At 62.7% G+C, this 56,606-nt stretch carries 50 protein-coding genes, 4 tRNA genes and 1 riboswitch (1 of these 55 running past the window's edge); of the genes, 21 read left to right on the forward strand and 33 right to left on the reverse strand.

All coding sequences use genetic code 11. The features are described 5' to 3' along the window. Positions 1-158 precede the first annotated feature (158 nt). Positions 159-821 (reverse strand): SURF1 family protein, encoded by a 663-nt coding sequence (locus BN1136_RS05055; RefSeq protein ID WP_052365701.1) that lies wholly within the window; start codon positions 819-821, stop codon positions 159-161. A gap of 81 nt (positions 822-902) precedes the next feature. On the opposite strand from BN1136_RS05055, the gene BN1136_RS05060 reads away from it, so the two are divergent. Next, complete coding sequence (locus tag BN1136_RS05060; protein WP_043762924.1) at positions 903-1,109, forward strand: DUF2909 family protein; 207 nt, start codon at positions 903-905, stop codon at positions 1,107-1,109. An 8-nt stretch (positions 1,110-1,117) separates the two neighbouring features. On the opposite strand, the gene BN1136_RS05065 is transcribed toward BN1136_RS05060, so the two are convergent. The 6 genes from BN1136_RS05065 to BN1136_RS05090 all read right to left on the reverse strand — a co-directional run bounded on the left by BN1136_RS05065 (position 1,118) and on the right by BN1136_RS05090 (position 8,053). Then, a complete protein-coding gene (locus BN1136_RS05065) occupies positions 1,118-1,999 on the reverse strand; it encodes a cytochrome c oxidase subunit 3 (RefSeq protein WP_043762922.1) in 882 nt (293 codons plus the stop codon). Between the two features lie 2 nt (positions 2,000-2,001). Beyond that, the gene (locus BN1136_RS05070) at positions 2,002-2,556 is read right to left on the reverse strand and encodes a cytochrome c oxidase assembly protein (RefSeq protein ID WP_043762920.1); all 555 of its coding nucleotides are present in this window, start codon (positions 2,554-2,556) and stop codon (positions 2,002-2,004) included. Between the two features lie 9 nt (positions 2,557-2,565). Beyond that, a complete protein-coding gene (gene ctaD, locus BN1136_RS05075) occupies positions 2,566-4,164 on the reverse strand; it encodes a cytochrome c oxidase subunit I (protein ID WP_043808158.1) in 1,599 nt (532 codons plus the stop codon). A 9-nt stretch (positions 4,165-4,173) separates the two neighbouring features. Next, a complete protein-coding gene (gene coxB, locus BN1136_RS05080; RefSeq protein WP_043762918.1) occupies positions 4,174-5,301 on the reverse strand; it encodes a cytochrome c oxidase subunit II in 1,128 nt (375 codons plus the stop codon). Positions 5,302-5,669: 368 nt separating this feature from the next. Beyond that, positions 5,670-7,742, reverse strand: coding sequence for a tRNA(Met) cytidine acetyltransferase TmcA (locus BN1136_RS05085; protein WP_043808161.1), 2,073 nt, complete (start codon positions 7,740-7,742; stop codon positions 5,670-5,672). Then, positions 7,739-8,053: an HlyU family transcriptional regulator gene (locus tag BN1136_RS05090; protein ID WP_043762916.1), complete on the reverse strand. Its 315-nt coding sequence runs from the start codon at positions 8,051-8,053 to the stop codon at positions 7,739-7,741. The genes BN1136_RS05085 and BN1136_RS05090 overlap by 4 nt, the downstream gene beginning before the upstream one ends. A 137-nt stretch (positions 8,054-8,190) precedes the next feature. Between BN1136_RS05090 and BN1136_RS05095 the strand changes: the two genes are divergently transcribed. The 3 genes from BN1136_RS05095 to BN1136_RS05105 all read left to right on the forward strand — a co-directional run bounded on the left by BN1136_RS05095 (position 8,191) and on the right by BN1136_RS05105 (position 9,741). Beyond that, positions 8,191-8,397, forward strand: a complete 207-nt coding sequence (locus BN1136_RS05095) for a bacterioferritin-associated ferredoxin (protein ID WP_043762913.1) — start codon at positions 8,191-8,193, stop codon at positions 8,395-8,397. Between the two features lie 140 nt (positions 8,398-8,537). Beyond that, positions 8,538-9,017: a bacterioferritin gene (gene bfr / locus BN1136_RS05100; RefSeq protein WP_043762911.1), complete on the forward strand. Its 480-nt coding sequence runs from the start codon at positions 8,538-8,540 to the stop codon at positions 9,015-9,017. 265 nt (positions 9,018-9,282) lie between these two features. After that, the gene (locus BN1136_RS05105; protein WP_041211864.1) at positions 9,283-9,741 is read left to right on the forward strand and encodes a methylglyoxal synthase; all 459 of its coding nucleotides are present in this window, start codon (positions 9,283-9,285) and stop codon (positions 9,739-9,741) included. 67 nt (positions 9,742-9,808) lie between these two features. On the opposite strand, the gene BN1136_RS05110 is transcribed toward BN1136_RS05105, so the two are convergent. Beyond that, a complete protein-coding gene (locus BN1136_RS05110; RefSeq protein WP_043762908.1) occupies positions 9,809-10,396 on the reverse strand; it encodes a superinfection exclusion B family protein in 588 nt (195 codons plus the stop codon). 180 nt (positions 10,397-10,576) lie between these two features. Next, a riboswitch (yybP-ykoY riboswitch) is annotated at positions 10,577-10,684 on the forward strand. A gap of 87 nt (positions 10,685-10,771) precedes the next feature. On the opposite strand from BN1136_RS05110, the gene BN1136_RS05115 reads away from it, so the two are divergent. Next, entirely contained in the window at positions 10,772-11,758 is a 987-nt protein-coding gene (locus tag BN1136_RS05115) for a sodium:calcium antiporter (protein ID WP_043763159.1), read from the forward strand. 80 nt (positions 11,759-11,838) lie between these two features. Here the strand turns inward: BN1136_RS05115 and ansB are convergent, their stop codons facing one another. From ansB to BN1136_RS05130, 3 genes are all read right to left on the reverse strand, one after another. After that, the gene (gene ansB, locus BN1136_RS05120; protein ID WP_043762906.1) at positions 11,839-12,897 is read right to left on the reverse strand and encodes an L-asparaginase 2; all 1,059 of its coding nucleotides are present in this window, start codon (positions 12,895-12,897) and stop codon (positions 11,839-11,841) included. A gap of 128 nt (positions 12,898-13,025) precedes the next feature. Next, entirely contained in the window at positions 13,026-13,220 is a 195-nt protein-coding gene (locus tag BN1136_RS05125) for a heavy-metal-associated domain-containing protein (protein ID WP_043762903.1), read from the reverse strand. A 116-nt stretch (positions 13,221-13,336) separates the two neighbouring features. Further along, entirely contained in the window at positions 13,337-14,287 is a 951-nt protein-coding gene (locus tag BN1136_RS05130) for an AEC family transporter (RefSeq protein ID WP_043762901.1), read from the reverse strand. Between the two features lie 139 nt (positions 14,288-14,426). Between BN1136_RS05130 and treR the strand changes: the two genes are divergently transcribed. The 4 genes from treR (at position 14,427) to BN1136_RS05150 (ending at position 19,355) form a co-directional block, all read left to right on the forward strand. Continuing rightward, positions 14,427-15,374: a trehalose operon repressor TreR gene (treR, locus tag BN1136_RS05135; protein WP_043762899.1), complete on the forward strand. Its 948-nt coding sequence runs from the start codon at positions 14,427-14,429 to the stop codon at positions 15,372-15,374. Between the two features lie 186 nt (positions 15,375-15,560). Next, positions 15,561-16,991: a PTS trehalose transporter subunit IIBC gene (gene treB / locus BN1136_RS05140; RefSeq protein ID WP_043762897.1), complete on the forward strand. Its 1,431-nt coding sequence runs from the start codon at positions 15,561-15,563 to the stop codon at positions 16,989-16,991. Between the two features lie 88 nt (positions 16,992-17,079). Beyond that, a complete protein-coding gene (treC, locus tag BN1136_RS05145; protein ID WP_043762895.1) occupies positions 17,080-18,744 on the forward strand; it encodes an alpha,alpha-phosphotrehalase in 1,665 nt (554 codons plus the stop codon). Further along, entirely contained in the window at positions 18,744-19,355 is a 612-nt protein-coding gene (locus tag BN1136_RS05150) for a sugar O-acetyltransferase (protein ID WP_043762893.1), read from the forward strand. Before treC ends, BN1136_RS05150 begins: the two co-directional genes overlap by 1 nt. A gap of 78 nt (positions 19,356-19,433) precedes the next feature. Here the strand turns inward: BN1136_RS05150 and BN1136_RS05155 are convergent, their stop codons facing one another. Next, positions 19,434-19,892, reverse strand: a complete 459-nt coding sequence (locus BN1136_RS05155) for an Lrp/AsnC family transcriptional regulator (protein WP_043762891.1) — start codon at positions 19,890-19,892, stop codon at positions 19,434-19,436. A gap of 104 nt (positions 19,893-19,996) precedes the next feature. Here BN1136_RS05155 and BN1136_RS05160 point away from each other — a divergent pair, with 104 nt between their 5' ends. Next, the gene (locus BN1136_RS05160; protein ID WP_043762889.1) at positions 19,997-20,863 is read left to right on the forward strand and encodes an EamA family transporter; all 867 of its coding nucleotides are present in this window, start codon (positions 19,997-19,999) and stop codon (positions 20,861-20,863) included. 51 nt (positions 20,864-20,914) lie between these two features. On the opposite strand, the gene BN1136_RS05165 is transcribed toward BN1136_RS05160, so the two are convergent. Beyond that, a complete protein-coding gene (locus BN1136_RS05165) occupies positions 20,915-22,408 on the reverse strand; it encodes a histidine-type phosphatase (RefSeq protein ID WP_043762887.1) in 1,494 nt (497 codons plus the stop codon). Positions 22,409-22,790: 382 nt separating this feature from the next. Here BN1136_RS05165 and BN1136_RS05170 point away from each other — a divergent pair, with 382 nt between their 5' ends. Continuing rightward, a complete protein-coding gene (locus BN1136_RS05170; RefSeq protein WP_043762884.1) occupies positions 22,791-23,123 on the forward strand; it encodes a hypothetical protein in 333 nt (110 codons plus the stop codon). A gap of 83 nt (positions 23,124-23,206) precedes the next feature. Here the strand turns inward: BN1136_RS05170 and BN1136_RS05175 are convergent, their stop codons facing one another. From BN1136_RS05175 to plsY, 7 genes are all read right to left on the reverse strand, one after another. Next, on the reverse strand, positions 23,207-23,806 hold the full coding sequence (locus BN1136_RS05175; RefSeq protein WP_043762882.1) for a Yip1 family protein: 600 nt from the start codon (positions 23,804-23,806) through the stop codon (positions 23,207-23,209). A gap of 227 nt (positions 23,807-24,033) precedes the next feature. Next, entirely contained in the window at positions 24,034-25,377 is a 1,344-nt protein-coding gene (locus BN1136_RS05180; RefSeq protein WP_043762880.1) for a potassium channel family protein, read from the reverse strand. Positions 25,378-25,604: 227 nt separating this feature from the next. Continuing rightward, a tRNA-Asn gene (locus tag BN1136_RS05185) sits at positions 25,605-25,680 on the reverse strand. Between the two features lie 6 nt (positions 25,681-25,686). Further along, positions 25,687-25,762: transfer RNA gene (locus BN1136_RS05190), tRNA-Phe, on the reverse strand. 3 nt (positions 25,763-25,765) lie between these two features. Next, positions 25,766-25,841 (reverse strand) — tRNA-Thr (locus BN1136_RS05195). Between the two features lie 52 nt (positions 25,842-25,893). Next, positions 25,894-25,969, reverse strand: a tRNA-Phe gene (locus tag BN1136_RS05200). 47 nt (positions 25,970-26,016) lie between these two features. Next, the gene (plsY, locus tag BN1136_RS05205) at positions 26,017-26,679 is read right to left on the reverse strand and encodes a glycerol-3-phosphate 1-O-acyltransferase PlsY (protein ID WP_043762878.1); all 663 of its coding nucleotides are present in this window, start codon (positions 26,677-26,679) and stop codon (positions 26,017-26,019) included. Between the two features lie 171 nt (positions 26,680-26,850). Here plsY and folB point away from each other — a divergent pair, with 171 nt between their 5' ends. The 3 genes from folB (at position 26,851) to BN1136_RS05220 (ending at position 28,341) form a co-directional block, all read left to right on the forward strand. Further along, complete coding sequence (folB, locus tag BN1136_RS05210) at positions 26,851-27,222, forward strand: dihydroneopterin aldolase (protein WP_043762875.1); 372 nt, start codon at positions 26,851-26,853, stop codon at positions 27,220-27,222. Then, on the forward strand, positions 27,222-27,731 hold the full coding sequence (gene folK / locus BN1136_RS05215; RefSeq protein ID WP_043762874.1) for a 2-amino-4-hydroxy-6-hydroxymethyldihydropteridine diphosphokinase: 510 nt from the start codon (positions 27,222-27,224) through the stop codon (positions 27,729-27,731). The genes folB and folK overlap by 1 nt, the downstream gene beginning before the upstream one ends. 121 nt (positions 27,732-27,852) lie before the next feature. Then, positions 27,853-28,341 carry a YbaK/EbsC family protein gene (locus BN1136_RS05220; RefSeq protein ID WP_043762872.1) on the forward strand — a complete coding sequence of 163 codons (489 nt, stop codon included), beginning with the start codon at positions 27,853-27,855 and terminating at the stop codon, positions 28,339-28,341. 29 nt (positions 28,342-28,370) lie between these two features. On the opposite strand, the gene mdtD is transcribed toward BN1136_RS05220, so the two are convergent. The 4 genes from mdtD to BN1136_RS05240 form a co-directional block, all read right to left on the reverse strand. Further along, the gene (gene mdtD / locus BN1136_RS05225; RefSeq protein WP_043762870.1) at positions 28,371-29,768 is read right to left on the reverse strand and encodes a multidrug transporter subunit MdtD; all 1,398 of its coding nucleotides are present in this window, start codon (positions 29,766-29,768) and stop codon (positions 28,371-28,373) included. Positions 29,769-29,828: 60 nt separating this feature from the next. Beyond that, a complete protein-coding gene (locus BN1136_RS05230; protein WP_043762867.1) occupies positions 29,829-30,974 on the reverse strand; it encodes a CobW family GTP-binding protein in 1,146 nt (381 codons plus the stop codon). A 43-nt stretch (positions 30,975-31,017) separates the two neighbouring features. Continuing rightward, positions 31,018-32,412: a D-arabinono-1,4-lactone oxidase gene (locus tag BN1136_RS05235; RefSeq protein ID WP_043762864.1), complete on the reverse strand. Its 1,395-nt coding sequence runs from the start codon at positions 32,410-32,412 to the stop codon at positions 31,018-31,020. A 123-nt stretch (positions 32,413-32,535) separates the two neighbouring features. Next, positions 32,536-33,153, reverse strand: a complete 618-nt coding sequence (locus BN1136_RS05240) for a LysE family translocator (protein ID WP_043762862.1) — start codon at positions 33,151-33,153, stop codon at positions 32,536-32,538. Positions 33,154-33,229: 76 nt separating this feature from the next. Here BN1136_RS05240 and BN1136_RS05245 point away from each other — a divergent pair, with 76 nt between their 5' ends. Further along, positions 33,230-34,141: a LysR family transcriptional regulator gene (locus BN1136_RS05245; RefSeq protein ID WP_043762860.1), complete on the forward strand. Its 912-nt coding sequence runs from the start codon at positions 33,230-33,232 to the stop codon at positions 34,139-34,141. Positions 34,142-34,149: 8 nt separating this feature from the next. Here the strand turns inward: BN1136_RS05245 and BN1136_RS05250 are convergent, their stop codons facing one another. The 4 genes from BN1136_RS05250 to BN1136_RS05265 all read right to left on the reverse strand — a co-directional run bounded on the left by BN1136_RS05250 (position 34,150) and on the right by BN1136_RS05265 (position 42,801). Continuing rightward, the gene (locus tag BN1136_RS05250) at positions 34,150-35,712 is read right to left on the reverse strand and encodes an EAL domain-containing protein (RefSeq protein ID WP_043762857.1); all 1,563 of its coding nucleotides are present in this window, start codon (positions 35,710-35,712) and stop codon (positions 34,150-34,152) included. A gap of 152 nt (positions 35,713-35,864) precedes the next feature. Next, complete coding sequence (locus BN1136_RS05255) at positions 35,865-37,412, reverse strand: EAL domain-containing protein (RefSeq protein WP_043762854.1); 1,548 nt, start codon at positions 37,410-37,412, stop codon at positions 35,865-35,867. A 267-nt stretch (positions 37,413-37,679) separates the two neighbouring features. Further along, positions 37,680-40,277: a bifunctional aconitate hydratase 2/2-methylisocitrate dehydratase gene (acnB, locus tag BN1136_RS05260; RefSeq protein WP_043762852.1), complete on the reverse strand. Its 2,598-nt coding sequence runs from the start codon at positions 40,275-40,277 to the stop codon at positions 37,680-37,682. Between the two features lie 229 nt (positions 40,278-40,506). Further along, positions 40,507-42,801 carry a patatin-like phospholipase family protein gene (locus BN1136_RS05265; protein WP_043762850.1) on the reverse strand — a complete coding sequence of 765 codons (2,295 nt, stop codon included), beginning with the start codon at positions 42,799-42,801 and terminating at the stop codon, positions 40,507-40,509. Positions 42,802-43,076: 275 nt separating this feature from the next. Here BN1136_RS05265 and BN1136_RS05270 point away from each other — a divergent pair, with 275 nt between their 5' ends. From BN1136_RS05270 to BN1136_RS05285, 4 genes are all read left to right on the forward strand, one after another. Beyond that, entirely contained in the window at positions 43,077-44,987 is a 1,911-nt protein-coding gene (locus BN1136_RS05270) for a methyl-accepting chemotaxis protein (RefSeq protein WP_043762848.1), read from the forward strand. A 124-nt stretch (positions 44,988-45,111) separates the two neighbouring features. Continuing rightward, positions 45,112-46,758, forward strand: coding sequence for a methyl-accepting chemotaxis protein (locus BN1136_RS05275; RefSeq protein ID WP_043762846.1), 1,647 nt, complete (start codon positions 45,112-45,114; stop codon positions 46,756-46,758). 146 nt (positions 46,759-46,904) lie between these two features. Then, complete coding sequence (locus BN1136_RS05280) at positions 46,905-47,117, forward strand: hypothetical protein (RefSeq protein ID WP_043762844.1); 213 nt, start codon at positions 46,905-46,907, stop codon at positions 47,115-47,117. A 319-nt stretch (positions 47,118-47,436) separates the two neighbouring features. Further along, positions 47,437-47,640 (forward strand): hypothetical protein, encoded by a 204-nt coding sequence (locus BN1136_RS05285; RefSeq protein WP_231557830.1) that lies wholly within the window; start codon positions 47,437-47,439, stop codon positions 47,638-47,640. A 70-nt stretch (positions 47,641-47,710) separates the two neighbouring features. On the opposite strand, the gene lpdA is transcribed toward BN1136_RS05285, so the two are convergent. From lpdA to ampD, 5 genes are all read right to left on the reverse strand, one after another. Next, positions 47,711-49,135, reverse strand: coding sequence for a dihydrolipoyl dehydrogenase (gene lpdA / locus BN1136_RS05290; protein ID WP_043762841.1), 1,425 nt, complete (start codon positions 49,133-49,135; stop codon positions 47,711-47,713). 148 nt (positions 49,136-49,283) lie between these two features. Next, a complete protein-coding gene (aceF, locus tag BN1136_RS05295) occupies positions 49,284-51,176 on the reverse strand; it encodes a pyruvate dehydrogenase complex dihydrolipoyllysine-residue acetyltransferase (RefSeq protein ID WP_043762839.1) in 1,893 nt (630 codons plus the stop codon). Between the two features lie 111 nt (positions 51,177-51,287). Continuing rightward, positions 51,288-53,948: a pyruvate dehydrogenase (acetyl-transferring), homodimeric type gene (gene aceE, locus BN1136_RS05300; RefSeq protein ID WP_043762836.1), complete on the reverse strand. Its 2,661-nt coding sequence runs from the start codon at positions 53,946-53,948 to the stop codon at positions 51,288-51,290. 83 nt (positions 53,949-54,031) lie between these two features. After that, positions 54,032-54,796 carry a pyruvate dehydrogenase complex transcriptional repressor PdhR gene (pdhR, locus tag BN1136_RS05305; RefSeq protein WP_043762834.1) on the reverse strand — a complete coding sequence of 255 codons (765 nt, stop codon included), beginning with the start codon at positions 54,794-54,796 and terminating at the stop codon, positions 54,032-54,034. 276 nt (positions 54,797-55,072) lie between these two features. Beyond that, on the reverse strand, positions 55,073-55,645 hold the full coding sequence (gene ampD / locus BN1136_RS05310; protein WP_043762832.1) for a 1,6-anhydro-N-acetylmuramyl-L-alanine amidase AmpD: 573 nt from the start codon (positions 55,643-55,645) through the stop codon (positions 55,073-55,075). 138 nt (positions 55,646-55,783) lie between these two features. Between ampD and BN1136_RS05315 the strand changes: the two genes are divergently transcribed. Together BN1136_RS05315 and nadC are read left to right on the forward strand one after the other, a co-directional pair. After that, positions 55,784-56,245, forward strand: coding sequence for a retropepsin-like aspartic protease family protein (locus tag BN1136_RS05315; protein WP_407921444.1), 462 nt, complete (start codon positions 55,784-55,786; stop codon positions 56,243-56,245). Between the two features lie 3 nt (positions 56,246-56,248). After that, on the forward strand, positions 56,249-56,606 hold the 5' portion of the coding sequence (gene nadC / locus BN1136_RS05320; RefSeq protein ID WP_043762829.1) for a carboxylating nicotinate-nucleotide diphosphorylase. The gene runs 506 nt beyond the window's last position; 358 of the gene's 864 nt are visible here — the first part of the coding sequence; its start codon is at positions 56,249-56,251; the stop codon falls past the right edge of the window.

Genomic DNA, 56,606 nt, shown 5'->3' on the forward strand with positions numbered 1-56,606 from the left:
GGAGATGTTTATAAGATAGATCTCCTGATTCATCCAGACCCCCTTGCTACGGGTGCCCGCTTCATACCAGCCCTGCTTCAGGGTCAGGGCCGCCAGTAGCACCGGCAGCAGGATCACCAGAGCAAAGAGCACGGGAACGCGCCATCTACGCCATGGATTCATGGTGACATCCTCCTCGTTAGCACCAGACCGCCCACCAGCACCACCAGCGCCAATCCGAGCCATTGCACCGCATAAGCCCGGTGCTTCTCTGGGGGCATGACATTCGGCTGGTAGTGATAGAAGAAGGGAGTCCGCTGCTGGTAGAACACGGCGTCTGCGAGAGGCGCTCCCATGACCTCGCCCAGGGCCTCCGACCTGATGGACTGCAACCGGTTTGGATAGGGGCCGGACTCGATATTCTGACCCAGCAGGAGGCCGCCGGGGGCCGTACGCAACACGCCATCGAGCGCCAGGGTGGCCGGGATAACGGGCCTTGGCAGCTGAGCACGGCTCGCGGGGGCGGACACCCAGCCCAGGTTCACCAGCAATAAAATGGAGGCGTTGGGGGCTCGCACCGGAATGAGCACGTCATAGCCGATCTCCCCCCCGGCAGCCTGGTTGTCCAGCAACCAGATATAGGGAGATACCCACTCGACTTCACCCTGCAATGCCAGACCGTCCACTGACGCCGGGTCGCTCCAGTCGAGCTGGGCCAGCGTTTGTGGCGGTGCCTGTTGTGCCGCCGCCATCCGCTCCAGCCAAGACGCCTTCTCCACCCCGCGCTGCCACTGCCAGAGCGCCAGCTTGCACAAACCGGCGGTCACAACCAGAGTAAACAAGAGTACGAGCCAGCGTCTGTGGTGCCAGGGGCGTTGTTTGTTCCACGTTGCCAAGTCACGCATATCACGGAGGATCCCAACATGTTGATCAAGGTGGTGCTGGTACTCATGCTGCTGCTCATCATCGGACAGCTGTTTCACGCCCTCTGGCTGATGATGAGCGCAGGTCACACGCAAAAGATGTCGACCCCTCTGGGGCGCCGCGTCTTCCTCTCCCTGTTGGTGATCGTCCTTCTGCTGCTCGCCGTCATGATGGGCTGGCTGGAGCCCAATCAGCGCCCCTACTGAGGGCGACTTCAGAGCAGATAGACGAAGACGAACAGACAGAGCCAGACCACGTCGACGAAGTGCCAGTACCAGGCCGCAGCCTGGAAGGCGAAATGGCGCTGTGGGGTGAAATGATCCCTCAGCATGATGCGCAGCCAGATGATGGTCAGGAACAGGGTGCCCAGCATGACGTGCAGACCGTGGAACCCGGTCAGAATGAAGAAGGTATTACCATAGATGCCGGAGTCAAGCCGCAGTCCCAGCTCCCGGTACGCATGAAGGTATTCATAGCCCTGCAGCCACAGGAATGTCAGCCCCAGTACCACTGTCATCAGCAGCATCCCCTTGAGACGGGTCCGTCTCCCCGCTTCCAGCCCCGTATGCGCAAGCAGCAGGGTGACGGAGGAGCCGAGCAGGATCACAGTGTTGACAAGGGGGATGCCATGCCAGGGCATGGCCTGGGTGGTGGTGCCTCCCGGGGTCTTGAGCAGGGGCCAATGGGCAGTGAAATCCGGCCAGAGCAACTGGCCTGTCATCACCTTGCTACCTGCTCCGTCCAACCAGGGCATGGCGAGCTGACGGGCATAGAACAGCACGCCGAAGAAGGCCAGAAAGAACATCACCTCGGAGAAGATGAACCAGACCATGCCCTGCCTGAAGGATCTGTCCATCTGGGCGCTGTAGAGCCCGGTCATGGACTCGTGGATGATATGGCGGAACCAGCCGAACAGCATGAACGCCAGCAGGGCCACCCCGGCCATCATCAGATAGCGACCGATACCGGCCTGGCCACTCGCGCTCTCATTGACCAGATGTCCCGCCCCCAGAGCCAGGAGAAACAGGGCGATGGCACCTATGATGGGCCAACGGCTCTGCTCAGGTATGTAATAATTCTGGTTCACCTTGGCCATGGCTATTTCCTCTGGGCGAGTGCCGGGGTCGGCTTGGGCTGGGTTATGTCATAGAGCGAGTAGGAGAGCGTGATGGTGTTGATGTCGTCAGGCAGGGCCGGATCGATATAGAACTTGAGCGGCATCAGCTTGCTCTCTCCTGCCTGCAACTCCTGGCGGTTGAAGCAGAAACACTCCACCTTCTTCAGGTAGGCTGCCGCGGGGCCGGGGGAGACGGACGGCACCGCCTGGCCCACCATGGTGCGCTCGGTGGGGTTGAATACCCGGTAATTGACCTGCTTCACGTCCCCCGGTCGCACCGACAGTCGCACCGTTTCGCCGCTGAACTCCCAGGGCATCCGGCTATCCGCATGGGCAAGAAATTCGACCTGTATGCTCCGCGTACTGTCGGGCACCGCCCGTTCCATCGTGGCTGGCTGAGCGTCGGTCTTGCCATTGAGACCCGTCATCCGGCAGAAGACGTCATAGAGTGGGACCAGCGCAAAGGCAAAGCCAAACATGGCGAGCACGACCAGGGCCAGCTTTCTGAGCAGAGGGCCGTGATTAACCTGTGCCATGGTGCCTCCTTACTTCTCTTCCGGCCGGATGTCGGGCGGTGTCTTGAAGCTGTGGTAAGGCGGTGGTGAGGAGAGCGTCCACTCCAGCCCCTGCGCCCCCTCCCATACCTGATCACTCACCTGCCTCCCCCCCCGGATGCACTTGATCACTCCCCAGACAAACAGAAGTTGTGACAACCCGAAGGCAAAGCCGCCGAGACTGATCAGCATGTTGAAATCGGCAAATTGCAGGGCGTAATCCGGAATACGGCGAGGCATGCCCGCCAGGCCGACGAAGTGCATGGGGAAGAACAGCACATTGACCGAGACGAGCGAGCACCAGAAGTGCCACTGGCCGAGCCGCTCGTCATACATGTGCCCCGTCCATTTTGGCAGCCAGTAATACGCGGCGGCCAGGATCGAGAAGACAGCACCTGTGACCAGCACGTAATGGAAATGGGCCACCACGAAGTAGGTGTCGTGATACTGGAAGTCCGCCGGCGTCATGGCCAGCATCAGCCCGGAGAAGCCGCCTATGGTGAACAGGGTGATGAAGGCGATGGCGAACAGCATGGGGGTCTCGAACGTCAGGGAACCGCGCCACATGGTGGCAACCCAGTTAAACACCTTCACTCCGGTCGGCACCGCGATCAGCATGGTGGTGTACATGAAGAACAGCTCGGCCACGACCGGCAATCCTGTTGTGAACATGTGGTGTGCCCAGACCATGAAGGAGAGCAAGGCGATGCTGCTGGTGGCATAAACCATGGAGCGATAACCGAACAGCTGCTTGCGGGAGAAGGTCGGGATAATGCTGGAGACGATGCCGAAGGCCGGCAAGATCATGATGTAGACTTCCGGGTGCCCGAAGAACCAGAAGATATGCTGGAACATGACGGGATCCCCGCCTCCAGCAGCATCGAAAAAGCTGGTGCCAAAGTATTTGTCCGTCAGCACCATGGTCACCGCCGCCGCCAGCACCGGCATGACGGCGATGAGCAGGAAGGCCGTGATGAGCCAGGTCCAGACAAAGAGCGGCATCTGCATCCAGCCCATGCCGGGGGCCCGCAAGTTGAAGATGGTGACGATGACGTTGATGGCCCCCATGATGGAGGAAATCCCCATGATGTGGATCGCAAACACAAACAACGCCGTGCTGTTGCCGCTGTACTTGGTCGAAAGAGGCGCGTAGAAGGTCCAGCCCGAGCTGGGCCCCCCCCCTTCCATGAAGAGGCTCGACAGCAGGATCAGAAATGCAAACGGCAGTATCCAGAAACTCCAGTTGTTCATCCGGGGCAATGCCATGTCGGGGGCACCGATCATCATGGGGATCAGCCAGTTGGCCAGGCCGGTGAAGGCGGGCATGACGGCACCAAAGACCATGATGAGGCCGTGCACCGTGGTCATCTGGTTGAAGAAGAGGGGCTCAACCAGCTGCAAGCCCGGGTGAAACAGCTCGGCCCGGATCACCATGGCCATGGCGCCGCCGGTAAAAAACATGGTCAGGGCGAAGAGCAGATAGAGGGTACCGATGTCTTTATGGTTGGTCGTGTACAGCCAGCGCTTCAGACCCGATGCCGGTTGGTGGACATGCTCGCTGTGCAGGGTATCTGTGATTCCATCGCTCATGCCGGCACCTCATTTGTCCTTGTTGAGTTCGACTGGGTTCAGAAGGGACTGCACCTCGGCAGCCTGAATGAGATCGCCGGTCTTGTTCTCCCAGGCATTGCGTTCATAGGTGATGACAGCGGCAAGCTCCTGCGCCGTCAATTGCTTGCCGAAGGGTTGCATCGCCGTGCCGCTCTTGCCGTGGAGGACGATGTCCAGATGCTGGGCCCGATTCTCCGCCAGCGTGGTCACCTTGCTGCCCTTGAGCGCCGGGAAGATGCCGGGCAGTCCGGTTCCGGCGGGTTGGTGGCAGGCAGCACAATGCCCCAGATAGATCTTCTCTCCCAGCTCCATGGCCTGTGGCAGCGTCATGCTCTCCGCGACCTGTGCCTGTTGCTGTTCCTTGGCTGCCGCCTGATCTGCCGCCACCTTCGCAATCCAGTCATCGAACTCCCCGGCAGGCTTGGCCACCACCACGATGGGCATGAAGCCGTGATCCTTGCCGCACAGCTCGGCGCACTGACCTCTATAGGTGCCGGCCTTGTCGATCCGGGTCCAGGCTTCATTGATGAATCCGGGGTTGGCGTCTTTCTTCACGGCGAAGGCGGGCACCCACCAGGAGTGGATGACGTCGTCCGAGGTCATCAGGAACCTGATCTTCTTGCCTACGGGCAATACCAGAGGCTGATCTACCTCTAGCAAATAGTTGTCACTTTTGGGCTCGCCGCCCGAGATCTGTTTCTTGCTGGTCGCCAGCAGGGAGTAGAACGCCACCGGATGCTCAAGATATTTGTAATGCCACTTCCATTGCGATCCCGTGACGAGCACGGTCAGGTCGGCCTTGGAGGTGTCTTCCATCTTCAGCAAGGTGGAGGTCGCCGGGGCCGCCATCGCGATCAGGATCAGCACGGGGATCGCCGTCCAGAGCAGCTCGACGCGGGTACTCTCGTGGAATTGAGCGGCTTTGGCACCGCGAGACTTTCGATGGCACACGATGGACCAAAGCATGATGCCGAAGACGAGCAGGCCGATGGCGCAACAGATGTAGAAGATCGTCATGTGCAGGTCATAGACCTGTTGACTGATGGCGGTCACCCCGCGCGTCATGTTGAAGGAGATGTCGTTGGCGAAGGCGCTGCTGCTGACAAGCCACATCATCCAGGCGCCATGGTTAACTGCATTTTTTCCCACATTGCACTCCCTGTGCACGTTAGAAAAGATGGACGGCATTAACTACCAATAAGGCTAACCATTTGAAATAAATAAACTTATTAAACTGCCATTTACATTCAAGTATTAGTCGATATTCGGAAAAAACCAAAATGCCGGCACGCGAGGCAGTACTCATCCGAGCAGTATGGGCAGGCAGTCCGAACGAGATGGCCTGCCGACTGGGTCTCCCTTTTGATTCGTATCCGTCCGGCGTAGGCCTCAGTCCCAAGACAGATAGCAAGGCAAGAGGCCCGATATGAACAAGGGGCCATCAGGCCCCTCGTGCATATCTCGGCGATGCGCCAGTCCGGCGGTCAGCCCCCGGGTACCCTCGGTGCCAGCAACCTGGCCAGCAGGGCGCGCAGGGCCTTGATCAGGGCAGGCTTGCCAGCCAGACCCTGTGCTGCGGCGAGTTCGGCCCAGGGCGCATATTGCCAGATGGTGGCAATCAACAGCCGACGCTCGCCGGGGCTCAGGTCATCCAGCAACGCCATCTTGCTCCCCAGCCAGCGTTGCAGCGTGGCCTGGCACAACTCGAACGGTTTGTGGTGATGGGCGAAGCAGTCGAGCTCCTGATGCTCGAAGGCATCCAGCTCGGGCGCCCCGACAACCTGCTCCCCTCTCAGGCACAGCCAGACAAGCTCGGCATCCAGCTGCCTGAGCTCTCCCGCGAGCAGGGTCGGCAGCTGGCTCACGAAGCGCTGGCGCCATTGAACCAGCTCCGCATGGCGTTCAGCTTGCAGCGGCTTCAGCAGCAAGGCCGCATGACTGCCGCTCGCGGCGTCCCGCTGCAGGCCGATGCGCAGCACCCTCAGCCCACCCTTGAGCCAGAATGGCAGCAGTTCGGGGCTGGCGGAGAAGGCGGATCCCAGATAGTCGACCCCCAATGTGCGATAGTGCGTCTCCAGCCTGTCCAGCAGCAAGGAACCCAGCCCCAGGCGATGCAGACCGGGGTGAATGGCGATGCGCATCACTCTGGCATAGGTGCGCTCCCCTGCCGTGATGAACCCGGCGTGGGCCAGCAGCGACTGGGGTAGCAGATGGCCGCGAGGACGCCGCCGTCCCGCCCAGATGTCCTGGGCCAATTCAGGGAAGATATTGCCCTCCCGCGCCACCAGCGCCACACCGAGCAGCGCATCACCCTGCTCCAGCAGGTGGATGTCGAGATCCGGCCCCTCCAGCAAGTACCTGAGATCGCTGGGGCTGGTCTGGTAATGGGCCAGCACGAGCAGGCCGAATACCCGGTTGAGCAGGGCCTCATCACCAGCCAGTGCGGCCTGCTCCAGCCGTCGCCAGCTGGCGGTCGTCGGCGGTTGCGGTGCCACTGTGTCGGCGTGGAGGCCGAGCAGCCGGAAGGTCAGGGGCTCCAGCGGATCGTGCCTGCTCCAGCGAATGGGCTCCGCCAGGTGCAGCTCCTGCCAGTCCGGGGTTTCCCGATCCAGCACCTGCTTGAAGCGCAGGTGAAAACCACGTCCCGTTCCCTCATAACCATGTTCCGTGGTGGCGAAGACGATGCGGCTGTGGCGGGCCAGCATAGCCTCCAGAAGCGGTGTCGGTATGGCGGCCGCCTCGTCCACCAGCAGCAGATCCGCCTGCACCTCTCCCCGGGCCACCCGGTCTGGCGAGACATAGGTCAACCCCGCCAGCCTCTCTGGCATGTTGCCCAGCGCCGCTTCGGCATGGGCGAAGAGGGTGGCGACAGTCGCCTGCGAGGGGGCCGTCACCGCTATCGTCAAGGCGGGATCCCGGCTCAGCAGATCTGCGCTGGCCAGCCCCAGCAAGGCGCTCTTGCCGCGTCCGCGATCGGCACTCAACACCAGGGGGCGCCGGCGATGGCCGTAAAGCACCTTGTGGATAGCGGGCAACCCGAGGGCCTGATCCGCGCTCAATGGCCGGCTCACATCCAGGGGATGCCAGGGCTCGCCCTTGTATACGGGATCCAAGGAGAGCGCAGGATCCCCCGCCAGCAGCCGCACCAGGCGGGCGATGAACCCGTGCCCTGCCCGAGCGGCGTCCTCGGGCTGGGCAACCAGCCTCAACCTGTCCGGATCCGGATACGCCGGCCACGCCTCTCTGGGCGGCGTCAGCAGCAGCAACAGCCCCCCCGCCCGCAGCGTGCCCGACAAGGCACCGAATGCATCGGGGTGAAAGCCGCTGAAAGCGTTGAAGATCAGGGTGTCGCACTCCTGGCCGAGCCGCTGCAGTGCCTTGGCGGCGGGCAAGGGCCCGTGACGTTCTGGCCCATTGCCCAGCCAGAACACGGCCTCCCCCAACAGGGGTTCGGCACGGGCGATGCAGTCCGCCTCCTCCCCTTCCAGCCAGATCAGACGCCGTTCACCGGCGCGGGCAAGGGATTGGCGCAAGGTGGCCAGTTCGACAGGACTCATGGTGCCGGGTTGTGTTCCGGTTTGATCCTGGGTTCAAACATGCGATCCCCCATCTGATCGATGAAGGTGTGGGCCTTCTGCACCATGAAGCGCTCGGCATCGGCGGGGCTTACGAAGAGATCGGAGCGAATGAAGCGATGGGTCTGCACGACCCCGTCCACCTCCCTGGTGATGCGACCCGCCAGCCGGAACTGCCCCCCCTCTGCCATGGGCTCGGGATAGATGAGATAACCGGCATATTCGGTCGGCGTGACCTCGGTGTGCTGGGCAGGTTGTCCCTTGAACAAGGCATTGAGTAGTTTCTTGAGCATGTTCGCCTCCTCTCTGATGGTGGCATTCTCCCCAAGGGGGGAATCGGTAGCAAGCGCGGGATCTTATTACGATTCGTTCTTTGCACTACGAACCATTCTCATTTAGATTTCTCTCATTCCAGCATGAGGTCCATATTATGTACGTGTGTTTGTGCCGCGGCATCACAGATAACCAGATCCGCAAGGCGGTACAGGCAGGCAAGACCGAGTTCCGGCAACTGAAGCAATCGCTGGAAGTCGGGGCCCAATGTGGCAAGTGCGTGCGCATGACGATGGAGATCATCGCCGCAGAGCTGGACAAGATGGAGTCGGAGCAGGCGCCACTCTACTACGAAGTGGCCTGATACCTCGCCTGTAGACCCTCGCCACCCCAAGCGAATGCTCCTCGTGTCAGGAGTGCCGATTCGCCATCCCCTGATTGTCATCTTTCTGGACTAAGCTCTAGTGATCCTTGCCCTAGGCTCGAACACGAGGAGTAATGTCGATGAAAGGAGATCCCAAAATCATTGCCCACCTCAACAAGGTGCTGGCCAATGAACTGGTAGCCATCAACCAATACTTCCTGCATGCCCGCATCTACGATGACTGGGGCCTCAAGGGGCTCGGGCACAAGGAGTATCATGAGTCTATCGATGAGATGAAACATGCCGACGAGCTGGTCAAGCGGGTGCTGTTTCTGGAAGGACTGCCCAACTTGCAGGATCTGGGCAAGCTGCGCATCGGTGAGACGGTGGAGGAGATGCTGCGCTGTGACCTGTCACTGGAGATGGACGCCATCCCTGACCTGAAGGTAGCCATCACCTACGCAGAGTCGGTGCAGGACTACGTCAGCCGCGACCTGTTCCAGGATATCCTGGAGGATGAAGAAGAACACGTGGACTGGCTGGAAACCCAGCTCGACCTCATCGAGCGCATCGGTCTGGAAAATTACCAGCAATCCCAGCTCCACTCGGAACCATCCTGAATCCCCGACGAGAAACGACCCGCCCAGGCGGGTTTTTTTCTGCACCGCACCTCATGCACACCGCACATAGCCCTTGTCGTGAGCCCTCACAGATCGAGACCATATTCCCGTATCCCGTGACCCGCCTCCTTCCCTCTGCCGAGACGCACCTTGCGCCACATTGAACCGTCACCGCGATCACAGTTACGATGCATGGCGCAGCGACGCGGGTCGCTTTCGATTAGGATACCGCCCCAATCCCATCACTTTGCTACGGATGAACTCCATGGAACTGATTGCACGCGAGATGGCGCCCCACAAGCGGGTCGCCCTGGTGGCTCACGACAACATGAAGGCCCCGCTGTTGAACTGGGTGCTGCGCCGCAAGGAGGAGCTCAAGCTCCACCATCTCTATGCGACCGGCACCACGGGCACCCTGCTCGGCAAGAAGGCGCAGCTGCCCATCACCTGTCTCTTCTCCGGCCCCATGGGGGGGGATCAGCAGCTCGGCGCCCTCATCGCCGAAGGGAAGATAGACGTGATGATCTTCTTCTGGGATCCCCTCAATCCCGCCGCTCACGATCCTGACGTCAAGGCGCTGCTGCGCCTCGCCGCAGTCTGGAACATCCCGGTCGCCACCAACGAGGCGACGGCGGATTTCATCATGGACAGCCCGCACATGCAGCAGGCCTTCAGCGTGCAGGTGCCCGACTACGCCGGCTATCTCAAGGCCAGAACCGAGTAACCCACGCCAGACAGCAAAGAGCCGGAACAAGTGTCCGGCTCTTTTCAGTTATGGGGATGGGGAAAGGTCAGCGCTGAAGGCTCTTCTGCGCGAACTTGGGTCTGGCGTTCATGATCTGCTCCACCTGCTCGTCGCTCATCTTGCCGCGCGACAACCCCAGCACCTTGTAGGTGAGCAGGGGGCGGGCCGGCAGGGCGATCATCAGGGCGCGGATCTGGTTCTCGTCCTCTTTTTCCCGCACCGGCTTGCCATAGGCATAGGTCAGCACGCCGGCATCCATCAGGTTTTTGACGGCAGGTTCGGTGATCGGCAGGTTTATGACGCTTTTACGCTGCAGCACGAACTCGCGCAGCACCGCCTTTTCGTTGAAATCGAGGAAGCCGATCATCTGGGCCAGCTGGTCCTTCTGGCGGCGGGACTGCCACTCGTCACAGGCCCACTCCCAGGCGATCAGGAAGCCCTGGCTGCAGAAATAGGAGATGGCGATCAGCATGCCGACCCCGAGCCAGGCGGCGTGGGCCGTGGCCCACTGGCTCACGGCCCCCTTCATCAGGCCGGCTGGGAACAGCAGAATGATGCTGCAGCAGAGCAGCAGCCAGACCATCAGCCAGTTGAGGCGGTTCAGCTGATAAAAATGTTGGATCCACCGTTTCATCGTTCACCCTTCCCAAGTCAATGTGGACAGTAGCCAACTCATAGCAATCCCTGTGCCAGAGCGCAGACCCCGGGGGAAAGATCAGGATCCCGGCGGGCCGGCGTTACATCCCCTTACAACTTGGTCCCCGCGATCTCCCGGTTTTGCCTTGTGGGGCGGCCGCCGGCTTGGTACAACGCCCCCACTGTCATAGGGGAGTAGCAACCCGCCCGCGATCCGGGCAGGGCTCATGTCAACACGCTTGGATCCACAGGTCCATGGCATGGGCGGCGATGACATCCATCGCTCTGCAAGACCTTTGGCCTCGACATGTACGCCAGCCAGGCGAGCCATGTCGAGTCCATCGGTTATCCTGCTCGCCTGGCGGCTACTCATATGCTGATCACCCTGCTGTTATTTCTGCTTTCTGCCATCACCATCTACCGGGCCTGCGAATACTTCGTCAACGGCATCGAATGGGTTGGCCATCACTTCCGACTCTCCCAGAGCGCCACCGGCTCCCTGCTGGCGGCCCTCGGCACGGCCCTGCCGGAATGCATCGTCACCCTGACCGCCCTGCTGATGGGGCAGGCCCCCGCCCAGCAGCAGATCGGGATAGGGGCGGCCCTCGGCGGCCCCCTGGTGCTGGCCACCCTGGGCTATGGCGCCGTCGGCCTGCTCCTGCTGCTGTGCATGAGCCCGGCCCACAGGATCATGGACAGGGAGGTGCTGCACGACACCGCCCGTGACCAGGCTTGGTTCATCGGCATCTTCCTGCTGGCGGTGCTGCTCGGCACCCTGGCTTTCACCGGCAAAGCCTGGCTGGCCTCCCTGTTCGTGCTGGTGTACCTCGCCTACGTGAGGCGCGAGCTGAGGCAGACCGACCTCCACGAGGTCGAGCCGCCCGAACCGCTCAGGCTGGATCCGCACGCCAGGATCCCGACGCTCGGCAAGGTACTGCTGCAGACCCTGACGGCCCTGATGGCGATGGCGCTGGCGGCCCAGCTGTTCGTCCATCAACTGGAGAGTCTGGGGGAGCTGGCTGGCCTCTCCCCCGTGCTGGCAGCCCTGCTGCTGAGCCCGGTGGCCACCGAGATGCCGGAGCTGATGAACGTGCTGCTCTGGGTACGGCAGGGTAAGTACCGGCTGGCGCTGGCCAATTTATCCGGCGCCATGATGATCCAAGGCACCATCCCCAAGGCATTCTGCCTGCTGTTCACCCCCTGGTTGCTGGACGACGTCATGATGGCCTCGTCCCTGGTGACGCTGCTGGCGGTGGTGATCCTGTGGTGGGGCTTTCGGCGGGAATGGATGACGGCGGGCAGGCTCGCCCTGGCGGGACTCTTCTATCTGGGCTTCTGCGGCTGGCTGATCGCAAGCTGACGAGCGCCATGAACAAGGGCGGGTATCTCCCGCCCCCTTCATGGCCGGCACCCCGCGTCAGCCAACGCGGGACGGGCTGCTTAGAACTGCTGGAACCAGCGCTGGATCTGGGCCGGATCCTTGCTCTGGGTCAGAGCGAGCATCAGCAGGATACGCGCCTTCTGCGGGTTCAGGGTCTCGGCCGCCACGAAGCCGTACTTGGCGTCGTCGATCTCCGCATCCAGCGTGGTGGCGCCGGTCGGCACTCGGGCGGAGCGCACCACGCGAATACCGTCCTTGCTCGCCTGGGCCAGGGTGTCGAACAGGGTGTGGTAGAGGTTGCCGTTACCCACCCCGGCGCTGACGATGCCGTCAAACTTGGCATCCACCAGGGCCTTGGCCGGCAGATCCGAGGCGTTGGCGTAGCTGTAGACGATGCCGACCCGGGGCAGCTTGTCGAGCTTGCTCACGTCGAACGGCGTCTGGCTGGTGTGCAGCCGGGCCGGGCTGCGCTGGTAGTCTATCTTGCCATTGTGGATGTAGCCGAGCGGGCCGAAGTTCGGGGCGGCGAAGGTCTGCACGCCGGTGGTGTTGGTCTTGGTGACGTCGCGGGCATCCAGCACGGTATCGTTCATCGCCACCATGACGCCACGCCCCTTGGAGGCGGGATCGGAGGCGGTGACCACGGCGTTGTAGAGGTTCATGGGGCCATCGGCGCTCATGGCGGTGGAGGGGCGCATGGCGCCGACCAGCACCACCGGCTTGTCGCTCTTCACGGTAAGGTTCAGGAAGTAGGCGGTCTCTTCCATGGTGTCGGTGCCGTGGGTGATGACGATGCCGTCCACGTCGTCCTTGGCCAGCAGCTCGTTGACCCGCTTGGCGAGCTTGAGCCACACCTCGTCGTTCATGTCCTGGGAGCCGATCTTGACCACCTGTTCCCCCTGCACCTCGGCCACGTTCTTCATCTCGGGGACGGCCGCGATCAACGTCTCGATGGCCACCTTGCCAGCCTCGTAGTTGGACTGGGTAGCGGACTGCCCGGCTCCGGCGATGGTGCCGCCGGTGGCCAGTATGTGCACGCTCGGCAGCGCCATGGCCATGGGGGAGAGTGTCAGTCCGAGTACGGCGGCAAGCAGGGTCTTGCGGAGAGGGAGGGTCATGCTGCAATCCTTCTTATGGGTTGATTGCAGCATTTTTATTCTTTTTAAACGGGATTTAAGTGATCACTCTCACCAATAAAAAGAAGTAAACAGAATATTGGTCTGTTTTTTACCACTTAGGTGATAACTCACTCCGCGGTGAACCCCCGGGCTTCGATCAGGGCGATCAGCTCTTCCTTGCTCAGCTCGCTCTCGATGACGGCCTTGCTGCTGGCGAAGTCGACGCTGGCTTCACTGACGGCTGGCTGGGCCAGCAGCGCTTTTTGCAGGCTGGCGGCGCAGCCACCACAGGACATGCCGGAAACGGTCAGTTGAATGGTCATGGGATACCTCCTCTGTTGATGTGCAATCAGCCTAAAGCTGCCGCCCGCGGCAAGGTCAAGCCCCTGTGCTGGGCAAAGATCCCGGCATGGTCATGATGATGCTGACGTCCATCACCTCACCCCATCAGCCCCAGATAGTTCATCAGGGCAGCCCCCAGGCTGGTGGTGACGAGCGAGCCCAGGGTGGTGGTGGCGATGATGTTGGCTGCGAGGGCACTGTCACCGCCCATGGCGCGGGTCATCACATAGCTGGCGGCGGCGGTGGGGGTGGAGCTGATGAGGAACAGGATGCCGAGGGCCTGCGGGCTGAACCCGAGTGCCCAGGCGCCCAGTACCAGCAACACGGGGATGCAGCACAGCCGGTTGACCGTGGCCCAGCCGGTCAGCATGGCGCCGCCGCGCAGGGCCTTGAGGTTGAGGCTGGCGCCGGTGCACAGCAGGGCCAGCGGCAGGGTCATGTTGGCGAAGTAGTTGCCCGTGGTGATCACCAGCTGGGGCAGCTCGATACCAAGCAGACCGAAGGGCAGCGCCGCCAGGATGGCAATGATGAGGGGGTTTTTGACGATCCCCTTGAGTATGGGTTTGAGCCCCTTTCCGCCCCCCAAGCTACGGGTCAGGGTGATCACCGCGAGGATGTTGTAGAGCACGGTGACCGAGCCCACCAGCAGGGCGGCGGCCCCGATCCCCTCGGGGCCGTAGGCGTTCTGCACATAGGCCAGCCCCATGATCCCCATGTTGCCGCGAAAGCTGCCCTGCACGAAGATGCCCCGCAGTTTCTGCTCACGGATGAAGCGGGCTGCCAGTATCTCCAGCACCAGAAAACCGGCCAGGGTGCCGAGCAGGCCGTAAACGATGAGCCAGGGGCTCGGCATGGTGGAGAAGTCGGTGCGCACCATGCTGAGGAACAGCAGGGCTGGCAGGGTAACCTGGAACACCAGGCGGGAAGCGGACTCCACGAAGCTGTCAGGCAGCAGCCCCAGCCGCTTGAGCCAGATGCCGAGCAGCAGCACCAGACAGATGGGGCCCGTGATGGAGAGGGAGAAGTGCAGACTTGCCAACAGATCCATGATGCGCGTCCTGTGCAACGACGACGAAGAAAGTCGCCAGGGAAAAGGGCATTCTAACGCCATGGGCTTGTATTCACAGGACTTAATAACAACAATGTCGGCATCCCGGTTGTCACCCTCCCCCTGTCACGGATCCCTCATGGAAAAGAAACTGACCATCCTCGATATCGCTCGCCTCAGCGGGGTCGGCAAGTCGACCGTCTCCCGGGTGCTCAATCAGGATCCCAAGGTCAATGCCCAGACGAGGGCCAGGGTCGAGGCGGTGATCGCCGAGCACGGCTTCGTGCCAAGCAAATCGGCCAGGGCCATGCGCAGCCAGAGCCAGCAGGTGGTCGGCATCGTCGTGTCGCGTCTGGACTCCAGCTCCGAGAACCAGGCGGTGCGAGGCATGCTGGAGACCCTCTACCAGCGTGGCTACGACGCCGTGCTGATGGAGAGCAAATTCTCCCCCGCCAAGGTGAGCGAGCACCTGGCTGTGCTGGAGCGGCGCGGGGTGGACGGCATCATCCTGTTCGCCTTCAACGATCTGGACTATGCCGCCATGGCGCCGCTCAGGGAGAAGCTGGTGCTGATGGCTCGCGAGTGGCCCGGCTTCTCGTCGGTCTGCTTCGACGACGACGGGGCGGTGCGGGCCGTGCTCGAGCACCTCGGGCGCCGTGGCCTCGTGGACGTCGCCTACCTCGGGGTTGAGCGCAGCGATCTCACCACAGGGTTGCGCCGTCACCAGGCCTACCTCGACTACTGCCATGAGCAGGGGCGCACGCCCCGCAGCGCCCTCGGGGATCTCGGCCTGCAGAGCGGCTACCGGCTGGCGGCCGAGCTGCTCACCCCCACCACCCAGGCCATGGTCTGCGCCAGCGATACCCTGGCCATCGGCGCCGCCAAGTACCTGCAAGAGCAGGGGCGTACCGACATCCTGGTCAGCGGCCTCGGCAGCAACCCCATGCTCCCCTTCCTGTTCGCCAACACCCTCAGCCTGGATTTCGGCTACAAGGACGCCGGTATCCTGGCAGCCAGACAGCTGCTCGATCAGATTGAAGAGGGGCAGCCCCCCAGAGCCACCATAGCCCCCTGCCAGCCCCTGTAGTCTATCTTTTCCTCCATTCCCGGCATTTTGCACTTTTTGTGACCAGTGCCACGAAATGGGAACGTTCCCATTGTCGTGACGAGCCACTGGCCTCATGCTGACTGGGAACGATACCAATAAGCGGGCGGTCATTGGCCAGCCGGCAAAGAAACGACCATTATTCATGGAGTCACAGAGGGAAGGCTCATGTCAAAAGTCAACACACAACATCTGGCGCAGTTGATCGAGCGGATCGGCGGCAAGGAGAACATCACCACCGTCAGCCACTGCCTGACCCGGCTCAGGTTCGTACTGGCCGATCCGGCCAAGGCGGACCCCAAGGCCATCGAGACCATACCGTCGGTGAAGGGCAGCTTCACCCAGGGTGGCCAGTTCCAGGTGGTCATCGGCAACGAGGTGGATCAGTGGTACAAGGCACTGACCCAGGAGATCGGGGTCAGCGGCGCCAGCAAGGATGCCGCCAAACAGGCGGCCCGCCAGAACATGAATCCGCTGGAGCGCGGCATCTCCCACTTGGCGGAGATCTTCGTGCCCCTGCTGCCCGCCATCATCACCGGCGGTCTGATCCTGGGCTTTCGCAACGTCATCGGCGACATCAAGATGTTCGACGACGGGACCCACACTCTGGTGGAGATCAGCCAGTTCTGGGCCCAGGTCCACGCCTTCCTCTGGCTGCTGGGGGAAGCCATCTTCCACTTCCTGCCGGTGGGCGTCTGCTGGTCTGCGGTGAGAAAGATGGGCGGATCCGAGATCCTCGGCATAGTGCTGGGCATCACCCTGGTCTCGCCCCAGCTGATGAACGCCTACGGTATCGGCCAGCAGACTCCGGAAGTCTGGGACTTCGGCCTCTTCGTCATCCAGAAGGTGGGTTATCAGGCCCAGGTCATTCCGGCCCTGCTGGCGGGAGTCTTCCTCGCCTGGGTGGAAACCAACCTCAAACGCATCATCCCGGCCTATCTCTACCTGGTGATCGTGCCCTTCGTCTCCCTGCTGCTGGCGGTGATCGTGGCCCACGCCTTCATCGGCCCGTTCGGCCGCTGGATTGGTGACGGCGTCGGCTTCGCCGCCAAGGCCGCCATGACGGGTTCGTTTGCCCCCATCGGTGCGGCCCTGTTCGGCTTCCTCTATGCGCCCCTGGTCATCACCGGCATCCACCACACCACCAACGCGGTGGACCTGCAGCTGATGCAGAGCATGGGCGGCACCCCCATCTGGCCGCTGATCGCCCTCTCCAACATCGCCCAGGCGTCTGCGGTCGTGGGGATCATCCTCATCAGCCGCAAGGAAAACGAGCGGGAGATCTCGGTGCCCGCCGCCATCTCCGCCTACCTCGGGGTAACCGAGCCGGCCATGTACGGCATCAACCTCAAGTACAAGTTCCCCATGCTGTGTGCCATGGTGGGCTCGAGCCTGGCGGCCCTCATCTGCGGGTTTGCAGGTGTGATGGCCAACGGCATCGGGGTGGGCGGCCTGCCCGGCATCCTCTCCATCCAGCCGCAGTACTGGGGCATCTACGCCATCGCCATGCTGGTGGCCATCGTGGTGCCAGTCCTGCTGACCCTGCTTGTCTACAAGCGCCAGCAGGCAGCCGGCAAGCTGGATCTGGCCACGGCCTGATCCACACAACATCGGCGGAGCCCAGGCTCCGCCCTTTTCATTTGGCCTGTTCAGACCAACCCCGTTTCAACTGATGAGCGACCCAACCATGAAACAGACACCCTGGTGGCAAAGCGCCGTGATTTACCAGATCTACCCCAAGAGCTTTCAGGACAGCGGTGCTCGCGGCACCGGTGATCTCAAGGGGATCATGGCCCGCCTCGACTACCTCAAGACCCTCGGCGTCGACGCCCTCTGGCTGACCCCGGTCTACGTCTCCCCTCAGGTGGACAACGGTTACGACATCGCCGACTACCTGAATATTGATCCCGCCTACGGCACCATGGCCGATTTTGAAGCGCTCTTGGCCGCCGCCCACGCGCGCGACATCCGCATCGTGATGGACATCGTCGTCAACCACACCTCCACCGAGCACGCCTGGTTCAAGTCGGCGCTGGGGAACAAAAACAGCCCCTACCGCGACTACTACATCTGGAAGGACCCGGTGGAGGGGGGCGTGCCCAACAACTGGCAATCCAAGTTTGGCGGCAGCGCCTGGGAGCTGGACAGCGCCACCGGCCAGTACTACCTGCATCTCTTTGCCCGCGAGCAGGCGGATCTCAACTGGGAAAACCCGGCGGTGCGCGCCGAGGTGAAACAGATCATCCACTTCTGGGCCAAGAAGGGAGTGGACGGTTTCCGCCTCGACGTCATCAACCTCATCTCCAAGGATCAGCGCTTCCCCAGCGACGACAGTGGCGATGGCCGCCGCTTCTACACCGACGGGCCGCGCATCCACGAATTTTTGCAGGACGTGAGTCGTGACGTGTTCGCCCCGGTCGGCGCCATGACGGTGGGGGAGATGTCCTCTACCAGCCTGGAGCACTGCCAGCGCTACGGCGCGCTGGATGGTTCCGAGCTCTCCATGGTGTTCAACTTCCACCACCTCAAGGTGGATTACCCCAATGGCGACAAGTGGACCAAGGCGCCGTTCGATTTCCTCGAGCTCAAGCGCATCTTCAACCACTGGCAGAGCGGCATGCACGGCAAGGGGTGGTCGGCCCTGTTCTGGTGCAACCACGATCAGCCGCGCATCGTCTCCCGCTTCGGCGACGATGGCGAACATCGCGTGATAGCGGCCAAGATGCTGGCCAGCACCCTGCACGGTCTGCAGGGTACTCCCTACATCTATCAGGGGGAGGAGATCGGCATGACCAACCCCGGCTATCAGTGCATCGATGACTATCAGGACGTGGAGAGCCGCAACATCTTCGCCATCAAGCAGGCCGAAGGGATGAGTGAGGCCGAGATCCTCGCCATTCTCGGCGCCAAGTCCCGGGACAACTCCCGCACGCCCATGCAGTGGAGCGCGGCGGACAATGCCGGCTTCACCAGCGGGACGCCCTGGCTCAAGCCAGCCGCCAACTACCCCGCGATCAATGCCGAGGCGGCGCTGGCCGACCAGAACTCAGTGTTCTGGCACTACCGGGACCTGATCCGGCTGCGCAAGGCCCACCCCATCTTCACCCAGGGGGATTATCAGGAGCTGCTGGCGGGGCACCCGCAGATCTGGGCCTATGCCCGCCACGCCGACGGCCAGACCCTGCTGGTAGTGAGCAACTTCTACGGTGAGCCGGTGAACTTCGCCCTGCCCGCCGAGCTGGCCAATGGCGAGGGCCGCCTGCTGCTTGGTAACTACCCTGACGGTCTGGCACAGCCGGGATCCTGCACACTGCGCCCTTATGAATCCCTGATCTGGCTGATGGAGCAATGATGACTGACGCAACGACAGCGACACGACCAGCCGTGCGCGGCCCCGAGTGGCAGAAGATGGTGGCGGGGGAGCCCTATGATGCGGGGGACCCCGAGCTGAAGGCGGCGCGGGAGCGCTGCCGCCACCTCTACCACAGTTTCAACACCCAGTGGCAGGAGAAGCCGGCGCAGGATGCCCTGCTCCATGAACTGCTCGGCGGGCGCGGCGCCCAGTGCGCCATCAACCCGCCATTCTATTGCGACTATGGCGCCAACATCTTCGTGGGGGAGAATTTCTACGCTAATGTGGGCTGTACCATCCTCGACGTGTGCGAGGTGCACATCGGTGACAACGTGCTGCTGGCGCCCGGGGTGCAGATCTACACCGCCGCCCACCCGGTGGCGGTGGCGCCGCGCATCAGGGGGGTGGAGTTCGGGGCGCCGGTGCGCATCGGCAACAACGTCTGGATCGGCGGCAGCGTCGTCATCTGCCCCGGCGTCACCATAGGGGACAACAGCGTGATCGGGGCGGGATCCGTGGTCACCCGGGATATTCCGCCCGGGGTGGTCGCCGTCGGCAATCCCTGCCGCGTCTTGCGCCCCATGACGGCGGAGGAGCTGGCGGCAGGCTGACTCTCAGGGCAGGCATCACGCCTGCCCTCTTTCCAAGCGCCATGCCCCCTGACTAAACGAATCCGCCTCTGTCCCTTCTCACACCGGCAACAGGGCACCACAGCGTTTATGCTGCCCCATGACCACCAGGGTCTTGAAGCTGCGCACCTGCTCCCTGGCGTGCAGCACGCGCCGGGTGAACTGCTCGTAACTCTGCATGTCCCGGGCGGCCAACTGCAGCACGAAGTCCTGCTCGCCCGTGACGTACCAGAGGTCCATCACCTCGGGCTCCCGTTTCAGGCAGGCGATCATCTCGTCGACGATCCGGCCGTGATCCCGCTCCAGGGTCACCAGCACCAGCATGGTGATGGGCCAGCCCATGGTCGCCGGCGCCACCAGCGCCACCTCCCGCTCGATCAGCCCCGCCTCGCGCAGGGTGCGAAGGCGGCGGTAGCAGGCCGGCGCGGAGAGGCCGACCCTGTGGGCCAGCTCGGGAATGGGCAGACGGGCATCCTGCTGTAACTCGGCGAGGATGAGCAGGTCGAACTTGTCGGTCATGGGGCTCAGGAGATAAAGATTATCGCGTAGGGGCAGTATTAGACCGAAATTACGGCGGGCTCCAGATATATTTTCTTACCTCCCCCTTACCCAGGTTTGTACCCATGTCGCCGAATCCCCCCGCCCTCTCCTCCCTGCTGGCTGTGCTGCTCGCCATGCTGTCGATCACCCTCGGCGCCTCCCTGGCCAAGACGCTGTTTCCCCTGCTCGGGGCCGCAGGTACCACCCTGTTCCGGCTGGGGTGTGCCGCCCTTCTCCTGTCGCTGGTGTTTCGCATCTGGCGCGCCCCCTTCGACCGGCGCACCCTGCTTGGCGCCCTCCCCTACGGCCTCTCGCTGGGAGCCATGAACCTGCTCTTCTATCTGGCCATCGAGCGCATCCCCCTCGGCGTGGCGCTGGCCATCGAGTTCACCGGCCCGCTGACGGTGGCGCTGCTCTCCTCCCGCCACCGGGAAGACTTCCTCTGGCTCGGGCTGGCCATCGTCGGCTTGCTGCTGCTCTTGCCCCTGCAGGCCGCCGAGCAGGCCATCGATCCGCTGGGGGCCGCACTGGCCCTGGGCGCCGGCGTGTTCTGGGGGCTCTACATGCTGACCGGCAAGCGGGCCGGGGCCCTGCTGGGGGTTCAGGCGCCGGCCCTTGGCATGTGGGTCGGCACCCTGCTGGTGCTCCCCTTCGGCCTCGCCGGGGCGAGCGAGGCCTCCTTCACCCTGCCCGTGATCCTGGCCATCGCGGGGGTGGGGTTGCTCTCGAGCGCCCTCCCCTATTCGCTGGAGATGTTTGCCCTGCGTCGGTTGCCGCTCAAGAGCTACGGCATTCTCACCAGCGGCGAACCCGCCATGGGGGCCCTGATGGGATTGATGCTGCTGGGAGAGCGGCTGCCCCCCGCCCAGTGGCTCGGGATCGCCGCCATCATCGCCGCCTCCATGGGCACCACCTGGCATGCGGGACGAAGACGGCCCGGCCCGGCCTGACCCAAAAAAACGGGGCCGGTGATGACCGGCCCCGGGGGAGACGCGCGAGCGTCAGGATGAATAGCCGTAGCAGCGCTTGAGCTCGCCGAAGTCATAGAAGAAGCTGCCAGCCTGGACTGGAATACACCCGGCCTTGAAGGCGAGCTCCTTCTCGTTGTAGAGCATCTTCACCAGCACCCGGCCGGCCTCGTTGCGGTAGACATCCCACTGGATGTTGGCCGCATAGGGGGAGACCCAGCCGCCGCGCCACTCGTTGTTCTCCTGGCTCATCAGCACGCCGGGCTGGGCGCTCTGGCGGCTCCCTTCCAGCTGCATCAGGGCCGCCAGCGGGATCAGGGTCTCCGCATGGGCGAAGCGCAGCTTGGCGACGTGCTCGCCGGCCCCCTCCACCACCTGGGTCTGCACCTCGTTGAACAGGCCGTCCAGCAGGGGCTGGGCCACGGCGTAGGTGGCGCTCTGGCTGGCAAGGCTCGGCCCCTTCTCGTAGAAGTCCTCGGCATCGGAGAGGTAGGAGAACCAGGCCGACTCCTCCGGGGTGATGAACTGCTCCAGATCCCAGGGCGCCCCTTGCGCCTGCGCCTCGCGCACCATGCCCGGACCTATGATGAAGAGGTTGTAGAGCATGAGGGCGGCGTCCACCTCGTCGTGCACATAGGTCTTGCCGCCGTCTTCCGGGTTCACCGCCACATACTCGACGCCACCGGCCAGCTCGTCGACAAAGGCCTTGCTGTAGAGGCGCTCGAGCATCTCGCGGGCCATCACCCGGGTCCTGGGCAGGGCCTTGAGCGCCTCGAGAGCCTCGGTCAGCTCGGGGGCGGGAGCCACTCCGTTGTCTTCGTCCCCGATGAAGGCCTGATAGTCCTGGAAGGTGGGCAGGTACTGGGCGTATTGCCCTTCCGGCTCCGTCTTGTGGAAGTAGAGCTCGAACTTGTTGCGCAGCCCCTTGTCGATCTCGGAAGGGTTCTCCTGGCTCACGTAGCAGTCGGCGCTGTCGGCCACCAGCGAGACCCGCTTGGCCAGGCTCTGCATGAAGAAGTAGGCGCTCTCGTTGGCGCGATCCTTGCCCGAGGTCTCGACCTTGAGGCAGAGCGGGCTCGCGCCCCCGGTCAGCAGGGTGGGCAACCGCTCGGCGAGCCGGGTCGCGAGGTTGGCGTGCTCCTCCTTGCCGAGCGCACTCAGCAGGCCATAGCCCAGGGTCTGGTTGGCGTCGGTGACGGCATCCACCTTGGCGCCGAGCGTCTGGCCCAGCTCGGTCAAGGCCCCCTGCCTTGCGGCGGCCTCCCAGACCAGCTTGGTCAGCACGTCGTACTTGGGGCTCGACAGCGAGCGCGAGCCGTGACGGGCCACCAGCTCGGTGAAGACGGGGGTGAAGCCGGCGGGGGCGGCCTCATAGCTGCTCGCATCCTGGCGGGCGGCATAGACGGCCTTGGTGCTGTATTGATAGCCGCCGACGGCGGGCGACGAGGAGTCGTTTTCCGAATTGCAGCCGCTCAGCAGGGTGGCCGCCACGCAGGCGGCAAGGGTAGAGACGCGAAACATAGTCATCCTTGAACCAGTTTGAAAATGAAGCCGCACAGTACGCACTTCATATGACAATCCGGTGTCAGGCCCGGGCGCGACGCCGACATCCTGCCGCACAGGGCCGCTCGCGCCCCTCCATTCCGCCCGCCAAGAATCATTCATATTTTTTGAACTTGTAGAGCAGTTTATCTCGCTAACAATCATGAACGAGGCTGTTTAATATTCACTCATCGCTTGAGCAGGAGCGCCAAGCCGCAACATAACTGGTCATTCATGGTGATGGCACCACAGAACCGGGTGCCTGATGTCAGTGAAAGAACAACACACGATTTGAATGACCTCTTGCATGGATGCATTGATATGGGCCTGACCGGCCCTGCCAATGACATAACAACCAAGAGAGTGAATGAACATGAAAAACGTAATCAAGATGCTGGCCGTCGCAGGCCTGATGAGTGTTGGTGTTGCCCAGGCTGCCGTCCCCGCCGACTTCAACGCTGCCCCTGGCGTGTTGTTCGTGAACTGGCACGCCGGCGCCGCCATGGCCGGCAAGAGCAACCCCCAACTGGAGGTGCGTGACGAGTCCGGCGACGTGGTGGCCTCGGTCCATGCCAGCCTGATGGGTACCCAGCAGGTGCACATTCCGAGCCGCGCCCAGGGCAACCTGACCGTCAGCCTCGGGGATCAGAGCAGCGACTATCGCCTGCCATTTGGCATCGGCAGCGGCAAGGCGCGTTGATCACGACAATCCATTTCTCCCTGCCAGACACGACAAGGGCGCCATGATGGCGCCCTTGTCGTCCTTGTCGATCGGCTGGACCCCTACTGGGTGAACACGGGACCGAAGCCGGATCCCCAAAGAATGGCCGTGGCAGCCAGCACGCAGACCAGCAGCACCAGACCGACCGTCACCACGGAGCTGGCATAGATGAATCCCTGCTCCTTGGAGATGTGCATCAGGATGGGCACCCCCACGTAGAGCAGATAGACGGAGTAGGTCAGCCCGACGAGGCCGATGATCATGACGAACCAGAGGTGCGGGAAGAAGGCGGACAAGCCGACCATGAAGAGCGGCGTGGAGGTGTAGGCCGCGAGCTCGAGCGAGGTCGTGTAGCTGGGATCCGAACCGAAGGTGTGCCCCATCCAGTGCACCAGGTAGGAGAGCGCGAGGACGCCGATGATGAGTGTGACGTACATGGCGATCGACAGCATGAGTGCGCTGTTGGCGGTCAGGGTGATGGGATCACCGACGCCTATGCTCCAGCCGATGTGTACGGCGGAGTAGTAGGCGCAGATGGGAGGGATCAGGGCCACAATCAGGATATGGGACAGACTGTTTCTGAAACTGTCGTGTCGCTCGTCTATGGTATGCCATTCGGTGTGAGGATGGGCATACAATCCCCATAAGTGATTCAATATCATAGCGTTATTCCTTCTCTGCTGTGATGGTGTGCTGATCGATACCGTGCTCGCTCCCCTGTCTGTTTTTTTGTCATGCCGCGCGCGGTGCGCCATCATTCGCCACGGCGAGCGATGACTTTAAATAAAGTCGCTCCAGTGCCGCTGCGTCAAGGAAGGCAGCCCCGCCGGTGGGCAGGGCTGATGGAGGCTGGCTGTCGGGAGACGGTGGCCTGTCGCCCGCTTCGTCGTCAGTACTGCTTGGTTTTCGAGGCAAAACCCGCGAGGAAGAGGCCGGTCAGGAACATGCCGCAGAACGCCTCTATGGCCGACAACAGCTGGAGGGGGGAGGAGGTCTGGGAGATGTCGCCGTATCCCAGGGTCACGAAGGTCACGATGCTGAAATAGAGGGAACGCCCCAGATGGCCGTGGGTGGCGGACTCCGGCGTCACGAAATAGGTCAGGGTCGCCAGCAGGATGACCCCCATCGACATCAGCAGGCTGCGGATGGGCCTCTCACCGAATCCCCAGGTGATGAAGCTGATGAACTTGCCGGCACACCTGAGGTAACACAGCAGGGAGAGCCACCCCTTGCTCAGCAGGCCGCTGCGCAGCCAGCGCTCCCTGAACAGCTCCCGCGGGCTGGCCAGGGCTTTCATCTCGTTCAGCTTCTCCTGGTAGTAGCACTCCCCGGCATCGACGGTGTCCCCCACGCTGGAGAAGAGACGCTTGGCGTTGCGATAGAGCTTGCTCGCCTCGTTGTGATCGATCCGGCCATTCTCGTTGTAGGCCACCTGCACCTTGTCCAGGTTGGTGTGCTCCATGGTGGCATCGAAGTTCTTGGCGCGGACGTTGAAGTTCTTCAGCACGGCCCGGGAGGAGTGAAAGCGGATCTCCTCGCACTCTATTGTGAAGTCCTGAAACACCCCGTCCTCCAGCGCCAGCTCCCGTTTCTTGGCCCAGGCCCTGTGGTCCCAGAGCAGGGAATCGAACAGATCCAGTCCGATGACCCCGCCATTGACCCGTACCCCCTTGGCCGAGCAGTGCCAGAGATAGACCTTGGAGTTGTTGACGGCCCCGTCGAGAGAGAGCTCGTCGAGGCAGGTGAAGTCCAGCAGGCGGCCGGAGATGATGGGGCTCTTGAGCGCCACGCCACCGATGTTGAGCAGGCTATGCCGGCCCAGCACCTGGGCCTCCCCCTTGTTGTTCTCGGAGACGGAGAGCAGGCTCTGCACCCGTTTCACCTCGTCCTTGCCATACTTGCCGGCCAGCCACATGCAGTAGGGTTCGAAGCGGCTCTCCGAGCGGATCAGGCCGCTCTTGCGCAGGGACTCCAGGGAGCCCGAGGCGGTCTCGTACAGGCGGATCTTGTCGTCGCTCATGTAGACGCACAGGCTCAGCACGCAGCGGGAGCTGATGAAACGAGCGATCCCTATCTGGAAGATCACGCTCTTCTCTATCTTCTGCTCCGCCATCCAGTCGCCGAAATGGGGCAGCGACGTCACCAGCAGATCCCAGATGAGGGGATAGTCGTTCTCCCGTCGCCATGCGTTGAATTGCTCGGGGGAAAGCTGCCACAGCTCGGTTGCGTTCATGGATTGCCTCGGTCATGGATGTGCCCCGCCAGAAAGACCCTTTCGAGAACGGCGGCTGGACGCAAGCTTACGGGAAAACGGGCGGGGCACGCCAGGGGATGCGACGATAAGTGACTGATGGGGAAGGTATAAATAAGACATAACCGCCACATGCCTGCATCGGGGTGAGGGGATTTCCCGGCGAACAGGCAAGAAAAAAGCCCAGCATTGCTGCTGGGCTTTTGATTTGGCTCCTCCGACTGGACTCGAACCAGTGACATACGGATTAACAGTCCGCCGTTCTACCGACTGAACTACGGAGGAACAATTTGGTGCCCAGAGACGGAATCGAACCGCCGACACGGGGATTTTCAATCCCCTGCTCTACCGACTGAGCTATCTGGGCAAATGGTGCCGGCTACCGGAATCGAACTGGTGACCTACTGATTACAAGTCAGTTGCTCTACCTACTGAGCTAAGCCGGCACACTTTAAACCATTGTGCATGAACAAAATTTTATTTCATGGCACCAAAATGTGGTGCCCAGAGACGGAATCGAACCGCCGACACGGGGATTTTCAATCCCCTGCTCTACCGACTGAGCTATCTGGGCGTGGGCGCTATTAAACGGATTTTAAGGCAGGTGGTCAACGGGAAATTTCACTTTTCGTCTCGTTCGTCTCTTTTTTGCGCAGCACCACCCATTTTCATCACTTCTACGGGAGACTCCCCTCCCCGGCGGCGCCAGAGGCGGGACTCCTCGCCCTTCAGCAGGCGGGTAATGTTCTCGTGGTGACGGACGAGAATGAGGCAGGAGAGCAGGGAGACAGGCAGAGTGTATTCCGGTTTGAGCAGATAGGTGAAGAGGGGCGTCAGCAGCACGGTAACGATGGAGGCCAGGGAAGAGTAGCCGCTCACCATCAGCACCAGCAGCCAGGTGGCAATCACGGCTCCCCCCATGGCAAAGCCGATGGGCAGCATGGTGCCAAGCGCCGTGGCGACCCCCTTGCCACCCCGGAAGTGGAAGAAGATGGGGTACATGTGGCCCAGGCAGGCGGCGACACCGATGAAACCGAGATAGACGGGTTTGATATCCAGATACCAGGCGAGATAGACGGGCGCCATGCCCTTGAGCACGTCGCTCAGCAGGACGATCAGCGCGGCCATCCGGCCCCCGAGGCGCAGCACATTGGTCGCCCCCGGGTTGTGGGAGCCGTGGTCGCGGGGATCCGGCAGCCCGGTGATGCGGGAAACCAGCACGGCACTGGACAGCGAGCCGCCCAGATAGGCCAGAATAATCATCAAAATCGTCAGGGCCGTCATCTTGGTCGTTTTTACCACGATATGAATGGGGTATGATGCGGGCCACATTCTCTGGTCTGGGCTTGCCCGAACGCGTGTCGCCCAAACCGGCCGCCGGCGGCAATCAGCTTGCCAGGCCTGCATCCCTGCGCTGTTTTCACAGCCCATCAAGAGTAAAGAAGAAGTACTGTCATGGACAAGGTGTTTATTCGCGGACTCGAGGTTTTGACCACCATAGGGGTTTATGAGTGGGAGAAGGGCATTCGCCAGAAGCTCTGCTTCGATCTCGAGATGGGGTTTGACAACCGCCCCGCCGCCGCAACCGACGATATCAACCTGGCGCTGGATTACGCCACCCTCTCCCGCAAGATCTGTGATCACGCCCAGAGCAAGGTCGTGGAGCTGGTCGAAACCATGGCCGAACAGGTTGCCGCCCTGGTGCTGGACGACGATCGCGTCCAGTGGGTCAAGGTGACCCTGACCAAGCCGGGCGCCGTGCCCAATGCCGCCGGCGTCGGGGTCGAGATCCTGCGCCATCGCACCCCGGCCGCGAGCGCCAGCTGATGACCACCATCTACATCAGCCTGGGATCCAACATCGAGCGGGAGCGCCACATCCGCGCCGGCCTCGATGCCCTGCACGCCGAGTTCGGGCCCCTCGCCGTCTCCCGGGTGTTCGAGAGCGAGGCGGTGGGCTTCAACGGCCGCCCCTTCTACAACCTGGTGGTCGCCGCCCGCACCAATATGCCCCTGGCCAGCGTCTGCCAGCGGCTGCGTGCCATGGAGTTCGCCAACGGCCGCGAGCCGGACGCCAAGAAGTTCGCGCCGCGCACCCTGGACCTCGACCTGCTGCTCTACGGCGACCTGGTGTGCGAGGAGCCGGTGGCGCTGCCCCGCGGCGAGATCCTCACCAACGCCTTCGTACTCTGGCCGCTGGCGGAGCTGGCCCCCGAACAGTGCCACCCCGTCGACGGCCGCCCCTTCGGCGAGCTGTGGCTGGCCTATGACAAGGCCTCCCAGCGCCTGAACCCCATCCCCTTCCACTGGGAAGCGTGCGAACTGCAGCATCACTGATCCACAAGGGCACCTCGCGGTGCCCTTGTTGCTGATGGACAGCGCTGATGACGGATAAGAAACGGTGATTGGGCCTGTGTCTGAACGAGTGGCAGCATGGCCGTCTGCACAGGAGAACCCCATGCCCCTCGACGCCATTCACGCCTTCAACTGCCAGCTGCTGACCGGGCTGCCCCATCAGCGCTACGAACACGAACCCATCCTGGATTACGCCACCGACGAGCGGGTCAAGGCCCGGCTCGGCTGGCAGGCGGAGTTCAGCAAGACCCTGTTTCTCAAGTTCAAGGATGATCGCTTCGCCCTGCTGCTGACCCACAGGGACGGGCGGCTCGACAGCAAGGCGGTCAGGGCAATTCTCGGCGCCAAGCCCTCCATCTGCAGCGCCGAGGAGATGCAGGCGCAGATCGGCTGCCTGCCGGGGGCCGTCTGCCCCTTCCTGCCCAGGGCCGATGTGCCACTGCTGGTCGACTCGCAGCTACTGGCCCACCACGCCTTCACCTGGACCCCGGGCCATCCGGAGCTGACCTTCCTGCTGGCCACCGAGCATCTGGCAGGCGTGCTCGCCCGCCTCCCCTGCCAGGTCAGCTATCTGCCCTCCCCCGCGATATGACGTGCGCCCCGATTGTCGGGGCGCGGCCATCACCCCTTGCGTTCCTCCCTGGCCAGCTGGGCGAAGATCAGGGCGGCCAGCATGGACATCAGCCCGATGCACAGATAGGTGAGGTGGAAGCCGTCGAGCCAGCGCTCGCTCTCCTGCACCGCATGACCGGCGGAGAAGAGCCCCAGCAGGCTGGCAGCGATGGCCACCCCCAGGCTCATGGAGAGCTGCATCACCACCGACAGCAGGCCGTTGCCGCTGCTGGCATGCTCGGCACTCAAATCCTGCAGCGTGAGCGTGTTCATGGCGGAGAACTGCAGGGAGTTGATGGCGCCGAACACCGCCAGCCACCCCAGCAGCACGCCGTGAGGCACCTGGTTGTCGATGAAGTAGAAGCTGGCGATCATGGCCCCGAGCGCCAGGGTGTTGCCGATCAGGATGCGGCGATAACCAATGCGCGGGATCAGCTTGTTTACCAGCGTCTTGGTCAGCATGGCGCCGAGCACTGTGGGGATCATGGTCATCCCCGCCTTGCTCGGCGAGAAGCCGAGCCCCAGCTGCAGGAAGAGCGGGGTCAGGAAGGGCATGGCACCGCTGCCGAGGCGGGCGAACAGGTTGCCCCAGATGCCGATGGCGAAGGTGTTGGTCTTGAACAGCGCCAGGCTGAACAGGGGTTGCGCGGCCGTGGCGGCATAGAGCCAGTAGCTCGCCATGGCGGCCAGCCCGAACAGGAGGGCGAACAGCGCCCAGCCGGTGGAGAGGCTGTGTTCCCCCAGCCCCTGCAGGCCGACGGAGACCAGCACCATGCCGATGCTGAACAGCACGAATCCCTGCCAGTCGAAGCGCGCGGTGATCTGCCGCAGTTCGGGCATGAAGTGCCAGCTCGCCACAAAGCCTATCACCCCCACCGGCAGGTTGATGAGAAAGACCCAGTGCCAGCTCGCCACTTCCACCAGCCACCCACCCAGAGCCGGGCCGATGAGGGGGCCGAGCAGACCGGGGATGGTGACGAAAGACATGACCCGCAGCAGCTCGTGCTTGCTGTAGACCCGTAGCACCGCCAGGCGCCCGATGGGCATCAGCAGAGCGCCCCCCACCCCCTGCAGCACCCGGGCAACGACCAGCACCGGCAGGGAGTTGGCGACTGCACAGGCGAGGGATCCCAGGGTAAACAGCAGGATCGCGGCCAGATAGACGCGGCGGGTGCCGAACCTGTCTGCCAGCCAGCCGGAGGCCGGGATGAGCAGGGCCACCGTCAGCATGTAGGCGATCACCACCGACTGCATCTGCAGCGGGCTCTCCCCCAGGGCCTCGGCCATGCTGGGCAGGGCCGTGTTGAGGATGGTGCCATCCAGCGTCTGCATGAAGAAGCCGACCGCGGTCAGCCAGGGCAGCCACTTGCGTTGGGCCGGGGTCACCATCTGTGTGCTGTCGGGCATGGCAGTCACCTCCTCGTCAGATAAGAAAAGACCCGCACGAAGACGGGTCATATCAGCATATCAGGCATCCGGCTGGCCTAGCATGGCCTTGAGCCGCTCCTCCAGACTGGGCTCAGGGGCCCTCAGGGTGTCGAGGAACAGGCGCTCTATCCCTTCCCTGTCCTGACTCTTCACGATGAACACCAGGCGGGACTGGGCCTTGCCCTCCGGCCACTCCCCCAGGGATTGCAGCGGATAGAGCTGGCCGTGCACGCCGTGGATCACCACGGGCTGGCTCTCCCCTTCCAGCTGCAGTATTCCCTTGAGGCGCAACAGAGCGTCGCCGTACTGTGCCTGCACCCCATCGATGGCCGCCAGCAGGCGCGAGGGCTTGAGGGGTTCGCCGATGCGCAGGGAGAAACTCTCGATATTGTTGTGAGCAAAAGAGCCGCCGTGCGCGACATGGGTCGGCGCGGCCGTGCCCACCTTGGCGGCAAACGGCGTCATCTTCGGCTGCATGGGTGATGCCAGCCCCTGTCTCGGGGACTCGGTACGCAGCCAGGCCAGCAGCTGGCGCACGTCGCGCCCGGCCGCCTCGTTGTAGGCGCCCAGCTTCTCCAGCACGGCGGGGGAGAGCACCCCGTTGCTGACCCGCTCGACGGGGGCTGCCGGGTTGAGGGCAGCCAGCTGGCTCTCGACCCGCGCCAGGGTCTCCTCATCCACCAGGTCCCCCTTACTCACCACCAGCAGATCTGCGAGCGCCACCTGCTTGACCGCCTCGTACTGTGCCGCCAGTTGCTGCTCGATATGACCCGCGTCCACCACGGTGACGGTGCCGTCGAAGCGGTAGCGCTGGGCGATGAAGCCCTCCTCACGCAGGGTGAACAGCACGGGGGCCGGGTCAGCCAGACCTGTGGTCTCGATAATGAGCCGTTTGAAAGGCTTAATTTTCCGCTGGATAGCCTTCATGAAAAGCCCCTGCAGCGCCTCCACCAGGGAGCCCTGCACCGAGCAGCAGATGCAGCCGGAATCGAGCAGAACCACCTGCTCGTCCACCTGCTGCACCAGGTGGTGATCCAGCCCCACGGAGCCGAACTCGTTGATGAGCACGGCGCACTCGCCGAGCTCGGGCTGCTTGACCCAGTGGTTCAGCAGCGTGGTCTTGCCGCTGCCGAGGAAGCCGGTCAGCAGGGTGACGGGGATGCGGGTGTCTTGCATATCGGTCATGTCAAATCCTTAAAACCTGGCGTGATGAGAGGGCCAACCACCCTCACTTGTTGGCAAACAGCTCGCCGAGCCAGCGGTTTTCGAAGCGGCCGTGGGGGTCGAGCTCTCCCTTGAGGGCCAGGAAGTCGTGCCAGCGCGGCAGCAGGGCCGGGAAGTCGTAGAGATCCATCGCCAGGTGCTTGCCGAAGTGCGGGGTACCGCCAAGCGGTACCAGCAGCTGTTGCAGCTCGCGCATCTGCTCCATGGAGCCGTTGACGAAGGTGCCGTCCGCCGCCAGATAGACCAGGAAACCAATCCAGCAGACCGACTTGCCATGGGCTGCGCTGAGCCAGGCCTCGGAGGGGCCGGTGCAACGCAGGATGAAGGGGTAGTGCAGCACGCCCGGGTTGGCCTCCTGCCAGGCCTGCAGGATCTCGAGGGCCTCCCCCATGCGCTCGAGGGGCACCGCCACCTCGCAGTTGATCTGGGGCGCCGGGATCCCCTTGCAGAGGATCTGGTAGACGTTGCCCACCAGATCCGAGGCGTCCTTGAAGCGGCGTACCGTCTCGAAGTGCTCCCCCGCCAGCGCCTCATCCTTGGTGTCTTTTGCCATCTTCTGCAGGGTGGCGTCGATAGTGGCGTTCATGCGGCCATCGATGTCCCCCTCCAGCTGCAGCGGCTCGCTGCCGGCGGCGCGGTAGCGGGCCACCTCCTCCTCGGAAGCGGGATCCACCAGCCAGATGTGGCTCTCCCCGGTCCAGGCAAACCACCAGCTCTTCACGAAGGCATGCTCGCGGTTGAGGCGCTCGTTATGCGCCAGCAGGAAGGGGTAGTCGGTGGTGAACTTGGTGCAGCGCATGATGCGGTTCGGCACGGTGCGCAGGGTGACGTCGAGCAGGATGCCGAGCATCCCCATCCCCATCACGAAGGCCCCGAAGCGCGGATCGGTGCGATCCACCCGGATGATCTCCCCATCGGCCAGCATCACGGTCAGCGCCTCCACCGCGTCGCACAGGGCGGACTGGTGCAGCCCCTGACCATGGGTGCCGGTGCTGAGCGCCCCGCCCAGGGTCTGGATGCCGATGACGCCGGGGGACGCGGGCAGCATGCGATCCATGGCGACAAGATCCGCATAGACGGTGTCCAGCGGCGTGCCCGCCTGATAGGTCACGGTGTCGGCGGTGTGTCCCAGGGGGCCACGCAGGTGGTGCAGGTCCACCAGCAGCGCCTGGCTGCCCTCGGCATAGACGCTGTGGATGGGCTCAAAGGAGAGGCCGGATCCGATGAGGCGCAGCTTGCGCGTCGGGTATTCGCGCAGCAGCTGTTGCAGCTCGTCGCGATGTTTCGGGCGCCACACCTGCTCCAGGGCGCCGAGGGGATTGGTTCTGGACCAGTTGAACAGCACCTCCCGACTGCCAATCGCCTTGATGCTGTGAAATGCCTGGAACTGAACCGTCATACCGCGCCTCATCTCTATCTGACGTCAAAATGAGCGACGATTCTACCGAAAAGTGGCTGGCAAGGCATGAAAAACAAGCCCCTGCACTTCGCGGGTGGATAGTGGCGCCCCGGTATGACCTCTTCAGCGCGAGGACTGGGTCAGCGCCAGCAGTAGGCCGAATCCCACCAGCAGGGCGCCAAACACCCGGTCAATCCAGTGGCGCACCGCCAGGAGTCGGGCCCGAACCGAGTCGGTGGAGAAGAAGAGCGCCACCGCGCCAAACCAGAGGCCATGGGCCAGCACGATGAAGGCGCCGTAGCCGAGCTGGACCGCCAGCGGCGTCTGGGGCTGCACCACCTGCATGAAGAGGCTGACGATGAAGATGGTGGTCTTGGGGTTGAGCACATTGGTCAGGAAACCGGTGCGCAGCGCCCCCAGGCTGGAGAGGGTTGGCTGGTCGACATCCCGCTCATCGCTCGCCGGCTTGGCGCGCAGCATCCTGATGCCGAGGAAGAGGAGGTAGGCCGCCCCCGCCAGCTTGATGAAGTTGAACAGCCAGAGCGACTGCTGGATCAGCAGGCCCACCCCGAGCAGGGTGTAGGTCACGTGGACGCAGACCCCGCCCGCGATCCCCAGCGCGGTCAGCACGCCGGTGCGGCGCGAGAGCAGCAGGCTGTTGCGCGACACCATGGCAAAATCGGGTCCGGGGCTGATGACGGCCAGGAGGGTAATGGCGACGACGGCGAGCAGTTCGGTCATGAAAATAGTCCTGATAAGATGGGATATCGGCTATTTTATTTGGCAATAAAACCAATAACGAACGATAACTTCTGACATGAACGGTGAGAATAATTCACAGAAAAGTCTGTCGCTTCCCTCCCTGACCGCCCTGCGCTGCTTCGAGGTGGCCGCCCGCACCGAACACTTTGGTCGCGCCGCCGATGAGCTGCACCTCACCCACGGCGCCATCAGCCGGGCGGTGCGCCTGCTGGAGGAGGATCTCGGCGTGCAGCTGTTCGAGCGACGCCAGCGCCGGGTCTTCCTGACCGAGGCGGGCAGCCGGCTCCATGAGGCGGTCAGGGAGGGGCTGGGCCAGATCCGGCAGACGGCGCAGGCCCTGCGCCAGCAGAGCCGCCCCCAATCGCTGGTACTCTCCTGCGAGCCCACCCTGCTGATGCGCTGGCTGATCCCGCGCTGGCCTGCATTTCAGGCTGCACACCCGGAGCTGGAGGTGCATCTGATGGCGGGCGGTGGCGCCCTCAGCTTTGACAGCGGCATTGATCTCGCCATCCGGCGCAACGACTTCCACTGGCCCGAAGATCTCCACAGCCAGCCCCTGTTCGAGGAGCGAACCGGGCCTGTCTGCCAGCCGGACAAGGTGGCACAGTTCTTCGAGCGCAAGGGGGATCAGTGGGCCCTGCGGGCGACGGCCCCGCGCCTGCACACCCGGACCCGTCCCGGCGCCTGGCAGGAGTGGCTGCGCAGAGCCGCCCCCATGCAGGCAGACGAGGGGCCGGGGCAGACGTTCGAGCACTTCTACTTCAGCCTGCAGGCGGCGGTGGCCGGCCTTGGCGTCGCCATCGGCCCTTACCGGCAGGTGTGTGACGACATAGAAGCCGGCCTGCTGGTGGCGCCGCTCGGCTTCATTGCGGACGGCACCGGCTATCACCTGCTCGCTCCCACCCGGCCCGAGCCCGGCAGCCCCCACGAGACCCTGGTGAACTGGCTGAACGGCCTGGAGCCCTGAGCCCTGCCCTAGGCTGCGCTGCCGGCAGGTGCCTCCCCAAGGGCCAGCACGCGGCAGAACTCCCGCAGGGGCATGGGGTGGGCAAACAGGTATCCCTGCTGATAGTGGACACCCTTGGCCCTGAGGTAGGCGGCCTGCTGCTCCGTCTCGACCCCTTCGGCCACCAGGGAGAGCCCCAGCCGCCTGCCGAGATCGATGACGTTGTCGACGATGTGTTCCGAGAGGGACTCGGTGCCGATGCGGCGAATGAAGGACTGGTCGATCTTGAGGTAGTCCACGTGGAATTGCTGCAGATAGACCAGGCTGGAGTGGCCCGTGCCGAAGTCGTCCAGGGCCAGTTGTACCCCCATCTCGTCCAGCGCCTTGAACAGTGCCAGGGTGTGGGGATCCGCCGCCAGCAATTCCCGCTCGGTCAGCTCCAGCACCAGAATGATGCGGCCAGGCTCGAAGCGATCGAGAAAGCGTCGGCACTCCCCGATCAAGATATCGTCGCGGCAATGGGCGGCACTGATGTTGAAGCTGATGTGACACCCGCGGGGCAGTGCAGCCTGCTCGTCTGCCAGCTGCCGGCCCACCTCCTCCATGAGGAGAGTGGTCATGGGAACGATCAGGCCGCAGGCCTCTGCCTGGGGGATGAACAGGTCCGGTCGCACCAACCCCATGTCAGGGTGCTGCCAGCGCATCAGCACTTCGGCTCCCACGATGCGTCCACTGCCACTCTCCACCAGGGGTTGCAGATAGGGAACGAACTCCCTCCCCCGCAGGGCCCGTGCCAGCTCGTTCGTCGGCGAGCGGGGCCGCCCCAGCAGCCACCAGATGAGCAGGGCGAAACCGGCGCTGAACCCGGCCAGCAGCAACAACCCGAAGCGGTGCGTCTGCAGCAGACCCTGCCAGTTCGAGGGGCTTCGATACCCCACATAGATGGAGAAGGGGTACACCGTCGAACTCATCATGACGCCGCCATGGGGAAGCGCCTCGGGGGACCGCATGAATAGATGGCCCCGCTGGTCCAGCCAGCGTTCACCGACCTTGAGCCTGATCTCGAGGGAGGGATCCTTGAGATTCAACATGAAGCTGAGATAGTCCCCGTCGATGACGCTGAGGGCGGCACGGCGCCCCTTGGCGGCACGCACCACCAGGAAGGGGTGATCCTGTCGTATGGGGCTGACGTTGCCGAGTTGCAGCATCCCCTTGACGAAGTGTTCCACCGAATAGGCCATCCGGTATGGGCCGAAGAAGGAGGTGCAATAGATGCTGCCATGGCGGGCCAGATTCACCGAACGCACGAAGGGCACCTCGGCCACCTGCTGTCGCAAGGCCGGCAGCACGGGGGCACACGACTGATCCAGCAGGGGCAATGCCCTGCGATTGGCCTCGTCGGCGTGGCCGAGCATGGTCTCCAGCAGGGTCACGGTATGGGTCGCGGCCCCCTCCGACTCCAGCTGCAGATTGCGCAGGTAATGGCTGTGGAGCCCCCAGGTGCCGAGCAGCATGGGCACGGAGAACACCAGCAGGGCGAGGAGCAGACGCAGCCAGGGATGAGCCGTATCGAGCCGCAGTGAATAAGGCATGGGGGATCCGCTAAAAATGGGACGGTCAGTCTAGCGACCCACGCTGAACCCAACCCTAACCGGATAAAAAACCGTCAACCCGGGTACAGGCCATCCGTCAACCCGGGCTTGGGATAAGGGGCTTCACCTTGGTTATCAGGCGGGACACCGGACTATGCCACGGAGCGCCTGGGCGACAGCCCCTCGCAAAACCGGGGCAGCGGCACCGGCTTGCCATAGAGATAGCCCTGCAGATAGTCGACCCCCTTGCCGCGCAGATAGTCGGCCTGTTCCCGGGTCTCGACCCCCTCCGCCACCAGGGCGAGGCCAAGGCGGCTCGCCAGATCGATCACGTTGTCGACGATGTGCCGGGAGAGGGATTCGGTGCCGATCCTGCGGATAAATGACTGATCTATCTTGAGATAATCCACATGGAACTGCTGCAGGTAGCGCAGGCTGGAGTGGCCTGTGCCAAAGTCGTCGATGGCCAACCTGACCCCCATCTGATCCAGCTGCTGGAACAGGGAGATTGTCTGGTGATCCGCCACCAGCAACTCCCGTTCGGTCAGCTCGAGCACCATCACCACCTTGCCGGGTGCAAAGTGATGGAGAAATGTGCGGCATTCGCTGAGCAGGGAGAAGTCGTGGCAGTGGGCCGCACTGATGTTGAAGCTGATGTGAAAGCCATCCGGCAGCTCCGCCTGCACCCGCCCCAGCTGGTTCGCCACGCTTCTCATCATCTGGCTGGTCATGGGCACGATAAGGCCGGACTCCTCCGCCTGGGGAATGAAGAGATCGGGGCGGATCACCCCCTCGGTGGCATGGTGCCAGCGCATCAGCACCTCTCCTCCCACCATGCTGCCGTCATCGCTGGCGACCAGCGGTTGCAGGTAGGGAACGAACTCCCTGGCGCGCAGGGCCCGTTTCAGCTCGTCATTGGGGGAGCCCGGACGCCCCAGCACCCACCACACCAGCCAGGCGAGCAGCGAGGCAGTGATCACCAGTGACAACAGTGCCCACTCACGCGCCTCCCAGAGGGACTGCCAATAGTGCGCCATGCTGTAGCCGGCATAGATGGTGAAGGGATAGCGTTCCGAAGAGAGTTCGAGACTGATACTGCGCTCCAGCCTGGGAGCATGGTCCAGATAGCGGCCAGCCTCGTCGATGCTGGCCGAACCCACCTGTAGAAACAGGACGTTGGACTTGTCTCCCAGGGAGAGCATGAAACTGAGCAGGGAGCTGTCGACGGCGCTGAGGACGGCATCCCTCCCCTGTTCGGTGCGCACCACCAGCAGGGGGTGGTTCTGCCTAACCTTGTTGCCGCGCATCAGCAGCAACTTGCGGTCGAGATAGCGGGAGCCATCGTCGGCTTCACTGACGGCCCCGAACAACGAAGAGCAAGTGATCACCCCGTCACTGACCAGGTTGACCGAGCGCAGGAAGGGCTCCACCGCCACTTTTTTTCGCAAGATCAGTAAATTGCGTTCACAGGGGGCCGCAACAAACGGCAGCACTTCCAGGTTGACCTGTTCCGCACGATCCAGCACTTCTTCCATCAAGGTAATGGCCTTGTGCGCCGCTGTTCTAGAATATTCTTGAAGATCATATAGATAATTGCTGTGAATGTTCCAGCCACCGACCAGAAGAGGGAGAAAGAACGCCAGCAGAGAGCTGCCGATGCGCAACCTGGTACGAGAAGGATCCAACCGGAAAAGAAACATAAAAAACCACGCCACAAGCAGTCAGGCCCGCCCAGGCAGGCGCTGCACCAGACCCGGAGTCGGGTTACACCGGCAACGATGACTCATCGCTACCGCTCATAACCGAATAACATAACGTAAAGCGCTTATAAAACGAACTGTTCATACTGTGACCAGATCACACTTATGCCAGTCCCCCACAGCAAGAGACCCGTATAGAAACGAATAATGCCGCGTCGGAACGCGGCATTAGGGTTTGTTACCTGAACGGCCTCAGGTGGGATCCGGTTATACCGCCTGTTGCAGGATCACCGCATCGGCCTTCTTGGTGTAGGAGGCGATCTCGTTGAAGTTGAGGTAGCGGTAGGTATCTGCGGCGGTGGCGTCCAGCGCCTTGGCGTACTGCAGGTACTCGGCCACGGTCGGGATCTTGCCGATGATGGCAGCAACCGCAGCCAGTTCGGCAGAAGCCAGATAGACGTTGGCACCCTTGCCCAGACGGTTCGGGAAGTTGCGGGTGGAGGTGGAGACCACGGAGGCCCCTTCTGCCACGCGCGCCTGGTTGCCCATGCACAGGGAGCAGCCCGGGATCTCGATGCGTGCGCCAACCCGGCCGAAGATGCCGTAGTAGCCCTCTTCGGTCAGCTGATCCTTGTCCATCTTGGTCGGCGGCGCGATCCACATGCGGGTCGGCAGCTCGCCCTGGTACTTCTCGAGCAGTTTGCCGGCGGCACGGAAGTGGCCGATGTTGGTCATGCAGGAACCGATGAACACCTCGTCGATCTGATCGCCGGCTACCGTGCTCAACAGACGGGCGTCGTCCGGATCGTTCGGCGCGCACAGGATCGGCTCCTTGATGGTGGCCAGATCGATCTCGATGATCTCGGCGTACTCGGCATCCTTGTCCGCTTCCATCAGTACCGGGTTCGCCAGCCACTCTTCCATCCCCTTGATGCGGCGGGTGATGGTGCGCACGTCGCCGTAGCCTTCGGAGAGCATCCACTTCAGCATGACGATGTTGGACTTCAGATACTCGATGATCGGCTCTTTATCCAGCTTGATGGTGCAACCGGCGGCAGAACGCTCGGCGCTGGCGTCTGCCAGCTCGAACGCCTGCTCCACCTTCAGGGTCGGCAGACCTTCGATCTCGAGGATGCGGCCGGAGAAGATGTTCTTCTTGCCCGCTTTCTCGACGGTCAGCAGCCCTTTCTGGATGGCGGCGTAGGGGATAGCATGGACCAGGTCACGCAAGGTGATGCCCGGCTGCAGCTCGCCCTTGAAGCGCACCAGCACGGATTCCGGCATGTCCAGCGGCATCACGCCGGTCGCGGCGGCGAAGGCCACGAGGCCAGAGCCCGCCGGGAAGGAGATGCCGATGGGGAAACGGGTGTGGGAGTCACCACCGGTACCCACGGTATCCGGCAGCAGCATGCGGTTCAGCCAGGAGTGGATGACACCGTCACCCGGACGCAGGGAGACACCGCCGCGGTTCATGATGAAGTCCGGCAGGGTGTGGTGGGTCTGCACGTCGATGGGCTTGGGATAGGCCGCGGTGTGGCAGAAGGACTGCATGGTCAGATCGGCGGAGAAGCCGAGGCAGGCCAGATCTTTCAGTTCGTCGCGGGTCATCGGGCCCGTGGTGTCCTGGGAGCCGACCGTGGTCATCTTGGGTTCGCAATAGGTGCCCGGGCGGATGCCCTTCACGCCGCACGCCTTGCCCACCATCTTCTGGGCCAGGGTGAAGCCCTTGCCGGTGTCGGCGACAGGCTGCGGACGACGGAACACGGTGGAGAACGGCAGACCCAGCGCTTCGCGGGCCTTGTCGGTCAGGCCACGGCCGATGATCAGCGGAATACGGCCACCGGCGCGCACTTCGTCGATCAGCACCTCGGTTTTCAGTTCGAACCGGGCCAGCACCTCGTCGGTGCCGTGGCGAGTGATCTTGCCCTCATAGGGGAAGATGTCGATCACATCGCCCATTTCCAGCTTGGAGACATCCACTTCGATAGGCAGGGCGCCGGCATCTTCCATGGTGTTGAAGAAGATGGGGGCGATCTTGCCGCCCAGACAGACGCCGCCGGCGCGCTTGTTCGGCACGAACGGAATGTCGTCGCCCATGAACCAGAGCACGGAGTTGGTGGCGGACTTGCGGGAGGAGCCGGTACCGACCACGTCACCGACGTAAGCCAGCGGGAAGCCCTGCTCTTTCAGCGCATCGATGGTCTTGATGGGGCCGATGACGCCGTCCTTGTCCGGAGTGATGCCGGGACGGGCGTTCTTCAGCATCGCCAGGGCGTGCAGCGGAATGTCGGGGCGGGACCAGGCGTCCGGTGCCGGCGACAGATCGTCGGTGTTGGTTTCGCCGGTCACCTTGAAGACGGTGACGGTGATCTTCTCGGCCAGGGCTGGGCGGGAGAGGAACCACTCGGCGTCGGCCCAGGATTGCAGCACCTGCTTGGCATGGGCATTGCCCGCCTTGGCCTTCTCTTCCACGTCGTGGAAGGAGTCGAACATCAGCAGGGTGTGGGAGAGGCCCTTGGCAGCAAGAGGGGCCAGCTGGGCATCGTCCAGCAGATCGATCAGCGGCTGGATGTTGTAGCCACCCTGCATGGTACCGAGCAGCTCGACGGCTTGCGCGGCAGTCAGGATGGGGGAATGGGCCTCGCCCTTGGCGATGGCGGTCAGGAAGCCGGCTTTTACATAGGCCGCTTCATCAACACCCGGGGGAATGCGGGAGGACAACAGTTCTTTCAGAAAGTCCTGTTCGCCGGCGGGCGGATTCTTGATCAGCTCAACCAGGGCAGCGACCTGCTCTGCGTCCAGAGGTTTGGCGACCACGCCTTCGGCGGCACGTTCTGCGACGTGTTTACGGTATGTTTCAAGCACGACTAATTCCTCTTTGGTCTTTTTTTGGGGGTTCGCCCAAGCTCGCGGCGATCGTCCTTGCGGGACACCCGTAGGGTGCCCCCCACTATATAAGTTTTAACGACTAATTAAAATCCAAAGCCTGTGCAGTTATTCATCAAACCAGCATAACCATATAAACCCATTAGGTTTTTTTAGAGTGGCAAGCCACCAACCCAAGGTGAGTTAACAAAAAGGCAGCATTTCTCCCTTATTGGAACGTAGTGCCCAATTGCAGATAGAACATGTCATGTCCCCCCTCCGCCATGCCATAGCCGAGGAAGATGGGACCGAGGAAGCTCTCCACCCCCAGATAGACGGATCCCGAGGTGTAGGAGGACTCCAGGCTGATGTCCCTCCCCTTGTCCCAGACGCCGCCCTGCTCCAGGGAGCCCCCGAGGAACAGGGGCGCCTTGATGGCCCCGAAGTCGTTGTCCGCCACCCGGTAGATGTAGCGCAGACCGCTGAACAGGCTGTAACGACCGCTCAGCTGGTAGTGCTGGAAACCGGACATGCGGAACAGCCCGCCGAGATCCTGCACGAACAGCGGTACCGACTCCTCCGATGTGGAGCCCCCGCCTTCCAGCATCAGGTTGAGGCTGTGCCGGCCCCAGGACCAGGGCTTGATCATCGCCAGGTGGTAGTTCACCCCCTCGGTCTGCTCGGACGCACCCTGGGACGGATCCAGCTCGATGCTGGAATAACCGCCCTTGATGTCCCAATAGGCCCCCTGATAGGGGAAGTAACGGCTGTCCAGGGTGTCGTGCTCGAAACGCACATAGGGGCCCCAGGCCGAGGCGTCGGCGTCGGTATTGGAGATGTTCTGGATCTCCACGTTGCCAACCTTGCCTTCCAGTCCGAGGGAGAACCGGCTCCAGGGCTGGCGGTTCCAGCCGACGGCGAGATCCAGGCTGGTGAAGCTGTACTCGGAGTCCAGATAGCTCACCCCGGACGATCGGGTCTGCTCTTCCGGGAAGAAAACGCGGCGCTGGGTCTTGTCATAGGCCAGGCTCGCCTCGCCAAACAAGGTCTGGGAAGGCTCCAGCGGCGTGTAGAAGTCGGTCTTGAGGTGCTTGGCCGTGCCGAGCGACGCCTCGGTCAGCCACTCCGCCCCCCAGTCGTTGACGTTGGTGAGGGTGTAGGACATGCCGACGTTGTAGTTGGAGCTGCTCTCGAAGTCGTCGGAGAAACCGAGCTGGAAGTTGAGATAGCCAGGCCCCCAGTTCTTCTCGCTGGCATCCACCACCAGCACGTTCTCGCCGCCCCGCTCCTCCACCTCGTAGGTAATGCGATCGAACGACTCCAGGGCGTAGAGGCGGCGGATCCCCGCCTCCAGGCTCTCGTAGGTCTGCACCTTGTCCGGGCGCACCTTCAGCATGGCCCGCACCGTCTCGTCGGAGAGGCGGGACTTGTTGATGATCTCCACCTTGTCGATGTAATAAGCTGGCTGGCCGCTACGTTCGGCACGGCGGCTCAGCTTGCCGTTGCGGTAATCGGCATAGGCGTCGGGAGAGAGGGAGAGTGCATCGAGCTGGACAGCCGCGCGGTTGGCCACCTGTTCCCCTATCTTTATCCCCTCCGGCATCAGGGCGAAGTCGGCGATGCCCATGTTGCCGAACTCAGGCGTCAGCAGAATGTCGTCAGGCCCCATCAGGGCCTTCTGTTTCTCGGTACCGACCTGAGTCATGTAGGTCGTGAGCTGGTCTATCATGGCGAGCCCGGATTTGAGGGACTCGCGGGTGCGCAGCCTGGCCCCGATGTCCACCGCGATCACCACGTCGGCCCCCATGGCCTTGGCCACGTCCACCGGCATGTTGTTGACCGTGCCGCCGTCGGACAGGATCCGCCCCTCCCAGTCCACCGGCTTGAGCGCCCCCGGGATGGACATGGAGGCCTGCATCGCCTTGGCGAGGCTGCCGTGATCCAGCACGAAGGGGGTGACCGTCTCCATGTCGGTCGCCACCGCCCGATAGGGAATGGGCAGATCGTCGAAGCTCTTCTGGGCCGGCAGGTTGGAGGTCGCGTGTCGCAGCAGGCTGGCCATGGACTGGCCCTGAAAGAAGCCGTCAGGCAGCTGGGTGGAGTCGCCGTTGACCCCGATGTCGGTGCGCAGCTGGTATTTCTCGCTCTGCTGCTTCTTGCGCAGGGAGAGCTCATCCCGACCGACCTTGTCCTGATACCCCTTGTTCCAGTCGATGGCCAGGGTGGTGCGCTCCACCTCCTCGGCACTGAGCCCCATGGCATACATGCCCGCCACGTAGGAGCCCATGCTGGTCCCGACGATGATGTCCACCGGAATGCGCTTCGCCTCCAGCACCTTGAGCACGCCGATATGAGCCGAGCCCTTGGCGCCACCCCCGCTCAGCACCAGGGCAATCCTGGGCCTCTCCACCTTGGCTGCGGGCGTGGCGGGTCTGGCATCGCCCTCCTGGGCCGCTGCCATCAGAGGCAGGGCTGCCAGCAGGAGCATTAACAGGTGAGTCCGTCCCCGATGAAAGATGCGCATATGAGTGTCCATTGATCCGGTGCGAGTCGAGTGGCCAGTCTACCGGCCGAGTGCTGCCTACTATAAGTGGATGCACTGTAACCGCAACCCGGGGTGCTGGCGAGATGTGGCAGGCGAGGTGGCTATCCCACCGGCAAAGATTCGCACCAATAAATCTCCGCCCTGATGTGAGCGCAAACGTTAATCGACAATAAACGCCTCCCCCGCTCAAGAAAGCGCCCGCTACGCCGCTAATATGAATTCAACTTCCCGGTTCACAATCCCGAGTCACCCTTATGTTCGCAAGCCTGACACTGAAACAGAAAATTCTGGCCACCGTCATCCTCGCCGTCGCCCTCTCCTGCCTGCTGGTGGGGTATTTCAGCCAGCGTTCGGCACAGCAGCTGATCGAACAGCGCATGTTCCAGCAGGAACTGCCCAACCTCACGCAGCGTATCGGCAAGGAGATCGAGAAAGATCTCACCTCGGTCGCGAACGCCGCCAGGCAGCTGGCCAACGATCGCTTCGTGCTGGACTGGGTCGAGCGCGGCATGCCCAAGGAGCAGGAGGCCATCCTCATCAACCAGCTCAAGGACATGACGAGCCAGTACGGCCTCGTCACCGCCTCCTTCGCCGATCGCCAGAGCGCGGCTTACTACAACCAGGACGGCTTCCTGCGTATCCTGAACCACGACCAGGACAACTGGTTCTACGACTACACCAAGAGCGGCCAGGATCTGATGCTCAGCATCTTTCGCGAGACCAATGGCGAGGTGAAGCTGTTCGTCAACTTCCAGCAGAAGGATGGTCGCGGCCTCGCCGGCCTCGCCAAGTCCCTCGACAGCATGGTCAGCATGCTCGCCGATTTTCGCATCGGTGAGAGCGGCTTCGTCTTCATGACCGATGGCAGTGGCAAGGTGAAACTGCACCCGGACGCGGCCCGCATCGATCGGGACAACCTGACCCAGCTGGCAGAAGGCGGCAGCACCAACCTGCTGGCCAAGCAGCCTTTTGCCGCTACCCACGCCAATGTCGACGGCCAGCCGGTGATCCTGGCCAGCAGCTATATCCCCCTGCTGGACTGGTATCTGGTAGCTCAGGTACCTGAAAACGAGATCTTTGCCGAGCTGGATCGGGCACGCCTGCATATCGTGCTGGTCAGCCTAGTCATCGCCGTCGGCATGGGGCTGCTCGGCGTGCTGCTGGCCGGCTCGGTCAGTCGCCCGCTCAACGAGCTGGCTCGCCTGTTCCGGGAACTCGGCAGCGGCGACGGCGATCTGACCCAGCGCCTCAAGGTCGATGGCCGTGACGAGCTGGCTCAGGTCGCCACCGGCTTCAACAACTTCGTCACCAAGATCCACGGCTCCATCGAGCAGGTCGCCAGCAACTCCCGTCAGCTGGCCGCCACCGCCAACGAGGTGGCCGCCAAGGCCCAGCTCACCCAGCACAACTGCACCGCCCAGCGGGATCGCACCGTCCAGGTCGCCACCGCCATCCACGAGATGGGGGCCACCGTCAGCGAGATCGCCGGCAATGCGTCCCTGGCTGCCGACGTCGCCAAGCAGGCCAACGAGCAGGCCGATGCGGGGGCCCAGGTCGTGGCCCAGGCCCGCCACGGCATCGTCGGCCTCTCCGGCGAGATCGAGCAGGTCGCCGGGGTCATCGAGTCCCTGGCCAGCCAGACCGACTCCATCGGCAGCATCCTCGACACCATCCGCAGCATCTCCGAGCAGACCAACCTGCTGGCCCTTAATGCCGCCATCGAGGCCGCCCGCGCCGGTGAGCAGGGCCGCGGCTTCGCCGTGGTGGCCGACGAGGTACGCAACCTCGCCAGCCGCTCCGCCGCCTCCACCGCCGAGATCCAGGTCATGATCAACAGCCTCCAGGAGCAGAGCGCCCGCGCCGTCAGTGCCATGGCCCAGGGCCGCAACCAGAGCCAGCTGGTGGTCACCCAGGCCGACGAGGCCAACGGGGCCCTCGATCAAATCACAGGCCACATCACCCAGATCAGCGACATGAACATCCAGGTCGCCACCGCCACCGAGGAGCAGTCCAGCGTGGTCGGGGAGATCAACCGCAATGTGGAGGACATCAACCAGCTCACCATGGAGACGGCCGACATCGCTCACCAGCTCACCGAGTCCAGCCGCAGCCTGCAACAGCTCTCCGGCGAGCTCGACAAGCTGGTCGGCAACTTCCGGCTGTGACATGAAGGGGCGCTGCAGCGCCCCTTTTTTACCGGGTCGGCAGGGAAGGCCGACCCCGGCACGACGGCAAACCGTCATGCCGGGTCGCTACACTCGCGACACAGCACCACACCAAGGAGTCATCATGCTGGCAGGCAATCTCACCATCAAAAACCAACTCATCCTGGCCGTCACCGTGCCTTGTCTCGCCCTGCTGCTGGTGGGCGCCGCCAGTCTGCGCAGCATGGGCAGCATCAAGCAGCAGGCCGACGAGTTGTACCAGAATACCGCCACCCCCATGCGGGCCATGGCGGAAGTGGCTTCCCGCATCCCGCGCATGCGCGTCGGCATCGACATGATGCTGCTGCAGGACACCTCACTGCGCGACGAGAAGGGGGTACAAACCCGGGTCAAGGAGACCCGTGAGGAAGATATTCCCGAGATGCGCCAGGCCATGGAGCAGGCCGTCAAGGCACAGGTTGATCCCGCCGCCCGGGCCGAGGCCCAGACCCTGCTCGATCAGTTCATCCAGATGGAGCGCGAGGAGCTGAGCCCCATGCTGCAGGCACTGGAGCAGGATCAGATGGAGGTGGCTCGCACCCTTTACCGGGATCGCTACAGCCAGAGCTATGGCGTCATGCGCAAGGGGGCCAATGCCCTGCTCGACGGGCTGATCCGCCAGGCCCAGCATCGCAACGAGCTGAGCGAGAGCAGCTATGACAACGGGCGTAACCAGATGATCGCCATCATCGCCGTCGCCCTCTCCATCTCCTTGCTCGTCTCCGTCCTCATCCTGATAGGGCTGCGCCGCCGGGTCTCCTTCCTGCAGTCCCACATCGGCGACGTGGCCCGCCATCTCGCCCTCGACAGCCGTGCCAGCCTCAGCGGCAAGGACGAGCTGGCCGACATTGCCCACAGTTTCAATCAGTTCGTCACCCGCATTCACGGCGCCATCGAGCAGGTCGCCACCAACTCCCGTCAGGTGGCGGCCACCGCTGGCGAGGTGGCCGCCAAAGCCCAGCTCACCCAGCACAACTGCACTGCCCAGCGGGATCGCACCGTCCAGGTCGCCACCGCCATCCACGAGATGGGGGCCACCGTCAGCGAGATTGCCGGCAATGCGTCCCTGGCTGCCGACGTCGCCAAGCAGGCCAACGAGCAGGCCGATGCAGGGGCCCAGGTCGTGGCCCAGGCGCGCCACGGCATCGTCGGTCTCTCCGGCGAGATCGAACAGGTCGCCGGCGTCATCGAGTCCCTGGCCAGCCAGACCGACTCCATCGGCAGCATCCTCGATACCATCCGCAGCATCTCCGAGCAGACCAACCTGCTGGCCCTCAATGCCGCCATCGAGGCCGCTCGTGCCGGTGAGCAGGGCCGCGGCTTCGCCGTGGTGGCCGACGAGGTGCGCAACCTTGCCAGCCGCTCCGCCGCCTCCACCGCCGAGATCCAGGTCATGATCAACAGCCTCCAGGAGCAGAGCGCCCGCGCCGTCAGTGCCATGGCCCAGGGCCGCAACCAGAGCCAGCTGGTGGTCACCCAGGCCGACGAGGCCAACGGGGCCCTCGATCAAATCACAGGCCACATCACCCAGATCAGCGACATGAACATCCAAGTCGCTACCGCCACCGAGGAGCAGTCCAGCGTGGTCGGGGAGATCAACCGCAACGTAGAGGACATCAACCAGCTCACCATGGAGACGGCCGACATCGCCCACCAGCTCACCGAGTCCAGCCGCAGCCTGCAACAGCTCTCCGGCGAGCTCGACAAGCTGGTCGGCAACTTCCGGCTGTGACCCCTTCCCCCTCATTTTCTGGACCAGGGAGCCAACGCGCTCCCTTTTTTCATGGCAACGGCAGGCCATGACGCAACGCCGCCAATTCGACTCAGGATTCCTGGCCGCAATGCTTCATAATCAGGGGAGAACCAAGGAGAACGAGAATGGGCAAACTGATGATGGTCATGGTACTGGGCGCACTGCTGTCGGCCTGCAGTAGCGGTCCGGTGCGAGTGCACGGCGCCGATGTCAGTGTGGATGACACCCGGATCAGGGTCTACGACGGCCACCACGACCGCTATTACGACGACGATTATCATGGCGGCCAGCGGGGTCACTTCTGTCCACCGGGACAGGCCAAGAAAGGGCGCTGCTAGCGCCTTTTTCATGCCCGTTCCCCGGGCGGAGCAGACCCTCTAACACATCACTGGCGAGCGCCATGATGCGCCGCCAACCACCGCCTCAACACGGCACGCACTTCCCCTCATGAAGGATGCTGGACTGGCTCATCGCGATGCCAGCGGCAAGTCGTGACGCAACACCATCAATCCGCCCCGGTATTCATGGTGAACGGCAACATAATCAGGGGAAACACAGGAGGTTGTTATGGACAAGCGGATTCTGATCGTACTGCTTGGCGCCTTGCTCAGCGGTTGCGCCAGTGGCCCGGTGCGGGTCCACGGCGCGGATTTCAGCGTGGATGACGCGCACATCCGGGTGAGCGACGGCTACTACCGTTACCATGTCGACCACTACTATCGTCATTACGACGATCACCATCACCACCACCGCGACAGGTACTATCGCGAACGGGACTACCGGGACCATTACGATGGTCATCACCACGGCGGCTATCGCTCGTTCTGCCCGCCGGGTCAGGCGAAGAAGGGACGCTGCTGACGGCAAACCCCGAAAGACAGACGACAAAAAGCCGCTCCATGGAGCGGCTTTTTCACAGGCGGGAAGAAGCTTATTTCTTCTTGGCCTTGGCGTTCGGCAGGTCGGTGATGGAGCCTTCGAACACTTCGGCAGCCAGGCCCACGGACTCGTGCAGAGTCGGGTGAGCGTGGATGGTCAGTGCGATGTCTTCGGCGTCGGCACCCATCTCGATGGCCAGACCGATTTCACCCAGCAGTTCACCGCCGTTGGTACCCACGATGGCACCACCGATGACGCGGCCGCTCTCCTTGTCGAAGATCAGCTTGGTCATGCCATCGGCGCAGTCGGACGCGATGGCGCGACCGGACGCAGCCCACGGGAAGGTGGCGACTTCGAAGTTCAGGCCCTGTTGCTTGGCTTCCTTCTCGGTCAGACCGACCCAGGCCATCTCCGGCTCGGTGTAGGCGATGGACGGGATCACTTTCGGGTCGAAGTAGTGCTTCTTGCCGGCGATGACTTCGGCCGCAACGTGGCCTTCGTGCACACCCTTGTGGGCCAGCATGGGCTGACCGACGATGTCACCGATGGCGTGGATGTGAGCCACGTTGGTACGCAGCTGCTTGTCCACCTCGATGAAACCACGCTCGTTGACGGCAACGCCCGCCTTTTCGGCGTCCAGCATCTTGCCGTTCGGCACACGACCCACGGCAACCAGCACGTTGTCGTAGCGCACCGGCTCGGCCGGGGCATGCTTGCCTTCGTAGGAGACGTACAGGCCGTCTTCACGGGCTTCAACTGCGGTGACCTTGGTCTCCAGCATGATGTTGAATTTCTTGGCAACGCGCTTGGTGTAGATCTTGACGATGTCTTTATCGGCAGCCGGTACCAGCTGGTCGGCAAATTCCACCACGTCGATCTCGGAGCCCAGGGAGGAGTACACGGTACCCATCTCCAGACCGATGATGCCGCCACCGATGACCAGCAGCTTGCCCGGTACGGTCGTCAGTTCCAGCGCATCGGTAGAGTCCCATACGCGGGGATCTTCATGGGGGATGAACGGCAGCTTCACCGGACGGGAACCCGCGGCGATGATGGCGTTGTCGAAGGTGACGGTGGTCTTGCCGTCGGCGCCTTCCACTTCCAGGGTGTTCGGGCCGGTGAACTTGCCGAAGCCGTTCACGACCTGGACTTTACGCATCTTGGCCATGCCAGCCAGACCGCCGGTCAGCTGGTTGATGACCTTCTCTTTCCACAGACGCACCTTGTCGATGTCGGTCTGCGGGGCACCGAAGACGATGCCATGCTCGGCCAGCGCCTTGGCTTCTTCAATGACTTTGGCGACGTGCAGCAGTGCCTTGGACGGGATGCAACCCACGTTCAGGCAGACGCCACCCAGGGTGGAGTAACGCTCGACGATAATGGTATCCAGACCCAAGTCAGCCGCACGGAAGGCAGCGGAATAACCGGCAGGGCCAGCACCCAGTACTACGACCTGGGTTTTGATTTCTTTACTCATCATGACCTCTTTGTCGTTCTTATATCCCCGGACAGCACAGTCTTATGCCAGACAAGGCGGCTGCAGCCGTGAAAAAAACGGGGCAAGTTTACAATCCTGTTAATGAAATGAGAAGCAAAAAGGGCGGGCTCTGGGCCCGCCCTCTCACTTACAGGACCAGTCGACGAATGTCGGACAGTACACCACTCAGGGTGGTGATGAAGCGAGCACCGTCGGCGCCGTCGATGACGCGGTGGTCGTAGCTCAGAGCCAGCGGCAGCATCAGACGCGGCACGAACTCTTTACCGTTCCACTTCGGCTTCATCTCGGACTTGGAGACGCCCAGGATGGCCACTTCCGGCGCGTTGACGATCGGGGTAAAGCTGGTACCACCGATGCCACCCAGGCTGGAAATGGTGAAGCAACCGCCCTGCATGTCGGCAGCGGTCAGCTTGCCGGCACGGGCCTTCTTGGAGATCTCGGCCAGATCGCGGGACAGCTCGTGGATGCCCTTCTTGTTGACGTCGCGAACCACCGGAACCACCAGACCGTTGGGGGTATCCACCGCCACACCGATGTGGATGTACTTCTTCATGATCAGCTTGCTGCCGTCTTCGGACAGGGCGCTGCAGAAGCGCGGATGGGCTTCCAGGGCCTTGGCGGCGGCTTTCAGGATGAACACCAACGGGGTGATCTTCACGTCCAGCTTCTGCTTCTCGGCCAGGATGTTCTGCTCTTTGCGGAACGCTTCCAGATCCGTGGTATCCGCTTCGTCGAACTGGGTGACGTGGGGGATCATGGCCCAGTTGCGATGCAGGGCAGGACCGGAGATCTTCTGGATACGGGTCAGTTCCAGCTCTTCGACCGGGCCGAACTTGCTGAAATCAACCTTCGGCCAGGCCACGACGCTCATGCCGTTGCCAGTGCCGGTGCCAGCAGCCGGAGCGGACTCGGCGCGCTTGACCGCATCCTTCACGTAAGCCTGCACGTCTTCTTTGACGATGCGACCCTTGCGACCGGAGGCTTTCACCTTGGCCAGGTTGACGCCGAACTCGCGTGCCAGACGGCGTACCGCCGGGGAGGCGTGGACGTAGGCATCGTTGGCCACGAAGTCGGAAGCGGCAGCAGCCTGGGCAACCGGCGCAGGGGCGGCGGCAACCGGAGCGGCAGCAACAGGCGCAGGGGCGGCGGCAGGAGCAGCCACGGCAGCCGGAGCGGCACCCGCCACTTCGAACACCATGATCAGGGAACCGGTAGAGACCTTGTCACCCGCCTTCACCTTGATCTCCTTGACCACACCGGCGAACGGTGCAGGCACTTCCATGGAGGCCTTGTCGCCTTCCACGGTGATCAGGGACTGGTCGGCTTCAACCTTGTCACCCACGGCCACCATGATCTCGGTGACTTCCACTTCGTCACCACCGATGTCCGGTACGTTGACGTCTTTCGCGCCGGCGGCAACCGGAGCGGCAGCCACGGGGGCGGCCGCAGGAGCCGGAGCGGCAGCAGCGGCCGGGGCAGCGCCCGCCACTTCGAATACCATCACCAGGGAACCGGTGGAGACCTTGGCACCGGCGGCAACCTTGATCTCGACCACGCGACCGGCGAACGGTGCCGGCACTTCCATGGAGGCCTTGTCACCTTCCACGGCGATGATGGACTGGTCGGCTTCAACCATGTCGCCCACGGCAACCATGATTTCAGTCACTTCGACTTCGTCACCACCGATGTCCGGTACGTTGACGTCCTGACGAGCGGCAGCGGCCGGAGCGGTGGCCGGCGCAGCAGCAACCGGGGCAGCAGCCTGGGCCGGAGCCGGTGCGGCAGCACCCTCGGCTTCGAAGACCATGATCTGGGAACCGGTGGCAACCTTGTCGCCCACCTTGATCAGGATCTCTTTGACGATACCCGCGGCCGGAGCCGGGACTTCCATGGAAGCCTTGTCACCTTCCACGGCGATCAGGGACTGGTCCAGCTCGACCTTGTCACCCACGGCCACCATGATCTCGGTGACTTCAACTTCATCGGCACCGATATCCGGCACCATAATCTGTTTGGACATTGCGCTTTATCCTCTTGCGTGTATCCGCGTGACGGGCTGACCTCGCTCACGCGTCTCTCGCGTTAACCTTTGCAAGGTCGCGCCGGATACCCGGCGCGACACTCGTTCCTCTTACGCGTACAGCGGGTTCACCTTGTCGGCATCGATGCCGTACTTGGCGATGGCCTCGGCCACAACCTGCTTGTCGATCTCGCCGCGCTTGGCCAGTTCGGTCAGGGCAGCAACTACCACGTAGAACTCGTTCACTTCGAAGTGACGACGCAGGTTGGCACGGCTGTCGGAACGGCCGTAACCGTCGGTACCCAGCACGCGGTAGTTCTCGGTCGGTACGAAGGCACGCACCTGATCGGCGAAGGACTTCATGTAGTCGGTCGCGGCGATGGTGGCTTCGGCGCCCAGTACCTGAGCGATGTAGGGAACGCGAGCCTCGGCGGTCGGGTGCAGCATGTTCCAGCGATCCGCGTCCTGACCGTCACGAGCCAGCTCGTTGAAGGAGGTCACGCTGAACACGTCGGAACCCACGCCGTACTCGCTCGCCAGGATCTGGGCGGCGGTACGCACGTGACCCAGGATGGAGCCACAACCCAGCAGCTGTACCTTGGCCTTGGTGCCGGCCACGGTTTCCAGCTTGTAGATACCCTTGCGGATGCCTTCCTCGGCGCCTTCCGGCATGGCCGGCATGGCGTAGTTCTCGTTCAGGGTAGTGATGTAGTAGAACACGTTCTCCGGGTTCTCACCGTACATGCGGCGCAGGCCGTCCTGTACGATCACCGCCACTTCGTAGGCGTAGGACGGGTCGTAGGAGATGCAGTTCGGGATGGTACCGGCCAGGATGTGGCTGTGACCATCTTCGTGCTGCAAGCCCTCTCCGTTAAGAGTGGTACGACCGGAGGTCGCGCCCAGCAGGAAGCCACGGGCTTGCTGGTCACCGGCTGCCCACGCCATGTCGCCGATCCGCTGGAAGCCGAACATGGAGTAGTAGATGTAGAACGGGATCATCGGGCAGTCGTTGGTGCTGTAAGAGGTGGCAGCAGCCAGCCAGGAGGACATGGCGCCCAGCTCGTTGATACCGTCTTGCAGAACCTGACCCTGCTTGTCTTCCTTGTAGTAGGAGACGATGTCGCGGTCTTGCGGGGTGTACTGCTGACCGTGCGGGCTGTAGATACCGATCTGGCGGAACAGGCCTTCCATACCGAAGGTACGGGCTTCGTCAGCCAGGATCGGCACGATGCGCTTGCCGATGGACTTGTCTTTCAGCATCACGTTCAGGGAACGCACGAACGCCATGGTGGTGGAGATTTCGCGCGCCTGTTCGCCCAGCAGCGGACCGAAGGCATCCAGCGCCGGGATTTCCAGCTTGGTGGTGCTCTCGCGCAGACGGGTCGGTACATAGCCCTTCAGTGCGGCACGACGGGCGTGCAGGTACTTGTGCTCTTCGGTACCTTCTTCGATCTTCAGGTACGGCAGGTTTTCCAGCTGCTCGTCGGTCACCGGCAGGTTGAAACGATCGCGCAGGTGACGCACGGAGCCCAGATCCATCTTCTTGACCTGGTGAGCGATGTTCTTGCCTTCGGCCGCTTCGCCCATGCCATAGCCCTTGATGGTCTTGGCCAGGATCACGGTCGGCTTGCCCTTGGTCTCTGCAGCCTTGGAGAAGGCGGCGAACAGTTTGCGGGGGTCGTGACCGCCACGGTTCAGGGCGAAGATCTCCTCGTCGGTCATGTCTTTGACCAGCGCGGCGGTTTCCGGGTAACGGTTGAAGAAGTGCTCGCGCACGTAGGCGCCATCGCGGGACTTCATGGTCTGGTAGTCACCGTCCACGGTCTCGTTCATCAGCTGGATCAGCTTGCCGGAAGTGTCTTTCTTCAGCAGCTCATCCCACTTGCGACCCCAGATGACCTTGGTGACGTCCCAGCCGGCGCCGGAGAACAGGCCTTCCAGCTCGTTGATGACCTTGCCGTTGCCCACAACCGGGCCGTCCAGACGCTGCAGGTTGCAGTTGACCACGAAGACCAGGTTGTCGAGCTTTTCACGCACGGCAACGGTCAGGGCACCCTTGGCTTCCGGCTCGTCCATCTCGCCGTCGCCCAGGAAGGCGTAAACGGTCTGCTCGGAGCAATCCTTGATGCCACGGTCGGTCAGGTACTTCAGGAAACGGGCCTGGTAGATGGCGGCGATCGGGCCCAGACCCATGGAAACGGTCGGGAACTGCCAGAATTCCGGCATCAGTTTCGGGTGCGGGTAGGAAGGGATACCCTTGCCATCCACTTCCTGACGGAAGTTGTCCAGCTGCTCTTCGGTCAGGCGACCTTCGGCGAAGGCACGGGCGTAGATGCCCGGGGAGATATGACCCTGGAAGTAAACCAGGTCGCCACCGTCCTTCTCGTTGCGAGCACGGAAGAAGTGGTTGTAGCAGACTTCGTAGATGGTCGCGGAAGAAGCGAAGGAAGACATGTGACCACCCAGGTCCAGGTCTTTCTTGGAGGCGCGCAGCACGATCATCATGGCGTTCCAGCGGATGATGGCGCGGATGCGACGTTCCATCTCCAGGTCGCCCGGGTAAGCCGGTTCGTCGCTGGACGGGATGGTGTTGATGTAGTCGCGAGTAGCCTTGGCAGCTACGTCCACGCCACTTGCGCGAGCCTTCTCAGCAAGCTGTTCAAGGATGAACTGAGCGCGTTGCGGACCCTCTTCACGCAGCAGGGATTCCAGAGAGGCAAGCCACTCCAGCGTTTCTATCGGGTCCACATCGTTCTTCAGGATATCAGACATGGCTGGTTCCTATGTTGTTGTGATTGCACGGCATTGCACGGCGAAGGGCGCAAGCATTCGACAATAAAGAAAGCCTTGTGGGATTAGTTTTCCTGCTGACGGATCCGACGCATGGATCGCTGGATCCGGCTGTCTTCCCTCTGCATATCCAACAAGGTGTCCTCGATAAAGGCCAGGTGCTCATGACAAGCAGCTCTGGCCCGCTCCGGAGCCCCCGACAGGATAGCCTCGATCAGGCTCGCACGATGGCGACGGATCTTGGCTACCACTCCCGGACGGCGATTCAAAATCTCGTTATTTCGTAAAATGTTCTGCTCGAGCATGGGGCCCATGGCCCGCAACAGGTGCAACAGCACCACGTTGTGGGAGGCCTCGGCCACGGCCAGATAGAACTGGGTGACGGCGGCGGATTCGGCCACCAGCGACCCCTGCTGGCCGGCTTCCTCGATGGCGGATTGCGCCAGGCGGATCCGCTCGAAGTCAGCCTCTGTACCCCGCAGTGCCGCGTAGTAGGCACAGATGCCTTCCAGCGCATGACGAAATTCCAGCAGGTCGTACTGGGCTTCGGGGTGAGTGCTGAGCAGCTCGAACAGGGGATCGGCGATCCCCTTGCTCAGGGCATTCTGTACGTAAGTGCCACCGCCCTGACGACGATACAAGAGCCCTCTTGCTTCCAGGCGCTGGATGGCTTCGCGCAGAGAAGGGCGCGATACCTGAAACTGGATGGCGAGTTCCCGCTCGGGCGGCAACTTCTGGCCCGGCTGCAGGCTGCCTTCCAGAATCATGCTTTCCAGCTCGGCGACGATGGCGTCGGCCAGCTTGGGCTGAGTTATCTTGATATAGGGCATGAGGCTACTTTGTTAAATTGGTATTACCAATTCTATGATTGGGGCGAAAATTAGCAGAGGGCATGGAAAAAGTCCACTCGAAATATGATCTGCATCAAGAAGCAACATCACCACTTTAGGGGTAAATTACCGTAATCATGATGCAGCTCATAGAAAATGGTCTGACCAATATTTGTGAGCTTGCTCACCGGCAACATTTGTTCAACAGCATGAAAAATGGCTTGCCTTGTAAGGCAAGCCATTGATTCTAAAAACACAAAATAATTTTTAGTTTTTTCACTCAAAGTGTAGCTTTTCCCGATATCGAGCCCATTCGAAGCTTCCCCCCGGATCCGTCTTGCGGCCCGGCGCGATGTCGCAGTGACCTACAATCCGCTCCGCCGTGATGGCTGGATACTGGCGTGAAATGGCTCGGGTGAGACCTGACAGCACCTCATACTGCACGTCGCTGTAGGGAAGCTCGTCGGTGCCTTCCAGCTCGATGCCGATGGAGAAGTCGTTGCACGCCTCCCTCTCCTCCCAGCGCGATACCCCCGCATGCCAGGCCCTGGCACAAAACGGCACGTACTGCACCAGCTCCCCGTCCCGCCGGATCAGGCAGTGGGCCGAGACCCGCAGCTGATGAATACCGGCAAAATAGGGGTGAGCGTCGGGATCCAGCCGGCCGAGAAACAGATCGTCTATCCAGGGGCCGCCAAACTCGCCCGGCGGCAGGCTGATGCCGTGTATCACCAGCAGAGAGACATCGTCGGGGCTGAGCCGCGCATTGTGATGGGGCGAGGGCACCTTGCGGGCCTGATCGCACCATCCTTCTCGATCGATGGAAAACTGGGTTGTGGGATTTGTCATCGTCTGCTCGACTCACAATGGGAATGGGCGCCCTGGCATGACGGCGCACTAAAGGGGAAACAAGTCTCTGAATTCACGGCTAAAGCTGTGTTAGGCTGAGCCATTCACTCGCGCGATGTGGGACATCCTATGCACCCGATGGCACGCCGTCTCTGGCTGCTGGCCTGGCTCTCGCTGCTGGGCCTGTTGACCCTCTATTTTCATGCTCGCGAGCAACCGTCCGTCACCGCTGATGGCGATCTGCTGCTCAAGGCGGATGCCAGCGGCCATTATCGTCTGGAGGGTGCCATCAACGGCCAGCCTGTGCAACTGCTGCTGGACACGGGTGCCACCCGCATAACCGTCCCGCAGCCGGTCGCGGAGCGGCTGGGGCTGACCGCCCACGGCAGCAGCCAGGTCAACACGGCGGCCGGAATGATCCGAGTCGGCAACGGTACCATTGAAACGCTGGCGATGGGCCCTTTGACCTTGTACGATCTGGCCATCTTCATCAATCCGGCGGCGGAGGGAGACGAGGTGCTGGTAGGCATGAATGCCCTCGGTCGGCTGGAGCTGGTTCAAAAGGAGCGGCAATTGCTGCTCAGACCCTTGCAGGAATAAGGCATGTTTCAACAGGACGTCAGCCGCGCCGTGCGCGCCGCACTACTCGAAGACTTGGGCGATGCCCTCACCGCACTGGATCAACCGGACGCCAGCGCCGATATCACGGCCCAGCTGATCCCGGCGGATCGCCTCTCCAGCGCGCGGGTCATCACCCGCGAGGCCGGCGTGTTCTGCGGGCAGCCCTGGGTCGACGAGGTGTTCGCCCAGCTCGGCGGCGAAGTGAAGGTGGAGTGGCTGGTGCAAGATGGCGAGCGCCTCTCCCCCAACCAGGAACTGTTCCGCCTCCATGGCCCGGCTCGCGTGCTCCTGACTGGCGAGCGCAATGCCCTGAACTTCGTGCAGACCCTCTCTGGCGTCG

The organism is Aeromonas taiwanensis (assembly GCF_000820165.1).
Classification (GTDB): domain Bacteria; phylum Pseudomonadota; class Gammaproteobacteria; order Enterobacterales; family Aeromonadaceae; genus Aeromonas; species Aeromonas taiwanensis.

What these genes read in the sequence shown, in the direction of transcription:
- aceF (WP_043762839.1), bottom strand. Translation starts at nt 51,176, where the DNA reads ATGTCCAAACAGATTATGGTGCCGGATATCGGTGCCGATGAAGTTGAA.
- BN1136_RS05235 (WP_043762864.1), bottom strand. Translation starts at nt 32,412, where the DNA reads ATGACGGTTCAGTTCCAGGCATTTCACAGCATCAAGGCGATTGGCAGT.
- BN1136_RS05270 (WP_043762848.1), top strand. Translation starts at nt 43,077, where the DNA reads ATGTTCGCAAGCCTGACACTGAAACAGAAAATTCTGGCCACCGTCATC.
- BN1136_RS05220 (WP_043762872.1), top strand. Translation starts at nt 27,853, where the DNA reads ATGCCCCTCGACGCCATTCACGCCTTCAACTGCCAGCTGCTGACCGGG.
- plsY (WP_043762878.1), bottom strand. Translation starts at nt 26,679, where the DNA reads ATGACGGCCCTGACGATTTTGATGATTATTCTGGCCTATCTGGGCGGC.
- lpdA (WP_043762841.1), bottom strand. Translation starts at nt 49,135, where the DNA reads ATGAGTAAAGAAATCAAAACCCAGGTCGTAGTACTGGGTGCTGGCCCT.
- ctaD (WP_043808158.1), bottom strand. Translation starts at nt 4,164, where the DNA reads ATGAGCGATGGAATCACAGATACCCTGCACAGCGAGCATGTCCACCAA.
- BN1136_RS05180 (WP_043762880.1), bottom strand. Translation starts at nt 25,377, where the DNA reads ATGAACGCAACCGAGCTGTGGCAGCTTTCCCCCGAGCAATTCAACGCA.
- BN1136_RS05245 (WP_043762860.1), top strand. Translation starts at nt 33,230, where the DNA reads ATGAACGGTGAGAATAATTCACAGAAAAGTCTGTCGCTTCCCTCCCTG.
- BN1136_RS05230 (WP_043762867.1), bottom strand. Translation starts at nt 30,974, where the DNA reads ATGACCGATATGCAAGACACCCGCATCCCCGTCACCCTGCTGACCGGC.
- BN1136_RS05090 (WP_043762916.1), bottom strand. Translation starts at nt 8,053, where the DNA reads ATGCTCAAGAAACTACTCAATGCCTTGTTCAAGGGACAACCTGCCCAG.
- BN1136_RS05155 (WP_043762891.1), bottom strand. Translation starts at nt 19,892, where the DNA reads ATGACCGACAAGTTCGACCTGCTCATCCTCGCCGAGTTACAGCAGGAT.
- BN1136_RS05110 (WP_043762908.1), bottom strand. Translation starts at nt 10,396, where the DNA reads ATGAAACGGTGGATCCAACATTTTTATCAGCTGAACCGCCTCAACTGG.
- treR (WP_043762899.1), top strand. Translation starts at nt 14,427, where the DNA reads ATGGAAAAGAAACTGACCATCCTCGATATCGCTCGCCTCAGCGGGGTC.
- BN1136_RS05065 (WP_043762922.1), bottom strand. Translation starts at nt 1,999, where the DNA reads ATGGCCAAGGTGAACCAGAATTATTACATACCTGAGCAGAGCCGTTGG.
- treB (WP_043762897.1), top strand. Translation starts at nt 15,561, where the DNA reads ATGTCAAAAGTCAACACACAACATCTGGCGCAGTTGATCGAGCGGATC.
- BN1136_RS05150 (WP_043762893.1), top strand. Translation starts at nt 18,744, where the DNA reads ATGACTGACGCAACGACAGCGACACGACCAGCCGTGCGCGGCCCCGAG.
- BN1136_RS05105 (WP_041211864.1), top strand. Translation starts at nt 9,283, where the DNA reads ATGGAACTGATTGCACGCGAGATGGCGCCCCACAAGCGGGTCGCCCTG.
- mdtD (WP_043762870.1), bottom strand. Translation starts at nt 29,768, where the DNA reads ATGCCCGACAGCACACAGATGGTGACCCCGGCCCAACGCAAGTGGCTG.
- pdhR (WP_043762834.1), bottom strand. Translation starts at nt 54,796, where the DNA reads ATGCCCTATATCAAGATAACTCAGCCCAAGCTGGCCGACGCCATCGTC.
- BN1136_RS05085 (WP_043808161.1), bottom strand. Translation starts at nt 7,742, where the DNA reads ATGAGTCCTGTCGAACTGGCCACCTTGCGCCAATCCCTTGCCCGCGCC.
- BN1136_RS05070 (WP_043762920.1), bottom strand. Translation starts at nt 2,556, where the DNA reads ATGGCACAGGTTAATCACGGCCCTCTGCTCAGAAAGCTGGCCCTGGTC.
- BN1136_RS05250 (WP_043762857.1), bottom strand. Translation starts at nt 35,712, where the DNA reads ATGCCTTATTCACTGCGGCTCGATACGGCTCATCCCTGGCTGCGTCTG.
- bfr (WP_043762911.1), top strand. Translation starts at nt 8,538, where the DNA reads ATGAAAGGAGATCCCAAAATCATTGCCCACCTCAACAAGGTGCTGGCC.
- coxB (WP_043762918.1), bottom strand. Translation starts at nt 5,301, where the DNA reads ATGATGTGGCTTGTCAGCAGCAGCGCCTTCGCCAACGACATCTCCTTC.
- BN1136_RS05060 (WP_043762924.1), top strand. Translation starts at nt 903, where the DNA reads ATGTTGATCAAGGTGGTGCTGGTACTCATGCTGCTGCTCATCATCGGA.
- BN1136_RS05240 (WP_043762862.1), bottom strand. Translation starts at nt 33,153, where the DNA reads ATGACCGAACTGCTCGCCGTCGTCGCCATTACCCTCCTGGCCGTCATC.
- folK (WP_043762874.1), top strand. Translation starts at nt 27,222, where the DNA reads ATGACCACCATCTACATCAGCCTGGGATCCAACATCGAGCGGGAGCGC.
- BN1136_RS05255 (WP_043762854.1), bottom strand. Translation starts at nt 37,412, where the DNA reads ATGTTTCTTTTCCGGTTGGATCCTTCTCGTACCAGGTTGCGCATCGGC.
- BN1136_RS05170 (WP_043762884.1), top strand. Translation starts at nt 22,791, where the DNA reads ATGAACATGAAAAACGTAATCAAGATGCTGGCCGTCGCAGGCCTGATG.
- folB (WP_043762875.1), top strand. Translation starts at nt 26,851, where the DNA reads ATGGACAAGGTGTTTATTCGCGGACTCGAGGTTTTGACCACCATAGGG.
- BN1136_RS05095 (WP_043762913.1), top strand. Translation starts at nt 8,191, where the DNA reads ATGTACGTGTGTTTGTGCCGCGGCATCACAGATAACCAGATCCGCAAG.
- ansB (WP_043762906.1), bottom strand. Translation starts at nt 12,897, where the DNA reads ATGACCCTCCCTCTCCGCAAGACCCTGCTTGCCGCCGTACTCGGACTG.
- BN1136_RS05160 (WP_043762889.1), top strand. Translation starts at nt 19,997, where the DNA reads ATGTCGCCGAATCCCCCCGCCCTCTCCTCCCTGCTGGCTGTGCTGCTC.
- BN1136_RS05280 (WP_043762844.1), top strand. Translation starts at nt 46,905, where the DNA reads ATGGGCAAACTGATGATGGTCATGGTACTGGGCGCACTGCTGTCGGCC.
- BN1136_RS05275 (WP_043762846.1), top strand. Translation starts at nt 45,112, where the DNA reads ATGCTGGCAGGCAATCTCACCATCAAAAACCAACTCATCCTGGCCGTC.
- BN1136_RS05175 (WP_043762882.1), bottom strand. Translation starts at nt 23,806, where the DNA reads ATGATATTGAATCACTTATGGGGATTGTATGCCCATCCTCACACCGAA.
- treC (WP_043762895.1), top strand. Translation starts at nt 17,080, where the DNA reads ATGAAACAGACACCCTGGTGGCAAAGCGCCGTGATTTACCAGATCTAC.
- BN1136_RS05125 (WP_043762903.1), bottom strand. Translation starts at nt 13,220, where the DNA reads ATGACCATTCAACTGACCGTTTCCGGCATGTCCTGTGGTGGCTGCGCC.
- BN1136_RS05130 (WP_043762901.1), bottom strand. Translation starts at nt 14,287, where the DNA reads ATGGATCTGTTGGCAAGTCTGCACTTCTCCCTCTCCATCACGGGCCCC.
- aceE (WP_043762836.1), bottom strand. Translation starts at nt 53,948, where the DNA reads ATGTCTGATATCCTGAAGAACGATGTGGACCCGATAGAAACGCTGGAG.
- ampD (WP_043762832.1), bottom strand. Translation starts at nt 55,645, where the DNA reads ATGACAAATCCCACAACCCAGTTTTCCATCGATCGAGAAGGATGGTGC.
- BN1136_RS05315 (WP_407921444.1), top strand. Translation starts at nt 55,784, where the DNA reads ATGGCACGCCGTCTCTGGCTGCTGGCCTGGCTCTCGCTGCTGGGCCTG.
- BN1136_RS05265 (WP_043762850.1), bottom strand. Translation starts at nt 42,801, where the DNA reads ATGCGCATCTTTCATCGGGGACGGACTCACCTGTTAATGCTCCTGCTG.
- BN1136_RS05165 (WP_043762887.1), bottom strand. Translation starts at nt 22,408, where the DNA reads ATGACTATGTTTCGCGTCTCTACCCTTGCCGCCTGCGTGGCGGCCACC.
- BN1136_RS05115 (WP_043763159.1), top strand. Translation starts at nt 10,772, where the DNA reads ATGCTGATCACCCTGCTGTTATTTCTGCTTTCTGCCATCACCATCTAC.